This is a genomic window from Pseudomonas paralactis (genome assembly GCF_001439735.1).
GTDB lineage: Bacteria > Pseudomonadota > Gammaproteobacteria > Pseudomonadales > Pseudomonadaceae > Aquipseudomonas > Aquipseudomonas paralactis.
Genome location: NZ_JYLN01000005.1, coordinates 230,687 through 287,740, shown reverse-complemented (window position 1 = coordinate 287,740; position 57,054 = coordinate 230,687). Strand labels below are relative to the sequence as shown.

Annotated in this window: 52 protein-coding genes and 1 pseudogene (2 of these 53 only partly in view); 37 read left to right on the top strand and 16 right to left on the bottom strand. The window is 59.8% G+C overall.

The window, feature by feature from the left end; translation table 11 throughout:
• Together TX23_RS15400 and TX23_RS15395 are read right to left on the bottom strand one after the other, a co-directional pair.
• Positions 1 to 961 carry the 5' portion of an S-type pyocin domain-containing protein gene (locus TX23_RS15400; protein ID WP_057702919.1) on the bottom strand. 503 nt of this gene lie to the left of the window's left edge, so only the first 961 of its 1,464 coding nucleotides appear in the window; its start codon is at positions 959 to 961; its stop codon lies beyond the left edge, outside the window.
• Positions 958 to 1,338, bottom strand: a complete 381-nt coding sequence (locus tag TX23_RS15395) for a PAAR domain-containing protein (RefSeq protein ID WP_209445918.1) — start codon at positions 1,336 to 1,338, stop codon at positions 958 to 960. The genes TX23_RS15400 and TX23_RS15395 overlap by 4 nt, the downstream gene beginning before the upstream one ends.
• 451 nt (positions 1,339 to 1,789) lie before the next feature.
• Between TX23_RS15395 and TX23_RS15390 the strand changes: the two genes are divergently transcribed.
• From TX23_RS15390 to TX23_RS15355, 8 genes are all read left to right on the top strand, one after another.
• Positions 1,790 to 2,038 (top strand): DUF6124 family protein, encoded by a 249-nt coding sequence (locus TX23_RS15390; protein WP_057702918.1) that lies wholly within the window; start codon positions 1,790 to 1,792, stop codon positions 2,036 to 2,038.
• A 199-nt stretch (positions 2,039 to 2,237) separates the two neighbouring features.
• Positions 2,238 to 3,560, top strand: coding sequence for an ABC transporter substrate-binding protein (locus TX23_RS15385; protein ID WP_057702917.1), 1,323 nt, complete (start codon positions 2,238 to 2,240; stop codon positions 3,558 to 3,560).
• Between the two features lie 176 nt (positions 3,561 to 3,736).
• Positions 3,737 to 4,627 carry a carbohydrate ABC transporter permease gene (locus tag TX23_RS15380; RefSeq protein ID WP_057702916.1) on the top strand — a complete coding sequence of 297 codons (891 nt, stop codon included), beginning with the start codon at positions 3,737 to 3,739 and terminating at the stop codon, positions 4,625 to 4,627.
• Between the two features lie 10 nt (positions 4,628 to 4,637).
• Entirely contained in the window at positions 4,638 to 5,468 is an 831-nt protein-coding gene (locus tag TX23_RS15375) for a carbohydrate ABC transporter permease (RefSeq protein WP_005788583.1), read from the top strand.
• Positions 5,469 to 5,490: 22 nt separating this feature from the next.
• Entirely contained in the window at positions 5,491 to 6,594 is a 1,104-nt protein-coding gene (locus TX23_RS15370; RefSeq protein WP_057702915.1) for an ABC transporter ATP-binding protein, read from the top strand.
• An 18-nt stretch (positions 6,595 to 6,612) separates the two neighbouring features.
• Positions 6,613 to 8,094, top strand: a complete 1,482-nt coding sequence (locus tag TX23_RS15365) for a mannitol dehydrogenase family protein (protein WP_057702914.1) — start codon at positions 6,613 to 6,615, stop codon at positions 8,092 to 8,094.
• Positions 8,095 to 8,232: 138 nt separating this feature from the next.
• Complete coding sequence (xylB, locus tag TX23_RS15360) at positions 8,233 to 9,714, top strand: xylulokinase (protein WP_057702913.1); 1,482 nt, start codon at positions 8,233 to 8,235, stop codon at positions 9,712 to 9,714.
• A gap of 12 nt (positions 9,715 to 9,726) precedes the next feature.
• Positions 9,727 to 10,704 carry a carbohydrate kinase family protein gene (locus TX23_RS15355; RefSeq protein ID WP_057702912.1) on the top strand — a complete coding sequence of 326 codons (978 nt, stop codon included), beginning with the start codon at positions 9,727 to 9,729 and terminating at the stop codon, positions 10,702 to 10,704.
• 99 nt (positions 10,705 to 10,803) lie between these two features.
• Here TX23_RS15355 and TX23_RS15350 read toward each other — a convergent pair whose 3' ends face one another.
• Positions 10,804 to 11,073 (bottom strand): DUF1652 domain-containing protein, encoded by a 270-nt coding sequence (locus TX23_RS15350; protein ID WP_057702911.1) that lies wholly within the window; start codon positions 11,071 to 11,073, stop codon positions 10,804 to 10,806.
• Positions 11,074 to 11,370: 297 nt separating this feature from the next.
• Here TX23_RS15350 and TX23_RS15345 point away from each other — a divergent pair, with 297 nt between their 5' ends.
• Together TX23_RS15345 and map are read left to right on the top strand one after the other, a co-directional pair.
• Complete coding sequence (locus tag TX23_RS15345) at positions 11,371 to 11,571, top strand: ParD-like family protein (RefSeq protein WP_057702910.1); 201 nt, start codon at positions 11,371 to 11,373, stop codon at positions 11,569 to 11,571.
• On the top strand, positions 11,571 to 12,326 hold the full coding sequence (gene map / locus TX23_RS15340) for a type I methionyl aminopeptidase (protein WP_057702909.1): 756 nt from the start codon (positions 11,571 to 11,573) through the stop codon (positions 12,324 to 12,326). Before TX23_RS15345 ends, map begins: the two co-directional genes overlap by 1 nt.
• Before the next feature lie 56 nt (positions 12,327 to 12,382).
• Here the strand turns inward: map and sfnG are convergent, their stop codons facing one another.
• Complete coding sequence (gene sfnG / locus TX23_RS15335) at positions 12,383 to 13,507, bottom strand: dimethylsulfone monooxygenase SfnG (RefSeq protein ID WP_057702908.1); 1,125 nt, start codon at positions 13,505 to 13,507, stop codon at positions 12,383 to 12,385.
• A gap of 199 nt (positions 13,508 to 13,706) precedes the next feature.
• On the opposite strand from sfnG, the pseudogene TX23_RS28035 reads away from it, so the two are divergent.
• A pseudogene (locus TX23_RS28035) lies at positions 13,707 to 13,872 on the top strand (monooxygenase); the annotation flags it as partial.
• Positions 13,873 to 13,995: 123 nt separating this feature from the next.
• Here TX23_RS28035 and TX23_RS15330 read toward each other — a convergent pair.
• Positions 13,996 to 14,781, bottom strand: coding sequence for a sulfite exporter TauE/SafE family protein (locus tag TX23_RS15330; protein WP_057702907.1), 786 nt, complete (start codon positions 14,779 to 14,781; stop codon positions 13,996 to 13,998).
• Positions 14,782 to 14,979: 198 nt separating this feature from the next.
• Here TX23_RS15330 and TX23_RS15325 point away from each other — a divergent pair, with 198 nt between their 5' ends.
• The 3 genes from TX23_RS15325 (at position 14,980) to TX23_RS15315 (ending at position 16,770) form a co-directional block, all read left to right on the top strand.
• Complete coding sequence (locus TX23_RS15325) at positions 14,980 to 15,501, top strand: DUF3455 domain-containing protein (RefSeq protein WP_057702906.1); 522 nt, start codon at positions 14,980 to 14,982, stop codon at positions 15,499 to 15,501.
• Positions 15,502 to 15,586: 85 nt separating this feature from the next.
• The gene (locus TX23_RS15320; RefSeq protein WP_057702905.1) at positions 15,587 to 16,105 is read left to right on the top strand and encodes a sigma-70 family RNA polymerase sigma factor; all 519 of its coding nucleotides are present in this window, start codon (positions 15,587 to 15,589) and stop codon (positions 16,103 to 16,105) included.
• Positions 16,102 to 16,770, top strand: coding sequence for an anti-sigma factor (locus TX23_RS15315; protein WP_057702904.1), 669 nt, complete (start codon positions 16,102 to 16,104; stop codon positions 16,768 to 16,770). The genes TX23_RS15320 and TX23_RS15315 overlap by 4 nt, the downstream gene beginning before the upstream one ends.
• A 1-nt stretch (position 16,771) precedes the next feature.
• On the opposite strand, the gene TX23_RS15310 is transcribed toward TX23_RS15315, so the two are convergent.
• On the bottom strand, positions 16,772 to 18,073 hold the full coding sequence (locus TX23_RS15310) for an ATP-binding protein (protein WP_057702903.1): 1,302 nt from the start codon (positions 18,071 to 18,073) through the stop codon (positions 16,772 to 16,774).
• Between the two features lie 3 nt (positions 18,074 to 18,076).
• The gene (locus TX23_RS15305; protein WP_005788610.1) at positions 18,077 to 18,778 is read right to left on the bottom strand and encodes a response regulator transcription factor; all 702 of its coding nucleotides are present in this window, start codon (positions 18,776 to 18,778) and stop codon (positions 18,077 to 18,079) included.
• Positions 18,779 to 19,005: 227 nt separating this feature from the next.
• Between TX23_RS15305 and TX23_RS15300 the strand changes: the two genes are divergently transcribed.
• The 6 genes from TX23_RS15300 to TX23_RS15275 all read left to right on the top strand — a co-directional run bounded on the left by TX23_RS15300 (position 19,006) and on the right by TX23_RS15275 (position 26,398).
• Complete coding sequence (locus tag TX23_RS15300; RefSeq protein ID WP_057702902.1) at positions 19,006 to 20,148, top strand: efflux RND transporter periplasmic adaptor subunit; 1,143 nt, start codon at positions 19,006 to 19,008, stop codon at positions 20,146 to 20,148.
• Positions 20,149 to 20,154: 6 nt separating this feature from the next.
• Positions 20,155 to 23,253: an efflux RND transporter permease subunit gene (locus TX23_RS15295; RefSeq protein ID WP_057702901.1), complete on the top strand. Its 3,099-nt coding sequence runs from the start codon at positions 20,155 to 20,157 to the stop codon at positions 23,251 to 23,253.
• Between the two features lie 182 nt (positions 23,254 to 23,435).
• On the top strand, positions 23,436 to 24,077 hold the full coding sequence (locus TX23_RS15290) for a DUF1345 domain-containing protein (RefSeq protein ID WP_057702900.1): 642 nt from the start codon (positions 23,436 to 23,438) through the stop codon (positions 24,075 to 24,077).
• Between the two features lie 72 nt (positions 24,078 to 24,149).
• On the top strand, positions 24,150 to 24,989 hold the full coding sequence (locus tag TX23_RS15285; protein ID WP_057702899.1) for an AraC family transcriptional regulator: 840 nt from the start codon (positions 24,150 to 24,152) through the stop codon (positions 24,987 to 24,989).
• Between the two features lie 54 nt (positions 24,990 to 25,043).
• Complete coding sequence (locus TX23_RS15280; protein WP_057702898.1) at positions 25,044 to 25,643, top strand: LysE family translocator; 600 nt, start codon at positions 25,044 to 25,046, stop codon at positions 25,641 to 25,643.
• Between the two features lie 281 nt (positions 25,644 to 25,924).
• A complete protein-coding gene (locus TX23_RS15275) occupies positions 25,925 to 26,398 on the top strand; it encodes a hypothetical protein (RefSeq protein WP_057702897.1) in 474 nt (157 codons plus the stop codon).
• 56 nt (positions 26,399 to 26,454) lie between these two features.
• Here the strand turns inward: TX23_RS15275 and TX23_RS15270 are convergent, their stop codons facing one another.
• From TX23_RS15270 to TX23_RS15260, 3 genes are all read right to left on the bottom strand, one after another.
• A complete protein-coding gene (locus TX23_RS15270; protein ID WP_057702896.1) occupies positions 26,455 to 28,722 on the bottom strand; it encodes an autotransporter outer membrane beta-barrel domain-containing protein in 2,268 nt (755 codons plus the stop codon).
• Positions 28,723 to 29,037: 315 nt separating this feature from the next.
• Positions 29,038 to 31,116: a hypothetical protein gene (locus TX23_RS15265; protein ID WP_244885959.1), complete on the bottom strand. Its 2,079-nt coding sequence runs from the start codon at positions 31,114 to 31,116 to the stop codon at positions 29,038 to 29,040.
• 137 nt (positions 31,117 to 31,253) lie between these two features.
• The gene (locus TX23_RS15260; RefSeq protein ID WP_057702894.1) at positions 31,254 to 32,519 is read right to left on the bottom strand and encodes a hypothetical protein; all 1,266 of its coding nucleotides are present in this window, start codon (positions 32,517 to 32,519) and stop codon (positions 31,254 to 31,256) included.
• A 246-nt stretch (positions 32,520 to 32,765) separates the two neighbouring features.
• Between TX23_RS15260 and TX23_RS15255 the strand changes: the two genes are divergently transcribed.
• From TX23_RS15255 to TX23_RS15225, 7 genes are all read left to right on the top strand, one after another.
• Entirely contained in the window at positions 32,766 to 33,812 is a 1,047-nt protein-coding gene (locus tag TX23_RS15255) for a LacI family DNA-binding transcriptional regulator (RefSeq protein ID WP_087149502.1), read from the top strand.
• Positions 33,813 to 33,933: 121 nt separating this feature from the next.
• Complete coding sequence (locus TX23_RS15250; protein ID WP_057702893.1) at positions 33,934 to 34,716, top strand: sugar phosphate isomerase/epimerase family protein; 783 nt, start codon at positions 33,934 to 33,936, stop codon at positions 34,714 to 34,716.
• Positions 34,709 to 35,650 (top strand): sugar kinase, encoded by a 942-nt coding sequence (locus tag TX23_RS15245; protein ID WP_057702892.1) that lies wholly within the window; start codon positions 34,709 to 34,711, stop codon positions 35,648 to 35,650. The genes TX23_RS15250 and TX23_RS15245 overlap by 8 nt, the downstream gene beginning before the upstream one ends.
• Before the next feature lie 45 nt (positions 35,651 to 35,695).
• Positions 35,696 to 36,988: an MFS transporter gene (locus tag TX23_RS15240; RefSeq protein WP_057022484.1), complete on the top strand. Its 1,293-nt coding sequence runs from the start codon at positions 35,696 to 35,698 to the stop codon at positions 36,986 to 36,988.
• Entirely contained in the window at positions 36,985 to 37,962 is a 978-nt protein-coding gene (locus TX23_RS15235) for an NAD(P)-dependent oxidoreductase (RefSeq protein ID WP_057702891.1), read from the top strand. Before TX23_RS15240 ends, TX23_RS15235 begins: the two co-directional genes overlap by 4 nt.
• 217 nt (positions 37,963 to 38,179) lie before the next feature.
• Positions 38,180 to 39,610, top strand: a complete 1,431-nt coding sequence (locus TX23_RS15230) for a nucleobase:cation symporter-2 family protein (protein ID WP_057702890.1) — start codon at positions 38,180 to 38,182, stop codon at positions 39,608 to 39,610.
• Positions 39,611 to 39,622: 12 nt separating this feature from the next.
• Positions 39,623 to 40,084, top strand: a complete 462-nt coding sequence (locus TX23_RS15225; RefSeq protein ID WP_057702889.1) for an LEA type 2 family protein — start codon at positions 39,623 to 39,625, stop codon at positions 40,082 to 40,084.
• 151 nt (positions 40,085 to 40,235) lie between these two features.
• Here the strand turns inward: TX23_RS15225 and TX23_RS15220 are convergent, their stop codons facing one another.
• Entirely contained in the window at positions 40,236 to 41,162 is a 927-nt protein-coding gene (locus tag TX23_RS15220) for a carbon-nitrogen hydrolase family protein (RefSeq protein ID WP_057702888.1), read from the bottom strand.
• Between the two features lie 90 nt (positions 41,163 to 41,252).
• Here TX23_RS15220 and TX23_RS15215 point away from each other — a divergent pair, with 90 nt between their 5' ends.
• Complete coding sequence (locus TX23_RS15215) at positions 41,253 to 42,173, top strand: LysR family transcriptional regulator (RefSeq protein ID WP_057702887.1); 921 nt, start codon at positions 41,253 to 41,255, stop codon at positions 42,171 to 42,173.
• On the opposite strand, the gene TX23_RS15210 is transcribed toward TX23_RS15215, so the two are convergent.
• Positions 42,145 to 42,399 (bottom strand): hypothetical protein, encoded by a 255-nt coding sequence (locus tag TX23_RS15210; RefSeq protein WP_003190904.1) that lies wholly within the window; start codon positions 42,397 to 42,399, stop codon positions 42,145 to 42,147. The genes TX23_RS15215 and TX23_RS15210 overlap by 29 nt on opposite strands.
• A 162-nt stretch (positions 42,400 to 42,561) precedes the next feature.
• Here TX23_RS15210 and TX23_RS15205 point away from each other — a divergent pair, with 162 nt between their 5' ends.
• A complete protein-coding gene (locus TX23_RS15205) occupies positions 42,562 to 42,882 on the top strand; it encodes a DUF883 family protein (RefSeq protein WP_005788644.1) in 321 nt (106 codons plus the stop codon).
• A 33-nt stretch (positions 42,883 to 42,915) separates the two neighbouring features.
• On the opposite strand, the gene TX23_RS15200 is transcribed toward TX23_RS15205, so the two are convergent.
• Complete coding sequence (locus tag TX23_RS15200; RefSeq protein WP_057702886.1) at positions 42,916 to 43,953, bottom strand: Ldh family oxidoreductase; 1,038 nt, start codon at positions 43,951 to 43,953, stop codon at positions 42,916 to 42,918.
• A gap of 168 nt (positions 43,954 to 44,121) precedes the next feature.
• Here TX23_RS15200 and TX23_RS15195 point away from each other — a divergent pair, with 168 nt between their 5' ends.
• Entirely contained in the window at positions 44,122 to 49,260 is a 5,139-nt protein-coding gene (locus TX23_RS15195; protein ID WP_057702885.1) for a dermonecrotic toxin domain-containing protein, read from the top strand.
• A 20-nt stretch (positions 49,261 to 49,280) separates the two neighbouring features.
• On the opposite strand, the gene TX23_RS15190 is transcribed toward TX23_RS15195, so the two are convergent.
• Positions 49,281 to 49,550: a PepSY domain-containing protein gene (locus TX23_RS15190; protein ID WP_057702884.1), complete on the bottom strand. Its 270-nt coding sequence runs from the start codon at positions 49,548 to 49,550 to the stop codon at positions 49,281 to 49,283.
• Between the two features lie 147 nt (positions 49,551 to 49,697).
• Here TX23_RS15190 and TX23_RS15185 point away from each other — a divergent pair, with 147 nt between their 5' ends.
• Positions 49,698 to 50,693 carry a FecR family protein gene (locus TX23_RS15185; protein ID WP_057702883.1) on the top strand — a complete coding sequence of 332 codons (996 nt, stop codon included), beginning with the start codon at positions 49,698 to 49,700 and terminating at the stop codon, positions 50,691 to 50,693.
• Between the two features lie 239 nt (positions 50,694 to 50,932).
• On the opposite strand, the gene TX23_RS28030 is transcribed toward TX23_RS15185, so the two are convergent.
• Positions 50,933 to 51,097, bottom strand: a complete 165-nt coding sequence (locus tag TX23_RS28030) for a hypothetical protein (protein WP_157243919.1) — start codon at positions 51,095 to 51,097, stop codon at positions 50,933 to 50,935.
• A 62-nt stretch (positions 51,098 to 51,159) separates the two neighbouring features.
• On the opposite strand from TX23_RS28030, the gene TX23_RS15180 reads away from it, so the two are divergent.
• The 6 genes from TX23_RS15180 to TX23_RS15155 all read left to right on the top strand — a co-directional run bounded on the left by TX23_RS15180 (position 51,160) and on the right by TX23_RS15155 (position 55,831).
• Positions 51,160 to 51,600, top strand: a complete 441-nt coding sequence (locus TX23_RS15180; RefSeq protein WP_057702882.1) for a hypothetical protein — start codon at positions 51,160 to 51,162, stop codon at positions 51,598 to 51,600.
• Positions 51,600 to 52,148, top strand: coding sequence for a hypothetical protein (locus TX23_RS15175; RefSeq protein WP_057702881.1), 549 nt, complete (start codon positions 51,600 to 51,602; stop codon positions 52,146 to 52,148). Before TX23_RS15180 ends, TX23_RS15175 begins: the two co-directional genes overlap by 1 nt.
• Before the next feature lie 69 nt (positions 52,149 to 52,217).
• Positions 52,218 to 52,952 (top strand): hypothetical protein, encoded by a 735-nt coding sequence (locus TX23_RS15170; RefSeq protein ID WP_057702880.1) that lies wholly within the window; start codon positions 52,218 to 52,220, stop codon positions 52,950 to 52,952.
• Between the two features lie 60 nt (positions 52,953 to 53,012).
• Positions 53,013 to 53,693, top strand: a complete 681-nt coding sequence (locus tag TX23_RS15165) for a C39 family peptidase (RefSeq protein ID WP_057702879.1) — start codon at positions 53,013 to 53,015, stop codon at positions 53,691 to 53,693.
• A 37-nt stretch (positions 53,694 to 53,730) separates the two neighbouring features.
• Entirely contained in the window at positions 53,731 to 54,474 is a 744-nt protein-coding gene (locus TX23_RS15160) for a hypothetical protein (RefSeq protein WP_057702878.1), read from the top strand.
• 49 nt (positions 54,475 to 54,523) lie between these two features.
• On the top strand, positions 54,524 to 55,831 hold the full coding sequence (locus TX23_RS15155; protein ID WP_057702877.1) for a hypothetical protein: 1,308 nt from the start codon (positions 54,524 to 54,526) through the stop codon (positions 55,829 to 55,831).
• Between the two features lie 146 nt (positions 55,832 to 55,977).
• Here TX23_RS15155 and TX23_RS15150 read toward each other — a convergent pair whose 3' ends face one another.
• Positions 55,978 to 57,054, bottom strand: partial view of a sigma-54 dependent transcriptional regulator gene (locus TX23_RS15150; RefSeq protein WP_057702876.1) — the 3' portion only. 246 nt of this gene lie beyond the right edge of the window; the window shows 1,077 of its 1,323 coding nt (coding positions 247–1,323); its start codon lies beyond the right edge, outside the window — the gene reads right to left on this strand; the stop codon is at positions 55,978 to 55,980.

Sequence of the window (57,054 nt, the reverse complement as noted above, 5' to 3'; positions counted from 1 at the left end):
TTGCCGAATCTTGCCCCACCGCAATCGGATGAACAAACACGTTATCCAAGCGTTCCGGTGTTCCGGGATACGGGCTCGGCACGCTGACAACCGGCCCATGGTTCGGCGTCCATGTGATGCTGATGCCATCCAGCACCGCGACCATCGCGCTGTGGTCCTCATTCCACCGGGCTTGCGCGACGGGTACGCGGTCGGCGCCACTGCCAGGTTGGGTATGTAGGCCGTAAACACGCAGTTCACCGGACTCATCCTGGCGAAACTGGAAACGTACTCGCGTGCTGGCCAAACGCATCCCCTCCAACTGCTCCGGGGTGTACAGCGTTGAGTCACCGATATCCCGTGGCCAGAATGCCAGCAGCACGAGGTTGAGGGCCGAACTGGCGCCGGCCAAGCCTCGTACAGCCCAGGCACCGAGGTCGCTGCCGAGTGTACCGGCTACCCTGCCGACGGCGCCCGTGGTACCGGTTGAGGCCATAAGGGCCGTGGCGCCGAAGTTTTTGGCGTTTTCCGGGGCGGTGCCCGCGGCCGTAGAACCGGCTGGCACCGAAACGCAGGATTTGGCAAAAACGCAGGCATCAGCGGCACGATTCGACGCAGCGGGCGCGGCATAATTCGCAGGGGGCGAGGCGGATGCAGTCGGCCTCATTACAATCGGGGTGACACGTTGAGGTTGGGGACCGAACTCCTGAGATTTGGAACTCTGATTGGCAATCAACTCCGGCGGCGGATCGCATTTGCAGATGCACAGATCACCCTCCAGCGCCGCTTGTTTGCCGTTCCACTCTTCGTGCAAATGAGGGCCGGTAAGCGCGATGAAGCCTTCAGTGCCGCAAGCCGGACAAGCGACCCGGTCACCCTCCCTCGAGATCATTTCGCCGTTGAAACTGGTGCCCTCACAACCGCTGATTACTTTGCCACCCGCCGTGGTGGTTGAACCCGTGATGATGTTGTAGCGCCTCACATCTGACTCTCCACGCGATAACCAGCCTTTAGAAGACCAGGAATACCCTCGCCGTCCGCGAACTCCACTACCTGAGCCAGGTTTTGCAGGCTGCTCGTCACGGTGTCGCCGTTGTCGGTAGCGCTGCCGACAATGGCGATGGGCAGACCTTTGTAGGTGGCCGCGAAACCTGCTCCCGAGACAATTTCGCTCTCTTTGCCATCGGGATAGCGCACCCGGTCGCCGACGCACGCGATGCGCAAGTCATGGATCTCTAGGCTGGTGCTTGCAGTGATAATTTCTCCGCCCATACGTGTTCTCGAGCCGAGTGTCGCGTAGTCGTAGATGGCTTTGATTGGGCGAGTTGATGGTTGGATTTCAGTATCGATGTCTTTCATGTTTCGTCCTTTTTAGCGCGCAGGGGTACTCAAACGCGGTCATAGCGTTGATGTGTGCAAAGGGAATAGCGCCGAACTGGCGCAAGAAAGATGGTGCTGGCAGGCGCAAAGCCGAACAACTGTCCGTTCGGCTAGGTATTGGGAAAAACAGAAACGTCTTACAAGGCTTTGAGGTTGCCCCTAGGACACTCCATCTCTAGTCTCCGTACACCGCTGCACACTCAGCGGTCGGGCGTCGCGGCTCGTATTTCTTCAGACGCAAAAGCGTCATGTGTCCTTTCAGTTGGCGCTTTTTTATCGTCTACTGTGCGGCGCTATGGCGGCTGTGCGTGGGATACCTTCGGGTATGCCGATGTTCTGGAGAGTCGGTCCGCGAACCCGCGTACAGCTGCCACCCCCATCGCGTCGCGGCGATCAATGGCAGCTCCTTTAATATCTCCGGAGTTTCACCATGATCAAACCCACCCCAAATCCCCCAATCGATCCAGCACCCAGCGTGCTATTCACCGTTAAAGACGGCATCTGCATCCAAGACCTACTGGTCAACCTCAGCGAATCACTCGCCTCTGCCCACGCCCTCACCTGCGATTTCGCCTTTGATCTCGACGGCTCGCGGCGCGAGGGCGCCCTGGGTATCGCCCAATTGATCGAGGTGTCTCGATTGTTGGCTGAGCGGGTACTGGCTGATATCGAGCGTTAAATACGGCATCGATCGTCCCCACGCGTCACGGGGACGATCATCGAGTGCAAAAAAGTATCAGTGAGCGTGCGCCCAAGGATTTGTCACAACCCCATTTCAAGGCTGTAATCGACGCACACTCTTCCTGACTCGTTGCAGGAAGACACAACAACAATAACCGTCCTTCTGTAGCCCCCTGGGCGCGGAAATGGAGTGCGCGATGAAGTTCACAGCAAAAGCTCTGCTTGCCTGTTCTTGCATGACTGCATGCATGACACTCAGCGCCGTCAGCCTTGGCGCGCAAACCTTGACCATTGCCACCGTCAACAATAGCGACATGATCCGTATGCAAAAGCTCTCGAAAACCTTCGAGGCCGAGCACCCGGAGATCAAGTTGAACTGGGTGGTGCTCGAAGAAAACGTGCTGCGCCAACGCCTCACCACCGACATCGCCACCCAGGGCGGGCAGTTCGACGTGTTGACCATCGGCATGTACGAAGCCGCACTCTGGGGCGCCAAGGGGTGGCTGGAGCCGATGAAGGACTTGCCGGCGTCCTACGACCTTGATGACGTGTTCCCTTCGGTGCGTGATGGTTTGTCGGTCAAGGGCTCGTTGTACGCCCTGCCGTTCTACGCCGAAAGCTCGATCACCTATTACCGCACCGACCTGTTCAAGGACGCCGGGCTGACGATGCCAGAGCACCCGACCTGGAGCCAGATCAGCGAATACGCGGCCAAACTCACCGACAAATCCAAAGAGCAATACGGCCTGTGCCTGCGCGGCAAAGCCGGTTGGGGTGAGAACATGGCGCTGATCACCACACTGGCCAACGGCTACGGCGCACGCTGGTTCGATGAGAAGTGGCAGTCAGAATTCAACGGCCCGGAATGGAAAAACGCGCTGAACTTCTACGTCGACAACATGAAGAAATCCGGCCCACCGGGCGCCTCCAGCAACGGTTTCAATGAAAACCTCGCGCTGTTCAACAGTGGCAAATGCGCGATCTGGGTAGACGCCAGCGTGGCCGGTTCGTTTGTTACCGACAAGAGCCAGAGCAAGGTCGCCGAGCAGGTCGGCTTCGCGTTTGCGCCCCACGAGAAGACCGACAAGGGCACGTCGTGGTTGTATTCCTGGAGCCTGGCGATCCCGACCAGCTCCAAGGCCAAGGACGCCGCCAAGGTGTTCACCAGTTGGGCCACCTCCAAGGAATACGGCCAGCTCGTGGCCAAGACCGATGGCATCGCCAACGTGCCGCCGGGTACCCGCCAATCCACCTACAGCGACGAGTACATGCAGGCTGCGCCGTTCGCCAAGGTGACATTGGAATCGCTGAAAGTGGCCGACCCGACCAAGCCGACCGAGAAGCCTGTGCCGTATGTCGGTATCCAGTTGGTGACCATTCCTGAATTCCAGGCGATCGGTACTCAGGTGGGCAAGTTCTTCTCGGGCGCGTTGACCGGTCAGCAGACCGTCGATGCTGCATTGACCGCCGCGCAGACTACAACCGAGCGGGAAATGAAGCGGGCCGGTTACCCCAAATAACCCTGCCACACCACCGCAAATGTAGGCGCTGGGCTTTTGTGGGAGCTGGCTTGCCTGCGAGGCAAACAACTCGGTCTATCAGTAGCACCGAGGCGATGCCATCGCAGGCAAGCCAGCTCCCACAGTGACCGCACTCCGACGCAGATTCTGTAGGCATCTGACTGGTTCTGATCACCATGAATACACCCACCAAAAACCGCCTGGCCAACCCCGGCTGGTTTCTCGTCAGCCCCTCGGTGGCCTTGTTGCTGCTGTGGATGATCGTGCCGCTGGGCATGACCCTGTACTTTTCGCTGATCCGCTACAACCTGCTTTACCCCGGCGAAAACCAATTCGTGGGGCTGGAAAACTTCAGCTACTTCATCACCGATTCGGGTTTCCTGCCCGGCGCCACCAATACCTTGTTGCTGGTGGGCAGCGTGTTGCTGATCAGCGTGGTGTTCGGCGTGTTGATCAGCGCGCTGCTGGAGGCCAGTGAGTTCCTGGGCCGTGGCATCGTGCGGGTGCTGTTGATTTCGCCGTTCTTCATCATGCCCACCGTCGGTGCGTTGATCTGGAAGAACCTGATTTTCCACCCGGTGTCGGGGATCCTCGCTGCCGTGTGGAAGTTCTTCGGCGCCGAGCCGGTGGACTGGCTGGCGCATTACCCGCTGCTGTCGATCATCATCATTGTGTCGTGGCAATGGCTGCCCTTCGCGATCCTGCTGCTGATGACCGCCATGCAGTCCCTGGACCAGGAGCAAAAGGAAGCCGCACGTCTGGACGGTGCCGGCGCCATTGCGATTTTCTGGCACCTGACCCTGCCCCACCTGGCCCGCCCGATTGCCGTGGTGGTGATGATCGAAACCATCTTCCTGCTCTCGGTATTTGCCGAAATCTTCACCACTACCAACGGCGGCCCGGGCTACGCCTCGACCAACCTCGCCTACCTGATCTACAACCAGGCGCTGGTGCAGTTCGATGTGGGCATGGCCTCGGCCGGCGGCTTGATTGCCGTGGTCATCGCCAATATCGCGGCGATCATCCTGGTGCGGATGATCGGCAAAAACCTGACTGACAAGCCTTGAGGGCCGCGCCATGACGCTTCAACAATCCCGTCGCCTGCAAAGCCTGTTGCTCGGCACATTGGCCTGGGCCATCGCGATCCTGATTTTCTTCCCGATCTTCTGGATGGTGCTGACCAGCTTCAAGACCGAAATCGACGCGTTCGCCACGCCGCCGCAGTTCATCTTCACGCCGACGCTGGAGAACTACCTGCACATCAACGAGCGCAGCAACTACTTCGCCTACGCCTGGAACTCGGTGGTGATTTCGTTCAGCGCCACCGCCCTGTGCCTGCTGATCTCGGTGCCGGCCGCCTACTCCATGGCGTTCTACGAAACCCAGCGCACCAAGGGCACGCTGCTGTGGATGCTGTCGACCAAGATGCTGCCGCCGGTGGGCGTACTGATGCCGATCTACCTGCTGGCCAAGAGCTTCGGCCTGCTGGATACGCGCATTGCGCTGATCATCATCTATACCCTGATCAACCTGCCGATCGTGGTGTGGATGGTGTACACCTACTTCAAGGACATCCCCAAGGACATCCTCGAAGCCGCCCGCCTGGACGGCGCCACCCTGTGGCAGGAAATGGTCCGCGTGCTGCTGCCGATCGCCAAGGGCGGCCTGGCCTCCACGGTGTTGCTGTCGCTGATCCTGTGCTGGAACGAGGCCTTCTGGTCGCTGAACCTGACGTCCTCCAGCGCCGCGCCGCTGACCGCGCTGATCGCCTCCTACTCCAGCCCCGAAGGGTTGTTCTGGGCCAAGTTATCCGCCGTTTCGACCCTGGCCTGCGCGCCGATCCTGATTTTCGGCTGGATCAGCCAGAAGCAGTTGGTACGCGGTTTGTCCTTTGGCGCCGTCAAATAATAATTCGACAAGGAGGCCCATCATGGCCAACCTGAAAATCAAGAATCTGCAAAAAGGCTTCGAAGGTTTCTCGATCATCAAGGGCATCGACCTTGAGGTGAACGACAAGGAATTCGTGGTGTTCGTGGGCCCGTCGGGCTGCGGCAAATCCACCCTGCTGCGCCTGATCGCCGGCCTGGAAGAAGTCACTGAAGGCACCATCGAACTGGATGGCCGCGACATCACCGAAGTGACCCCGGCCAAACGCGACCTGGCCATGGTGTTCCAGACCTACGCGCTGTACCCGCACATGAGCGTGCGCAAGAACATGTCGTTTGCCCTGGACCTGGCCGGTGTCGACAAGAAGCTGGTCGACAGCAAGGTCAGCGAAGCGGCACGCATCCTTGAGCTGGGCCCGCTGCTGGAGCGCAAGCCCAAACAACTGTCCGGCGGCCAGCGTCAGCGTGTGGCGATTGGCCGGGCGATTGTGCGCAACCCGAAAATCTTCCTGTTCGACGAACCGCTGTCCAACCTCGACGCAGCGCTGCGCGTGCAAATGCGCCTGGAGCTGGCGCGCCTGCATAAAGAACTGCAAGCCACCATGATTTACGTGACCCACGACCAAGTGGAGGCCATGACCCTGGCCGACAAAGTTGTGGTGCTCAACAGTGGTCGTATCGAACAGGTCGGCTCGCCGCTGGAGCTGTACCACCAGCCGGCCAATCTGTTTGTGGCGGGCTTTCTCGGCACGCCGAAGATGGGCTTCCTCAAGGGCAAGGTCACGCGTGTCGAAGGCCAGGGCTGCGAGGTGCAACTGGACGCCGGCACCCTGATCAGCCTGCCGTTGAGCGGCGCGACCTTGAGCGTCGGCAGCGCGGTGACCCTGGGCATTCGCCCGGAGCATCTGGAAATCGCCGCACCAGGGCAAACCACCCTGACCGTGACCGCCGACGTCGGCGAGCGCTTGGGCAGCGACACCTTCTGCCACGTCATCACCGCCAATGGCGAGCCGCTGACCCTGCGGATTCGCGGCGACATGGCCAGCCAGTACGGCGAGACGCTGCACTTGCACCTGGACCCGGCGCATTGCCATCTGTTCGACACTGACGGCGTAGCGGTGGCTCGCCCACTGCGCGCAGCCGCCTGATCCCGCGAGTATTGCCCGATGAAACTCAATAAGCACAACCTCACCCAACTGGCGCCCCAGGTGAAAATCCCGGCCTATGCGCTTGCCGATACCCGCCAGGGCATCGCCCATATCGGCGTCGGTGGCTTCCACCGCGCACACCAGGCGTATTACACCGACGCGTTGATGAATACCGGCGAGGGCCTGGATTGGAGCATCTGCGGCGTGGGCCTGCGTGCCGAGGACCGCAAGGCCCGCGACGACCTGGCCGGCCAGGATTACCTGTTCACCCTCTACGAATTAGGTGACACCGACGACACCGAGGTGCGCGTCATCGGCGCACTCAGCGATATGCTGCTGGCCGAGGACGGCGCCCAGGCGTTGATCGATAAACTCGCCAGCCCACAGATCCGCATCGTCTCGCTGACCATCACCGAGGGCGGCTACTGCATCGACGACAGCAACGGCGAATTCATGGCCCACCTGCCGCAGATTCAGCACGACCTGGCGCACCCCAAGACGCCTAAAACCGTGTTCGGTTTTATCTGCGCTGCGCTCACCCAGCGCCGCGCCGCCGGCACTGCGGCATTTACCGTGATGTCCTGCGATAACCTGCCGCACAACGGCGCCGTCACCCGCAAGGCACTGCTGGCCTTCGCCGCGCTGCACAACGCCGAGCTGCATGATTGGATCAAAGCCAACGTGAGCTTCCCGAACGCCATGGTCGATCGCATCACGCCGATGACCAGCACTGCCCACCGCCTGCAACTGCATGACGCGCACGGTATCGACGATGCCTGGCCGGTGGTGTGCGAGCCGTTCGTGCAGTGGGTGCTGGAAGACAAATTCATCAACGGGCGCCCGGCCTGGGAAAAGGTCGGCGTGCAGTTCACCGATGACGTGACGCCTTATGAAGAGATGAAGATCGGCCTGCTTAACGGTAGCCATCTGGCCCTTACCTACCTGGGGTTCCTCAAGGGCTATCGGTTTGTTCACGAGACCATGAACGACCCGCTGTTCGTGGCGTATATGCGTGCGTACATGGACCTGGACGTCACACCGCATCTGGCGCCGGTGCCGGGCATCGACCTGACGGCGTACAAGCAGACGCTGGTGGAGCGCTTTTCCAACCAGGCGATTGCTGACCAGTTGGAACGCGTGTGTTCCGATGGGTCGTCGAAGTTTCCCAAGTTCACCGTGCCGACCATCAATCGCTTGATTGCCGATGGCCGTGAAACCGAGCGCGCCGCACTCGTCGTGGCGGCCTGGGCCCTGTATCTCAAGGGCGTGGACGAAAATGGCGTGCGCTACAACATCCCCGACCCACGGGCCGAGTTCTGCCAGGGGCTGGTGAGTGATGACGCGCTGATCAGCCAGCGTTTGTTGGGCGTGGAGGAGATTTTTGGTACGGCTATTCCCAAGTCGGCGGCATTTGTGGCAGCGTTTGAGCGATGCTATGCAAGCCTGCGCGACAAAGGCGTCACCCAAACCCTGCAAAAACTCCTGAACAAACCGGATTAAAACTGTGGGAGGGGGCTTGCTCCCGATAGCGGTAGGTCAGAGAAAGGTATTTGACTGACACTCCCTCATCGGGAGCAAGCCCCCTCCCACACTTGACCGGGTTACCAATCCAAAAATAATACTGCTGAGCACTCCATCATGACCCAGCAAAACCTTTACCTCGGTATCGACTGCGGCACCCAGGGCACCAAGGCCATTGTCCTCGACGCTAACAGCGGCAAAGTACTGGGCCTGGGCGCCGCTGCGCACACACTGATCAGCGGCGCCAACGGCCGGCGCGAGCAACACACTCAGGAATGGCTGGACGCTTTCACCGAAGCCACCCACCGCGCCCTGCAACAGGCCGGAGTCGATGGCCAGGACATCCTCGGTATCGGTGTGTCGGGCCAGCAGCACGGCCTGGTGCTGCTGGACGAACAAGGTGAAGTGCTGCGCCCGGCCAAGTTATGGTGCGACACCGAAACCACCCCGGAGAACGAGCGCCTGCTGCACCACCTGGGCGGTGAAAGCGGCTCTTTGGAACGCCTGGGCGTAGCAATCGCACCGGGGTACACAGTGTCGAAACTGCTCTGGACCCGCGAACAGCACCCAGAGGTGTTTGCGCGCATCGCCCATATCCTGCTGCCCCACGACTACCTCAACTACTGGCTCACCGGCCGCGCCTGCGCTGACTATGGCGATGCCTCCGGCAGCGGTTACTTCGACGTGCGCAGCCGCAGCTGGGACGTGGCGTTGCTCAGGCACATCGACCCCAGCGGTCGCCTGGAAGCAGCGCTGGCGCAGTTGATCGAAGCCGACCAGGCAGTGGGCACGATCCTGCCGGCCATCGCCGAGCGCCTGGGCATCAACCCCAACGCCGTGGTGTCCAGCGGCGGCGGCGACAATATGATGGGCGCCATCGGCACCGGCAATATCGCCCCCGGCGTGATCACCATGAGCCTGGGCTCATCGGGCACCGTGTACGCATTTGCCGAGCAGCCCAACGTCAGCCCGCAGGCGTCGGTAGCGACCTTTTGTTCGTCGAGTGGCGGCTGGCTGCCGCTGATCTGCACCATGAACCTGACCAACGCCACCGGGGCGATTCGCGAGCTGTTCGAACTGGATTTGAATGCCTTCAACGCCCTGGTCGAACAAGCCCCCATCGGCGCCGACGGCGTTTGCATGCTGCCGTTTCTCAATGGCGAGCGCGTGCCCGCCCTGCCCCACGCCACCGGCAGCCTGCACGGCCTGACCATGACCAACCTGACCCGTGCCAACCTGTGCCGCGCGGTAGTCGAAGGTACCACCTTCGGCCTGCGCTATGGCCTTGACCTGCTGCGTCAGACCGGCCTGCAAAGCCAGAGCATCCGCCTGATTGGCGGCGGTTCAAAAAGCCCGGTGTGGCGGCAGATGGTCGCCGATATCATGCACACCGAAGTGGTGTGTACCGAACAGAGTGAAGCCGCGGCCCTCGGTGCGGCGATCCAGGCGGCCTGGTGCCAGAGCGGCGAACCCCTGGCCAGCCTGTGCGACAGATGTGTGAGCATCGACCCGGCCAGCCGCACCTTGCCGGCACCCGAGCGTGTCAGCGCCTATCAACAGGCGTATGAGCGTTATCAACAGCACGTGGCATCCCTTTAAGAGCGAACGACTATGTATCTGGTGTGTGGTGAGGCGCTGTTTGATTTTTTCAGCGAGGAGGATGCCAGCGGGCAGCCCTCCAGGGTCAACTACAAGGCGATTGCCGGGGGCTCGCCGTTCAACGTGGCCGTGGGCCTGCGCCGTCTGGGCGTTGAGTCGGGGCTGTTTGCCGGGTTGTCCACCGATTACCTCGGGCGCCGCTTGCACCAGGTGCTCAAGGCCGAAGGCGTCAGTGAACGTTTTCTGGTGGAGTTCGACGCGCCGACCACCCTGGCGATGGTTGCCGTGGGTGCCAATGGCTCGCCGCAGTACAGCTTCCGTGGCGAAGGCTGCGCCGACCGCCAGTTAGAGTTGACGCACCTGCCGCCCCTGGGTGATGAGGTGCGTGGGCTGCATATCGGTTCGTTCTCGCTGGTGGTGCAACCCATTGGCGACACCTTGCTGAACCTGGTCAAGCGCGAAAGCGGCAAGCGCCTGATCAGCCTGGACCCCAATGTACGTCTCAACCCGCAGCCGGATATTCAACTGTGGCGCACGCGCGTGGCGCAGCTGGTGCAACATGCCGACCTGATCAAGGTCAGCGACGAGGACTTGCACCTGCTCTACCCCGATCAGTCACCCGAAAGTGTGCTGCAAGGCTGGCTGCAGCACCGCTGCCAACTGGTATTCCTCACCCGCGGCGGCGATGGTGCATCGGTGTTCAGCCGCCAGCATGGCAGTTGGTCTGCCGCTGCGGTCGAAGTGCAAATGGCCGATACCGTCGGCGCCGGCGATACGTTTCAGGCGGCGTTGATTGCCTGGCTGACCGAGCATCAGCTTGATTCAGTGACTGGCCTGCAACAGCTCACGCGCGCGCAAATGGATGACATGCTCGGCTTTGCGATTCGGGCTGCCGCGCTGACCTGTACCAAGACCGGCCCCGACCTGCCCTATCGCCACCAACTGGCGGATGCGCACATTTCGCGCAATGGAGCGAACCCGTTGTTGTAGGAGCGAGCTTGCTCGCGAAAAGCGCAAAGACGCCGTGTTTGTCCAGTATGCCCGCGTTATCGTTAACACTTTTCGCGAGCAAGCTCGCTCCTACAGTGGTTAGTGATAACCGCGCCCGCCTGCGCGTTGCAGGACCGGGGCGTGGCTGTACTTGAGATCCTCACGCAACCCGGTGATCAGGTTGCAAATCGCTCGACTGCTGTCGAGCTTGTCCGCGTTGATGCCTTTGACCTCCAAATCCACCCGGTCACGGTTGCGGTCATCAAAGATTTTTATGGTCAACGAGGCATCTTCGGCTTTGGTGCATTCGCACCGTTTAGGCAGGAAACTTCCTTCAATAATGCTGCGAAGCTCTAGTTCCGAAAGCATGGCTAACTTCTCCTTTTTTTGAGACTGCCAAGCGGTTGCTCATGTGTCTGGCAGTCGCTGGCAGTTCACGTCTTGCCAACCCTGTAAGACGCTTGTCATCCCCAAGCCTACGCGGCAAATTCGGCTGGCGTTGTAACCATTCTTCATAAGGCGCGTGCTGCGTTATATAACGTATTTGGACGAGGCGTGATCGTCTTCGAATGGCTTCGATTAAACGTTTAACCCTCCCGCCATGATGTTTACAGCGGACATACAAAACATATACGCTTTGTATATCAACCAGACACAGTGAACCCCATGGGCATCGTCAAGATCACCGACCCACTGCACGAACAGCTACGCCTGGCCAGCGCCGCCATGGACCGCTCCATCAATGCCCAGGCCGAGTTCTGGATCAAGATAGGCCTGCTGGCCGAACTCAACCCACACCTGCCCTACAACGAACTGATAAACAAGCTGTTGCTGGACAAACCCGACCTGATCCGGGGGCGCAGTTGATGATCAAGACCACCGCGCAACTGGCTGTGATGCGTGAATCCGGGCGCTTGCTGGCTCAGGTATTCGACATGCTCGACGGTTTTGTCGCTGCCGGCCGTTCCACTCTGGAGCTGGACAGCGCCGTCGAAGCCTTCATTCGCAACGACCTCAAGGCTCGCCCGGCCAGCCTGGGGCAGTACGACTACCCTTTCTGCATCAACACGTCGATCAACGAAGTGGTGTGCCATGGCATGCCCAGCGCCAGGCAAATCCTCAAGGACGGCGACATCATCAACATCGACATCACCCTGGAAAAAGGCGGCTTTATTGCCGACTCCAGCAAGATGTACATGATCGGCAACGTGGCGCCCAAGGCCAAGCGCCTGGTGGAAATGACCTTTGAAGCGATGTGGGCCGGCATCCGCCAGGTCAGGCCCGGCGCACGCCTGGGTGATATCGGCCATGCGATCCAGAGCCATGCGCAAGCCAACGGCTACAGCGTGGTGCGCGAGTACTGCGGCCATGGCATCGGGCGGGAGATGCATGAAGAGCCGCAGGTGCTGCACTTCGGCCGCCCCGGCACCGGCCTGGAACTGCGCGAAGGCATGGTGTTTACCGTCGAACCCATGCTTAACCAGGGCAGCGCCAAAGTGCGCAGCCTCAAAGACGGCTGGACCGTGGTAACCAGGGACAACAGCCTGTCGGCGCAGTGGGAGCATACCGTGGCGGTGACGGCAGATGGCTTCGAGGTGTTGACCTTGCAAAATCACCCCTAACCACCGCTATAGCCTGTAGGAGCGAGCTCGCTCGCGAAAAACGCCCAGACCCCGCGCTAAACCAGGCTAGCTACTTTTTCGTTAACGTTTTTCGCGAGCAAGCTCGCTCCTACACCCGCCTCGGCCTCCAGCTCGCGCACCAGCGGCAAGACCCGTTTGCCGAAATACTCGACTTCTTCCTGAAAGTGCAGGAAGCCAGCCAGCACCAGGTCCACGCCCACCGCCTTGAGCGCGACGATGCGCTCGGCGATCTGCTGCGGGGTGCCGATCAGGTTGGTCTTGAACCCATCGTTGTATTGCACCAGGTCCTCGAAACTGGACTTGGCCCAGTTGCCCTCACCTTCCGGCGAGGCCTTGCCCGCTTGCCTGGCAGCATCACCGAAGGCGTTGACCGCTTCCGGGTCGGCCTTGTCGATGATCTCCGCCAGCACGGCCCTGGCCTCTTCTTCGGTGTCGCGGGCGATGATAAAAGCATTCACGCCTACTTTCACGGAATGGTGATTGGCAGCGGCCTTGGCACGAATATCATCGACCTGGGCCTTGATACCTTCGGGAGTATTGCCGTTGGTGAAATACCAGTCCGAGACCCGCGCGGCCATGTCCCGCGCCGCCCGTGAGCTGCCGCCCTGGAAGATCTCGGGCTGCCCCAGGGGCTTGGGTTTGAGGGTGTAATGGTTGAAGCGGTAGAAGTCGCCCTTGAAGGTGAAGTCATCCTGGGTCCAGATACCTTTGAGGCTGCGGATAAATTCTTCGGAACGACGATAGCGCTCATCATGCTCCAGCCAGGGTTCACCAATGGCCTGGAATTCGCCCTTGAACCAGCCGCTGACGATGTTCACCGCGATCCGACCGTTGGTGAGCTGGTCGATGGTCGCCAACTGCTTGGCGGCCAGCGCCGGTTGCCAGGGGCCGGGCAGGATCGCCGCAATCACCTTCAGCGTGGTGGTGGCGGCCAGCAGCGCATGGCTGAATGCCACGGATTCATGCTGGTTTTCGGCGCCGTAACCGGCGGTGAAGCGGATCTGGGTCAGGCCGTATTCAAAGCCGGCAGCTTCGGCCAGTTGCGCCAGTTTGCGGTTGTAATCGATGCCCCAGTGGGTGCGCTGTTCGATCTTGCTGACCACCAGCCCACCGCTGACGTTGGGCACCCAATAGGCAAATTTCACGGCTTGCTGACTCATCGGACGGTACCTCGCACAAAGGGATGTCCTGTGGCTTACGCAGCAAGCGTGCCAGGCCGCGCAAACGCCCTCACCACAAGCGCTGCGCTAAAAAAAGCACCTCGAATCAGTACGACGCTGGTGTCAGGTATCGCAGCGGTTTGTCGATCCACTGTTGCTGGAGCAACACCGAATCGCCCCTGCTCACCGTAAACAGGGGAGCAAAGTCCCGGCGGGCAAGGCGCTGGACCGACATTGGCGCAACGCACGGACGGTCTTTGCACAATCCGCTGATCTACAAGGCGCGCATCGTGGGTGACTGGGTGATCAATGGGACAGAACCACCGTTTGTATGGCAAATCGGCGACGGCCCGGCGAAGGCCTGAAGCCGATCGCGCTCAAACTGTGGGAGGGGGCTTGCTCCCGATAGCGGTGTGTCAGACTTGGAGGTATTGACTGACACTCCCTCATCGGGGGCAAGCCCCTCCCACATTTGGAGCACATGCGGCTCAGAACGCCAGCTTGTACCCCACCGCCATCAACATGACCGCCAGGCACGGGCGTAACACGCTGTCGGAAATCTTGCCGGTCATATGGCTGCCAAAGTAGATCCCCGGCAACGAGCCCATCAGCAAAAAGCCCAGCAGGTGCCAGTCCATATTGCCCATGCTGGCATGACCCAGGCCCGCCACCAGGGTCAGGGGCACGGCGTGGGCGATTTCGGTGCCCACCAGGCGGCGCGTGGCCAGGAACGGGTACAGAATAAACAGCGCCACCGTGCCGAGGGCCCCGGCGCCAATGGACGTCAAGGCCACCATGGTGCCGAGCACCGCGCCGGTCACCACGGTCAGCGCGTTGAGGTTGCGCGGGTGCATGTGGTAGTCGTCACCGGCATGGCGCTGGGCAAAGGCCAACAGGCTTTTCTTGAACAGAATCGCCAGGGCCGTCAGCAGCAGCACCACACCCAGGGCCTGCTTGATCACTGCGTTCATCGCACTGGGATCGGTGTGCAGGCTGGCAAGGAACCATAAGGTCAGCAACACCGCCGGCACACTGCCCAGGGTGAGCCAGCCGGTGATGCCCCAGTCAATGTTGCGGTTTTTGCTGTGCACCAGCACGCCACCCGACTTGGTGATGGCGGCATACAGCAGGTCCGTGCCCACGGCGGTCGCTGGGTTAATACCAAACCACAACAAAATCGGCGTCATCAGCGAGCCACCACCGACACCGGTCATGCCCACGATAAAACCAACGATCAGGCCGGCAACCACGAAACCAATATTACCCACATCCATTACAGCTACCTGCAGCCTTATAAATTTCTGGGCGCAGGATAGCGATTTTTCTTATAACCACTTATACCAATATGATCTGACTTTATGCCTTTTCATCGTATGCACTCCAAACTTTATTTTCTAAACGCTGCATCCAATTGATCCGCTCATGGGTAATACCTTCAGTAACCGTGCTGTTCTACCCAATGGAGAATCACCATGAACGCTAAAGCCCTGCTCTGCTTCACCGGTTTGCTTATCGCCAGCCCCGCCACCTTTGCCCAGGCCGGCCTGCCTGACAGTATCAAGGTGCCCCAGGGTCACAAGATTGCGATGGAGACCACAGGCATCGGCGAAATCACCTATGAGTGTCGCGACAAGGCCAATGCCGCAGGCCAGACCGAATGGACCTTTGTCGGCCCCAAGGCCGTGCTGAATGATCGCAGCGGCAAGCAAGTAGGCACCTACTTCGGCCCACCGGCGACCTGGCAGGCCAAGGACGGCTCCAGGATCACCGCCACGCAATTGGCCGTGGCGCCATCGAGCCCGGGCAACCTGCCCTATCAACTGGTCAAGGCCAATCCGGCTGAAGGCCAGGGCGCGATGACTGGCGTGAGCTATATACAGCGGGTTGCACTCAAGGGTGGCGTGGCGCCGAGCAGTGAATGCACCGCCGCCGACAAGGGCAAGCAGGAAAAGGTGAAATACCAGGCCGACTACATTTTCTGGGTATCCAACTGAGCAAACTCGACTACGCTGCCCAAAGGAAATTGCATCCCTCAGTGCAGGCGACGTGCTTGCATGGGGGTTGCCTTGAGGAAGTCATGTGTTTGATTACGAAGCCTGCCTGTCGGCCTGCGCCCGTGGCGATCAACAGGCCCTGCGCCGCTTGTACGAGCAAGACAGCAGCCATTTGCTGGGCGTAGCGCTGCGCATCGTGCGTGACAAGGGGCTGGCCGAGGATGTGGTGCATGACGCATTTATCAAGATCTGGAACGGAGCCGCCGGTTTCGACCTTAGCCGAGGCTCGGCGCGTGGATGGATGTTCAGCATCACTCGGCACCTGGCACTGAATATCGTGCGCAATGCCGGCCGCGAGATTGCCTTGAGCCAAGCGCACGAACCACACGCCGAACCTGCCGAAACCTTTGAGTTCACGGCACGCTCGGGGCAGATCCACACCTGCCTGGCGCACCTTGATCCGGCCCGCCGCCGGTGCATCCTGCATGCCTACGTCGACGGCTATTCTCATAGCGAAATCGCGGAGAAACTAGGCACCCCACTGGGGACGATCAAAGCCTGGATCAAACGCAGCCTCGCCGCGCTCCGGGAGTGCATGGCATGAACAACGACGAACTGCCCAGCGAATACGTATTGGGCACGCTGCCCCCTGAGCAACGGGCCGACGTTGAGCAGCGCATCGGACACGACAGCGCGCTGCGCAAGGCGGTGGATGCCTGGGAGCAGCGCCTGTTGCCGCTGACGGCGCTGGCCGAACCGGTGCCTCCCTCCCCGCAATTATGGCGGCGCATACAAGGCACACTCGCGCCACCGCCGGCCTTTGTCTCCTGGTGGAACCTGCTGGCCCTATGGCGTGGCCTGGCCGCCGCTGGGCTGGCGGCAAGCATCGTATTGGCGACGCTGTTGCTGACCCGCCCGCCTGCCGCCAACCCGACCTTTGTGGTGGTACTGGCGGCGCCGCAAGGCCAGTCACCCGGTTGGGTCATCCAGGCCAGCAATGACCAGAAGATCCAGTTGATTCCCTTGGGAGTGGTGCAAGTGCCAGCGGACAAGGCCCTGCAATTCTGGACCAAGGGTGACGGCTGGCAAGCGCCGGTGTCCCTGGGTTTGGTCAAACCGGGGCAGACGCTGTCGATGCACTTGGACAACCTGCCCCCGCTTACGCAAAACCAACTGTTCGAGCTGACACTTGAAGGCCCAGCCGGCTCACCCACTGGCAAGCCGACCGGGCCGATCCAAGCTATCGGCCGCGCGGTCAAGGTGCTGTGATCTACCTCTGAGTCGGCAACCACAGCCGAAACCGCGCTCCGCCCAGCGGCGACGCCAGCGCCGTCAAGGTGCCGTCCTGGGCCTCCAGGGCGCGCCGGCTGATCGCCAGGCCCAGGCCAAAGCCGCCGGTGGCGCGGTCGCGGCTGCGGTCCAGGCGGTAGAACGGTTCGAAGATGCGCTCGCGCTGGTCCACCGGTATGCCGATGCCGTCGTCATCCACCCAGATTTCGCAGCCGTTGGGACACACCTTGACCCCCACCTGGATGCGTTTATCGCAGTAGCGCGTCGCATTGCGCAGCAGGTTCTGCAAGGCGCGGGCGGTAAGGCGCGGGTCGAGGCTGAAGCGCTCGACGCTGCAGTCCAGCGCCACGTCGATGACGATCTCGGGGTTTTCCAGCTCGTCGTCGACGCTGCCCAGCACGCTGTCGATAAACTCATCGAGCGCCACCTCGACGCGTTCGGGCAATTGCGCAGGATTTTGCAGGCGGCTGTAGGAGAGCAATTCCAGCACCAGCTCATCCAGCTCGCGAATATGCGCCACCAGGCTTTGCAGGCGCTCGCGGCTGGCGGGGGGCATGTCTTCGGAAAGCGCCAGGGCCAGGCCGAAATCCAGACGCGTGAGCGGTGTGCGCAGTTCATGGGAGACCGCATTAAGCAAGTCGCGCTGTTGATTGAGCAGGTGCTCGATATCGTCGGCCATGGTGTCGAACACTGCGGCCAGGCTGCCGATGCTGGAGCTGGGCGGAAGCCGTGTACGCTCCCCAAGATGGCCCTTGCCCAACAGCGCGGCGGTGCTTTTGAGGCGCTCCAGGTCACGCCAGTGCGGACGCAGCCACACCAACAGGCACGCCAGCAGTGCTGCGCCAATCAACACGTTCATCGACCAGTACAGCAGGTTCATGTCCAAGGGGTCCGGCGGGATCGTCAGCTTGACCGCGAACTGCTGATTGATCGGCGAGCTGATTTCTTCCATCCAGCCCCACTCGCCCAGGCGGATCACCGGCTTGCCTTGCTCCAGCAGTTGTTCTTCCTGGGGTGTATAGCGGGCGTCCTGGCGCAGCAACAATTGAACCTTCAAGGGCGCAAAATCGCGGCTCAACTGGTCGGTCACCTGGGACCAATGCTCCACCGGTGCGCGCTGGTACTGCTTGACCATAAGCTTTTGCAGGCCACGGGACTGTTCGATGTTGTAGTTCATGTAGCGGTGTTCGAACAGCTGAATCACCAGCTTGGGAATCAGAAAGATGGCGGCGCTATAGGTAATGATGGTGATCAGGTAGAGGCGAAGCAGCACACGGAACATGATTCAGCATTCCCACTCGGAACGGCTGAACAGATAACCCTTGCCCCACACGGTCTTGATCTTGCGCGCTTCGCCGGCGTGGTCGTCAAATTTGCGCCGCAGCTTGGAAATGGCCACGTCTACCGAGCGGTCGGTGCCGTTGAACTCGATGCCGCGCAGGCGTTGCAGGATCTGGTCGCGGCTGAGCACTTCACCGGCGTGGCGCGCCAATACGACCAGCAGGTTATATTCGCCGCTGGACAGTTCCACCGCCTGCTCGCGCCAGGTGACGGTGCGCTCCGACAGGTCGATGCACAGGTTGCCCATGATGATCCGGTCGTTGGCCACCTGGGGTTCAGACAGGCTGCTGCGGCGCAGCAGCGTGCGCACCCGGGCCAGCAGCACGCGCGGCTCGCAGGGTTTGGTTACATAATCGTCGGCGCCCATTTCCAGGCCCAACACCTGGTCGTGGCTGTCGTCGCGGGCGGTCAGCATCAGGATCGGCAGGCCCGCCGAGTCGGCGCGCAACAGGCGGCAGACTTGCAAGCCATCCAGGCCCGGCAACATCAGATCGAGGATCACCAGGTCCGGCGGGTTCAGACGTGCACGTTCGCGTACGTGGTCGCCACGGCTGAGCACGCTGACGTGATAGCCATTGCGTTCCAGGTAGCTGGCGATCAGCTCGGAGAGTGCGGCGTCGTCTTCGACCAGAAGGATGTTGGGCATGGTGTTTCCAATGAATGCTGTTTACGGGGTGTGCAGGGATCCAAATGTGGGTGGGGGCTTCCCCCCTTGCACATTGAATCCTCAATAATTGCAGGATTGTGCAAGGATATACGCCCCCGACGCCAAGCGCGCCGCACCTTACACTTCTTCACACACGACCTACATAGCTTCACAGCACCACGGCGCAGGTGTCCTTAGGATGCGCCAGTCAATATTGGGATAAGAGCATGTCGAAGAATCTATTTGCGCCGTTTTGCCTGTTGGCCCTCACACTGGCGCTGAGCGCGTGTGGCCAGTCTGCAGACGAGGCGCCACAAATGCCCCTGGCCAAAGTGCGCATCGAAACCCTGCAAGCCAAGCCCCTGTCCATTACCAGCGAACTGAGCGGGCGTATCGCCGCGCCGCGCATTGCCGAAGTGCGCGCGCGGGTCGCCGGTGTGGTCATGCAACGCGTGTTCAAGGAAGGTCACGATGTGAAACAGGGCGATGTGCTGTTCCGTATTGACCCGGCGCCGTTCAAGGCTGACCTGGACAGTGCCCAGGCCAACCTCAGCAAAGCCGAGGCCAATGCATTTCAGGCACGCCTGCAAGAGCAGCGCTACAGCCAGTTGGTCGAGGGCAACGCCATCAGCGGGCAGGAATACGACAACGCCCGCGCCACACTGCGCCAGACCAACGCAGAGGTTGCCGCACAAAAGGCTGCGGTCGAGCGCGCCAGGCTGAACCTGGGCTATGCCACCGTGACCGCGCCGATTTCCGGGCGCATCGGTCGCGCCCTGGTAACCGAAGGCGCGCTGGTCGGCCAGAACGAAGCCACGCCGCTGGCAATTATCCAGCAGTTGGACCCGATCCATGCTGACCTCACCCAATCCACCCGTGAGCTGAACGACCTGCGCCGCGCCTTCCGCGCCGGCAGCTTGAAGCAGGTCGGCCAGGACCAGGCCAAGGCCACGCTGATCCAGGATGACGGCAGCCTGTACCCGTTGCCGGGCAAGCTGTTGTTCGCCGAGATCAGCGTAGATCCCGGCACCGGGCAGATCATTTTGCGCAGCGAGTTCCCCAACCCGGATCTGGACCTGTTGCCCGGCAGCTTCGTGCGGGTACGCCTGGAACAAGCGGTAGACAAGCAAGGCATCAGCGTGCCGCAACGCGCCATCACCCGTGACAGCGCCGGTATCCCGATGGTGTTGCTGCTGGACGCCGAGCAGACCGTCAGCCAGCAGCCGGTGGAACTGGGTGCGGTGATCGAGGACCGCTGGATCGTCAGCAGTGGCCTCAAGCCCGGCGATCGCATTATCGTCGAGGGCCTGCAACATGCACGGCCCGGCGAAAAAGTTGAAGTGGACGACAGCCCGCTCGTAAAGGAATAACCCGTCATGCCGCAGTTCTTTATTGACCGCCCGATTTTTGCCTGGGTGGTGGCCCTGTTTATCCTGCTGGCCGGCTTCCTGGCCATCCCGCAGTTGCCGGTGGCTCAGTACCCCAACGTCGCGCCACCGAAGGTGGAAATCTACGCGGTGTACCCGGGCGCGTCGGCCCAGACCCTGGACGAAAGCGTGGTCAGCCTGATCGAGCAGGAGCTCAACGGCGCTGATCACCTGCTGTATTTCGAATCCCAAAGCAGCCTGGGTTCGGCGACGATCACCGCGACCTTCCAGCCGGGCACCGACCCGGAAATGGCCCAGGTGGATGTGCAGAACCGCCTCAAGGTCGTTGAGCCGCGCCTGCCCCAGGCTGTCACTCAACAAGGCTTGCAGGTGGAAAAAGTCTCCGCCGGGTTCCTGCTGCTGGTGACCCTGACTTCCAACGACGGCAAGCTCGACGACGTTGCGCTCAGCGATTACCTGGCGCGCAACGTGATGAACGAGCTCAAGCGTCTGGACGGCGTCGGCAAGGCGCAGTTGTACGGCGCCGAGCGGGCCATGCGCATCTGGATCGACCCGCAGAAGCTGATCGGTTTCAACCTGACGCCGGCTGACGTCAACGCCGCGATCAGCGCGCAGAACGCCCAGGTCTCGGCGGGCAGCATCGGGGACTTGCCGGGCACCAATACCCAGGAAATCACCGCGGCGATTCTGGTCAAGGGCCAACTGTCGACGCCGGCGGAATTCGCCGACATCGTGCTCAAGGCCAACCCCGACGGTTCCACCGTGCGCATCGGCGATGTGGCGCGCGTGGAAGTCGGCAGCCAGGAATACCAGTTCTCCACGCGCCTGAACGGCAAGCCCTCCACCGCCGTCAGCGTGCAGCTGTCGCCCGGCGCCAACGCACTGAGCACCGCAACCCTGGTGCGGGCGAAGATGGATGAACTGTCGCGCTACTTCCCGGCCAATGTGGAATACAAGATTCCCTACGACACCTCACCGTTCGTCAAGGTCTCGATCACCAAGGTGGTTTACACCCTGCTGGAAGCCATGGCGCTGGTGTTTGCGGTGATGTTCCTGTTCCTGCAGAACGTGCGCTACACCCTGATCCCCACGCTGGTGGTGCCGATTGCATTGATGGGCACCTTTGCCACCATGCTGTTGCTGGGCTTCTCGATCAACGTGCTGACCATGTTCGGCATGGTATTGGCCATCGGCATCCTGGTGGACGATGCCATTGTGGTGGTGGAAAACGTCGAGCGCATCATGGCCACCGAGGGCCTGTCGCCCAAGGACGCGACCAAGAAAGCCATGGGCCAGATCACCGGCGCCATCATCGGTATTACCCTGGTGCTGGTGGCGGTGTTCCTGCCGATGGCTTTCATGCCGGGCTCGGTGGGTGTGATCTACCAGCAGTTTTCGTTGTCGATGGCCACCTCGATCCTGTTCTCGGCGTTCCTGGCCCTGACCTTGACCCCGGCCCTGTGCGCCACCTTGCTCAAGCCGATTGCCAAGGGCGAACACCACGCCAAGGGCGGGTTCTTCGGCTGGTTCAACCGACGCTTCGAGCAGCTTACCGACCGTTATGAAGGCTGGGTGGCCTATGCCCTCAAGCGCAGCGGCCGCTACCTGCTGATCTACCTGGTATTGCTGGTGGGCATGGGGCTGTTGTTCAGCCGCCTGCCCTCCTCGTTCCTGCCGGTGGAGGACCAGGGTTACACCATCACCGATATCCAGCTGCCACCCGGCGCCAGCAAGAACCGCACGGTGCAGGTGGCCGAACAGATCGAGGCGCACAACGCAGGCGAACCTGGAGTGGGTGATACCACCATGATCATGGGCTTCAGTTTCTCCGGTTCCGGGCAGAACGCGGCGCTGGCGTTTACCACGCTCAAGGACTGGTCTGAACGCGGCAGCGATGACTCGGCGGCGTCGATTGCCGACCGCGCCAACATGGCCTTCAGCGAGCTCAAGGATGCGATTGCCTATGCGATCCTGCCACCGCCGGTGGATGGCCTCGGCACCTCCAGTGGTTTCGAGTTCCGCCTGCAGGACCGTGGCGGCGTTGGTCATGCCGGCTTGATGGCAGCACGTACCGAACTGCTGGACGCCGCGGCAAAAAGCCCGATCCTGGCCAACGTGCGCGAAAGCGCCCTGGCCGAAGCCCCGCAAGTGCAGCTGGAAGTCGACCGCAAGCAGGCCAATGCCCTAGGCGTGTCGTTTGCCGATGTGGGCAATGTGCTGTCTTCCGCGATCGGCTCGGCTTATGTCAACGACTTCCCCAACCAGGGTCGTATGCAGCGGGTGGTGGTGCAGGCCGAAGGCGACCAGCGCAGCCAGGTGGCCGACCTGATGAAGATCAACGTGCGCAACAACGCGGGCAAGATGGTGCCGCTGTCGGCCTTTGTCGAAGCCAAGTGGACCCAGGGCCCGACGCAGTTGACCCGCTACAACGGCTACCCGGCCATCGCCATCAGCGGTGAGGCGGCGCCGGGGCACAGCACGGGCGAAGCCATGGACGAAATCCAGCGCCTGGTCAGCCAGTTGCCTGCCGGGCTGGGCCAGGAATGGACCGGCTTGTCCTTGCAGGAACGCTTGTCCGGCTCCCAGGCGCCGCTGCTGTTGGGCCTGTCATTGCTGATTGTGTTCCTGTGCCTGGCGGCGCTGTATGAGAGCTGGTCGATCCCGACCTCGGTATTGCTGGTGGTGCCACTGGGCGTACTGGGTGCGGTGCTGGCGGTCTCCTTGCGCGGGATGCCCAACGATGTGTTCTTCAAGGTCGGCCTGATCACCATCATCGGCCTGTCGGCGAAAAACGCGATCCTGATCATCGAGTTCGCCAAGGACCTGTATGACCAGGGCGAGGACTTGATCGACGCCACCTTAAAGGCTGCGCGGTTGCGCCTGCGACCGATCATCATGACCTCGCTGGCGTTTATCCTCGGCGTGGTGCCATTGGCAATTGCCACCGGGGCCAGTTCGGCCAGTCAGCAGGCGATTGGTACCGGTGTGATTGGCGGGATGATCACGGCGACATTGGCGGTGGTGTTTGTGCCGGTGTTCTTTGTGGTGGTGATGAAGCTGGTGCGCAAGCGCCATAAGCTAAACTGACATCGCCGCAGCCAAATGTGGGAGCTGGCTTGCCTGCGATGACGGCGGCACAGGCGACATAAGTGTTACCTGAACCAACGCTATCGCAGGCAAGCCAGCTCCCACAGGGTTATTGATTGCATTCATGATCAGGTACACCCGAATAAGCTATGGTGCTCACACATAGTTCTTTGTGAGCCACCATGCCCTTCCTCGCCCGCACCCACCCTCGCCTCTCATCCGCAGCCGTACTGGGCCTTGCCGTAGGCATTCTGGTACCGGCTGACACCCTCGCCAGCAAAGTCCTGATCGGCTGGAACGCCGGCGTCTGGACCTACCTCGTTTTGATGCTATGGCTGACCATTCGCGCCAAGGCCGAGGACGTCAAGCGCATCGCCGAAATCGAAGACGAGAACGCCGGGCTGGTGTTGTTCATGGTGTGCATCGCCGCCATCGCCAGCCTGGCGACCATCACCTTCGAACTGGTCGGCAGCAAGGACCTGGCCGCTTCCGAGCGCCTGCTGCACTACGGTTTCACCGGGCTGACGGTGATCGGCTCCTGGCTGTTGATCGGGGTGATTTTCAGCGTGCACTACGCCAGGCTCTATTACACCTGGCAAGGCAAGGAGCCGGCGCTGCGCTTTGCCGAAGGCTTGCTCACACCCAACTACTGGGACTTCCTGTATTTTTCCTTCACCATCGGCGTGGCGGTGCAAACCTCGGATGTGGGCGTCGCCACCCGTGGCCTGCGCAAGGTGGTGCTGGGGCAGTCGTTGATCGGTTTTCTGTTCAATACGGCGATCCTAGGTTTCTCGATCAACATCGCCGCCGGCTTGTTTGGCTAGACTGCACAAATCTTCTAGACGCCCTCCCCGTTGTCGGCGCCAATTGCACATTACATTCAGCCTCGGTGTTGTATGCGCGCGCACAATTGGATCGACCTGAACCAGGACGCCGACACCGGCATCGAGACCCTGCGCGCGCATTTCGAGGGCCATGCCTACGACCCCCATTGGCATGACAGCTATCTGGTGGGCGTCACCGAACAAGGCATACAGCAATTCAACTGCCGGCGCACGCGGCATGACAGCGTGCCGGGCCAGGTGTTTCTGCTGGAGCCTGGTGAGATCCACGATGGCCATGCGCCTACTGTCGATGGCTTCACTTACCGCATGCTCTACCTCGACCCACATTGGCTGGAACGGGAAATCTGCAGCGTATTCGAGGAAGCGCCCGCTCACCATCAGTTGAGCTTCGCCCGCACCCTGGCCAACGACCCACGCCTGGCCCTGGCCACCAGCCAGGCATTTCACAGCTTGCACCACAGCGAACTGCGGATCGTACGGCAAAGTGCTCTGGACCAATTGCTGGAACGCCTGACCGGCCAGCTCTACTGGCGCATGCGCTACCGCGACGATCCCCGTTTACCGCGGGTGGCCCACAAGGCACGGGACTACCTGCACGCCCACCTGCATCAGGATATAGGCATGAACGAGTTGGCCCTGGCGTGCGGTGTCGATCGCTTTCGCCTCAGCCGCGCCTTCAAGAGCGCCTTCGGCCTGGCGCCCCAAGCTTACCTGGTGCAACTTCGGCTCACACGTGCCCGGCGTTTATTGGCCAAGGGCGAGCAGCCGGCAGCGGTGGCGATGGCCCTGGGCTTCGCCGATCAAAGCCATCTGGGCCGCTGGTTTGTGCGCGCCTACGGCCTGACACCCGCCGCCTACCGAAAGCGCTGCTCAAATCTTCCAGACAGTTAACCGCCAGGCTTGTGAAGATCGACTCCATCGATTGGTCCATCGGAGTCACCCACCATGCTGTCCACGTTCGTGCCGTTCATGCTGTTCGCCTTCGTCGCCTGCATTACCCCTGGCCCGACCAATATCCTGGTGCTGAGCAACAGTGCCCGTTACGGTTTCAAGGCCACACTGCCAATTATTCTGGGTGCCTGCGCGGGAGCGGCGGGGATTGTGCTGCTGGTGGGCTGCGGGGTGGGCCAGTCTCTGGTGCAAGTGCCCAGGGTGCAAACCGTGATGCAGTGGGTCGGTGTGGCTTGGCTGAGTTACCTGGCGTGGCGGATTTTCAGCGCACCGCCGCATGTCATGGAGGAGCAAACAACCCATAAGCGACTTGGCCTGCTTGGAGCCGCGAGCTTGCAACTGATCAATCCCAAGTCCTGGATGATGGCACTTGCAGTAGTTAGCGTGTTTGTCGGCGACGGTACTGAGCAACAAAAACAAGTGCTGTACGTGTCTCTGATATTTTTCCTGATTTCACTGCCGTGTTTGAGTACTTGGGCATTGTTGGGTGTGGCATCAGGCCGGGCGCTGGCTTCTGCCGGAGTGATAGTAGGTTTCAATAGATGCATGGGAATAGTACTGCTGGGATCGACCTGGCTTGGCGCCCTCACCTGAACCCGTTCTTTTCTCCGAGAATACTTAGTAAAAAAAGAACTAAAAATAGTGTTTTATACAACCCAAAAATCAATTGCATGGTAGTCAGGCCCTTTGATTCGCGCCACGTTGGCGCACCTACTAGAGCGCGAAACAAACGGTGCTCATTCATGAATTGCGCGATTCGTATACTGTCAGTTATGACAGTTTACAGCGCAGGTCTTCTGCGATCTCATAACTAAGCCATCGCTTGCGGAGCACCCGCTGCTTTCGCCTAACTGGTCACTCATGGAGACACAATCATGTCAGCACACAGTGCAACGTTAACACCTCACCAACAACGGGCCTTGTTTCCAAAATCGAACAGCGCTCAAGGAAGCTTTACAGTTTCCGTCGACTCGAACGCCATCACCATCCAGACGAAGGATATCGTGCACGACACCACAAAGCATATGTATGGCATTACTGGCCGGAACGCTGAAGCAATTAGCGATACCGTGAGAGAAATTTATATACAGTTCGAGGACACCACTGCGGCCGGGACGGTTTTTCATCTGGAGGATAGTGAGTTCACTAACACCAGGGTCTGGTTCAGCGTCGATACAGGCATTAACAAATACGCCGTACGCGTCGTTACAGGCACCCTGGTCATTCAAGAGCTTTCGTCTCAAGGAATTCATATTTCACTTGCTTGCACTGGCAGCACCGAAAGAAACCCTTCGGGAAAATCACACGCTATGGTCATCAATGCAGATCTTCACACCGGAACATGGTGAACAAAACATCAAAAAAAGCCCGTATCCTGCGATACGGGCTTTTGACAATGCATTAGTTACCAAGTGTAGCGAACCCCCACATTCGCCCCCCAAGGTTGCTCAACTCGACCACCGCTGCTGTGCTCGAGGTCGGCATGCAGTTGAAGGTTCTGCGAGAGTTTTACCGCCATACCGGCGCCAAACTCAGCGCGAGAGCCGGACAAGTCGTTGTTGAATACATTGTTATTCACCGAGACTTTATTGTTATTGGCAAACTCATGCACCATCGCCGCTCGCAGATAAGGTTGTACAACACTCCCTGTATCGAGCTGGATGTCACGCCCAACGGTTGCGCCAGCCTTGGCCATGATTGAGCGCGTACGTTCGCCCTTGGCTTCCAGGCCGTTATCCAGGTTGTAATTGGCGCCCTGGATCACCACGGTGGACATTTGCGCGTAAGGCTCGATAAAGAACCCGTCATCCAACTTGATGTTGCGGCCGAATTCGGCCGACAAGCCGCCCCCGGTATTGGTGTACTTGCCCTTGGACGACGTACCGTCACTCAGACCCACCTTGGACTCATTCTGGAACCGGTTGACCTTGGCCACCGCATCGAAATACAGGCCGCTTTCCTCATCCAGCCAAGTCGCATAAGCACCCAGGTAGTAACTCTTCACATTACCGGAGGTGCCGCGCTTGAGGTTCAGGTCAGAGGTGCTGTGGCCGGCCATCACACCCACCAGCCACTGACTGTCGGCCAACGGCGTGTCGGTACCCAAAGTGAAGCCCTGCTGGTTCTGGCTGTAGCCAATCCCGGTGCTATCAGACACTTCGTACTTGTTGCCATAACCACGGATCCACACACCCGCCTGGGCAGGATCGAAACGCAGCTCCCCCATACGCGAACGCAGGGAAGTCGCCTCGCCGTACCACACGGTCGGTGCGGTGTTGAACAGCGCCAATACCGAGCGGGTGCCTGGGCTGATCACGCGGTTGTTCGGGTCGAGAAACCAGTCGGTCCCTTCCTTTTTCAGGCCATAGGAGTAAGCGCCGACGTCAACCACATCGCCCACCAGGGAGAACTGCGCGTCACCGCCACCGGTGTGTACAACGCGGATATCCTCCGGGTTGGTCGGTTCCGCACCGCTGGCCGCGAGCAACAGTTTGTGATCGCCCTTGGCCTCGCCCTCGACGTTCAAGAAGTCCGTAACGCCACGAGCGAAATCGGTGCCCATGACGAAAGTGCCGTTGCCGTCAAGGCTGTCAACGTCCAACTGGTAGAACGCATGAGTCTCACCGAATTTCACCGTACCGCCGGCCAGGCTCAAGGCGCCGACCTGGCTGTCGCCGGTCAACTCCCAATAAGACTGATCGCCTATGGCAAGGCTGGTGACATTCTGCATCTGGCCCGTCAGCCCGGCACGATTTTGCAAGCTTAGATGCGCGGTGCTGCCTTGCTCGACGATAACGTCGCCACGCAAATCGCTGTTATCGACATTCATAGATGCCACGGCACCGCCGTTCACTTCCAGCAATATGCCGTTACCGCCTGTCAGAGTCGAACCGTTGCGCACGTCGATCTCAACGGTCGGAACCCTGCCTGGTCGCCCCTCGACGAGAATAGCGGAGCCTGTGCGGCCTTCTACATGGGAGTTGTCCAGTACCAGCTTGCCAACCTCAGCGTTTTTCAACTGGTTGGTCACCACGACACCATTCTTGCCGCCGATCAGTGTGCTTTGACTCGCGGCAACCAATGCACCGCCATCCAATCGAACACCAAAACTGTCCGCGCCGGTACCTTCCACCCAGGTGTTTTGGTTGAAATGCAGTTCGCTGTTGCCTTGGGCCGTGGCCCCCCCGACAACGCCGAAGATGTTGCTACTCAATACCTTGGCAACCCCTCCTTGAAGGGAGCCTGCACTTTGAAATACTTGCAGTCCGAAGTTGGTATGACTGATCAGGTTGCTGTCGATAATTGTCGCAGTGCTGTCATCCAGGCGCAGGGCTGCCCACGTTGGGTTCCTGGATTCCACATGGGCGCCTGTGAGGCTGACGGTTGAACCCTGGGTAGCGCGAATATCCTCTACGCGGCTGCCTGGATTTATAATCAAAGCCGAATCATTGACGATGATACGTTGCGCTCTGGCGCCATTAAGTGTCAGTTCGGCTTTCCAATCCAACTGCCAATCATTGGCTGACTCACTCGAATCAATTGTTTTGCTCTCACCGATTAAATGGCCGGCTTGGGCTGCTCCTGAAACAGCCGCCAACATACATAAAGTTATCGTTGGTACTTTCATCATAGCGCTCAAAGGCTTGAGCTTAAAGTTGGGCAATACGTGCATGGCTGATCACTCTCTGGGGTAGAGTCTTGGATAACGGCTTGGCTCGTTCCCTCGGAATGGAGCCTTACCTGTGCGACGCAAAGAGTAAGGATCAGACACCCCAAACACTGTAGGATTTATCTTAGATAACACGCTGAATCGACATCGCTGAGACGCGGAAAACTAAAAGGCGCAATTAGGCGCTGCTGGCTTTCTTTACCGCAAGCAAAAAAAATCCGATGCCAATACAGGCATCGGATTGTTTCTTGCGACCCAAGGTCAAGCACGAGGGCTAACGCTTTGATTGAGTCACTTCACTTCCACTACGGCTCAGTGTCAGGGGGTTGGCGGTACCGTGCCATCGCAGTAGGTGTGGGCATTCGACATGCCAACGCGCGTATCCGACGGTATCCCACGCCCGGTTACGCCATTACTCAAAACCGTAGAGTAAGTCGCGACGCAGTTGCCCGTTGGCGCCTGATCCAGATAGCCCTTGTAGTCGATTTCGAATGTGATTCCGTTGTCTTTGTCGTTCTGGGTTATGGTCGGGTGTGTAAGCGTTAATGGAAACGGTCCTGGTGGCCGACCTGCGAGTGTATTGGTAAGGCTCAATTCCAACGTCAGCGGCACACCTAACGCCATCCTGGTATCTCCCGGTACGTAGACTTCACCATACAGAACAGGGGGTGGTCCTGGCGATCGGGTTTTCAGCGAGGCGCAGTTCCAACGATTCCCAGAGTTGCGGCCTACATACTCTGCTGACGCTAACATTGTCGTCACTGCATCCTGTACATCAACCTCAGTGGGCGGGGAAGGATTCTCATTGGTGGTGTCCGGGTCGATAACCAGATAGCTGATGGTCTTGAGGTCATTACCATGACGGGCAACCACGTCCCAGTCGATCTCGAAAGAAAAAGTATCACCACCTTGCTCCGTAGTGATAGGGAATGGCCCAACTCGCTCACCCTCCCACAGGAAGATGATCGACAGCCCCGAATGAGGAGCCACTGCGACTGTCCATAACACAATATCCACGCGCACACTTTGGTCGGCATGCTCTGGCAATAAAACATCCGGCGTTGTCGAGCCGGCCCCAAATACGTGGGCTTCATTAAGGTTGATATTAGGTGTGCCAGGTTCTCCTGGGTTGGTTGGACCACCGACTGACAAATCGAGCCGGATGGTGGTGTCCAAGGAAGGAAACAACGTGCCGTTTCGCGAAATCCGGTACCGGACAGGCACCAATTGCGGCCCGACCGTAAGCTGTGTGTAGGCAGCCTTGAACTGTGCCTGCATACCATCGAATACTTGCGGAAACGTATTGAAAACCGGGCCCAGGCCGCTCCAGGGCTGCGTACCTATTTGCACTTCGAGTCGATCGAGCAATGGAGCATGATTGTTATAGACTCTGACCCATATTTCAGGATCCAGCAGATAATCAGCGATGTCGATCAAGTCATCTGTGCTGCCGCCTTCCGGTGCGGGAGCCAGTGGCAAAAATGGCGCACGTTGTTCGGGGTCATCGATCAGCCTTACTTCACGTTCTTCGATGAATGAGGGGCGACTGACGTTACCCGCCCTGTCGGTAATAGTGTAAAAGGCCCGATACCTCCCACTCAGATCAATCAGAGCACGAGGCAGGAAAAAAGTATTACCGGTCTGCAGCATCGGGATCCCGCCGGGCGGGCTCACGATGTCCTGGTCGCGGGGAAACATCACCGTGCTCCAGTAGACGGTAATGAAGTCACCCGCCTGCCACTGACCCGGCGGCTGAACGAAGGTGTTGTCGGGAATACCGAACTGTATCCCGCCGTTCATCGTCAGATAGGCATCGTCAATAACCGCACCGTCAGGAAGGTTGATGGGGAATACGAGGGCAGTAGGTTGATCACGAAACCCGACATCAGCGTAGGGGGGAATGGTATCGACCGTAAATCGGCCAGGATCGGAAGTATCCCCAGTCCCGCCTGGAAAGCCGCCAAAGTCTCGGTACTGAATGCTTCTGAGTTGAAAAAAACCGTGGCGAAACCCGCCAATCGGTGCAGAAATCGGAATATTAAATTTGACAGGTATTGGAATAGGGGTCGCGCTCAATTGAATCGGCCCCGCTATACGAGTCCAAACAGGTGGAAGTGCCTGAAGGTCTTGTAGCTCAATTTCGAACCAGTCATCGAAATCAGACAAGTCACCTGTCGTACATTCAGCCGTGATGCCGACGGTCGCAAGATTGGCCGGGATCGTACCGGTTGCATCGTCGAGTGCCTCCGCAATCGTGACGGCTGCCGGGTTAGCCGTAGGTGCCGAGGGGATTTTCGGGTTGCTGCTCATTTGAAGATCTCCACTATCGCTTGATATAGGTTCCTTACACACATATTTGTCCGCCAGGTTCACTTCGGCTACCGGGCGAATGACCACGACCCGATTTCCGGCAACAGCTTTTCCCGCCGCCTGAGTTGCGGCACAACCAAAACACTCAGCACTTGCATTCAAACCCGTTCGCAGCGGCCAACCTTGTTAATGGCAGCGCTCACGCCCCCTGACGAAACCGCCCGTCAGGGTTCCGGGACATTGCCGTCAATCCAGCAATAACGGGGTGGCGGCGCGGATGGAACGACGCGATCAAATCGCGCGAACCTGGAAAAAGACCGCCCAATGATGGCGCCGCCTCTGGACACCATGTAGCTAGCTTCCCCCCCCGCAGTGACTCTGAGTGGCCGAATCAAACGCTCGACATCTCTGATCCAGAACGAGTGGCCGCTGGCATCAGCGACGCCGTCCCAGACATGGGTCTGGGTTTCAACAATATTGGGCATCGGGTCTACATCAGGAGCCTGGCGATACCCCTGAAACCGCATCGTGATGAGATCTCCATCTTGAATAGCTGGGAACGGTGGCGAGCCCTGATTGATGCGGATTTCAACGCCCACCCAGATCGGCGGTATACAGGCACACGTCATCCATTTGTTCGGATTGTTTATTGGGTCCGATTCCGTCTGTGGAAACAGCGGCCTGAGGTAAGTCGGGGTGGGGATGGCAACACTCAGACCGGCTCGCGCCACCTCTGAAAATTGCGGATTGAGGTTACCGGCCCGATCTCTCAGACGGTAAAAGCAAAAGATAAACAAGGCGCCTGGGAAACTTCGAAAAATCGTATCGGGGACGTCGACGAATATTTGACCCGTAGCACTGACCTGCGGTGGTGAAATGAAGCTGGGCGCCCCCGTAGGCAGAGCGTCCATTGCCGAGAAGTACAACAGTATTTCGTCACCCTCATCTCGCCCCCGATAACCACCCGGTATTTCCATCGGAACCAACGGGTTGAGGTCCAGATAATCAAGGGTAATCGGATCGACAGGGAAAATTGCGGGCGCGAGTGTTTCACCGACACCTGGGGCGTCGCGGTCGATTCGAAGCGCCGTGAGCTGCGAAGTATCAAAGCTTGGGTTAGACGGCGAATCGACATGTATGCGAAATGACAGATCTACTCTCGCGCTGTTCAGCAGAAATGCTTGAGGAATCGACGCAGGATAGGGAAAGTCATCTGCAGTAAGTGGACCATCCAATCTCAACGGCGGAAACACATCAACGGGGGTAGCGCTATGGTCATCCCATACAAATACGACGAAGTGGGTATCGCCGGCACCCGGCAGAAACGACCATGGCATGGGAAGCTCCACCTCCAGATCGTTGAAATAGTACTGCGCAGGCACCAGTCCATCGGCGAGGGCACGCACAACGGTAGGCCCATCCAGAGCAAGAGTGTCGCCTGAACCAGAAACTGCGGTACTCACTGGACTGTGCTTTTTTTGCCCACTCATGCTGCCACCCCTGGAATGACCGTTTAACTGTTTATGGCTTGTGCAGCGCCGTTCACTTGGGGCCAATTGAACACGCCATATATGGGTTTGGATACTGTCAGAATTAACAGGTAGGCTGACCACTCATCAGTTTTGCGGATGTGGCGCATGGACATACCCCTCAATAAAACTTGACGTAAGTAGCTCGCTGGTGTTTTCTGAAACCGGTTTCAACCCGTTACCCATTCCAATAAGAAAGGCTTTACCGTGACTCCATTTTCCGCCGCCCAGCGTAGCCGCGTGACCATGCTCGACGTTGCCGAGCGCGCTGGCGTGTCCAAGGCCAGCGTCTCGCGCTTCATCGGCGATGACCGCGCCCTGCTCTCAGATGCCATTGCCCTGCGCATCGAACAGGCTATCGACGAACTCGGTTATCGCCCCAACCAGATGGCCCGCGGCCTCAAACGTGGGCGCACGCGCCTGATCGGTATGCTGGTGGCCGATATCCGTAACCCCTATTCCATTGCCGTGATGCACGGTGTCGAAACCGCCTGCCGTCAGCACGGCTACAGCCTGGTGGTGTGCAACACCGACCGCGATGACGAACAGGAGCGCCAGCATCTGGCAGCGCTGCGCTCGTACAACATCGAAGGGCTGATCGTGAATACCCTGGGCCATCACCTCGACCAACTGCTGGAACTGCAACGGGAAATGCCCCTGGTGCTGGTGGACCGCAAGGTCGAGCCGTTGCACAGCGACATGGTGGGTCTGGACAACCCAGCGGCGGTGCGTATGGCGGTAGAGCATCTTGAGCAACAGGGTTATCGCGACGTGCTGCTGGTGAGCGAAGCCACCGATGGCACCAGCTCACGCCTTGAGCGCCTGGAGAGTTTCAAGGCCGAGATTGCCCGGCGCCCAGGCTTGACCGGCGCGGTGGTTGAACTGGATGGCGAACTGCAAGGCCGTCTGCAAACCTTTTTAGCCAGGCCCGGCCCCAAAGCGCTGTTCTGCGCCAACGGTGTTGCTGCGCTGGCCTGCACACATACGCTCAAGGCGTTGGGCTGCACGCTGTTCGACGATGTCGGCCTGATCGCTCTGGATGACCTGGACTGGTACCCGCTGGTGGGCAACGGCATCACCGCCCTCGCCCAGCCGACGCAAGCAATTGGCGCCAGTGCATTTGACTGTTTGCTCAAACGTCTGCGCGGTGATACCGCTCCCACGCGCACCCTGGATTTTTTACCCGAGCTGATTATCCGTGGCTCCACCGCCCTGTCCCTTTGTAGGAGCGAGCTTGCTCGCGAAAGTCGTTAACGATAACGCGCAGCGTCAGGATTAGCGCGGCGCCCTCGAGCTTTTCGCGAGCAAGCTCGCTCCTACAAGGGTTGTGTGTTTTTTTCAGAAAAAATGAAACCGGTTTCAGAGGTAAACAACAATGCATAAATACCCCGTTTCCATCAGCCTTTCCAGCTACGGCGCCGACCTTGTCCGCCAGCAGGGCCAATTGAGCTTTGTCGCGTTACTCAGCGCCGCCGGTGCCCAGCGCATCGAATGGCGTGAAGAGTTGCTGACCCGCGAACAGCCCGCCGAACTGGCCCAGGCCGCCGCAGAACAGGGCCTGGAATCAGTCTTTTCCTCGCCTTTGGAACTCTGGGTCGCCGGTCGCGCCCAACCCAATCCGGAACTCGCGGCCACCCTGGACCGCGCTCACGCCTTCGGTTCACGTTGGCTGAAAGTCTCCCTCGGATACTTCACCGACACCAACGACCTGGAAAGCCTGCATGCCCTGCTCAACCGCCATTCGGTCAAGCTGTTGGTGGAAAACGACCAGACCCTGCACGGCGGCCGAATCGAGCCGATGCAACGGTTTTTCACCGAAGTCGAACGCCTGGGCTTGCCGGTGAAGATGACCTTCGATATCGGCAACTGGCAGTGGCAAGACCAGTCTGCGCTGACCGCCGCACGCCTGCTGGGCCGGCATGTGGATTACCTGCATTGCAAGGCCGTGGCCCGTCGCGACGACGGCAAGCTGGTGGCCTTGCCGCCTGGCGCTACCGACCTGCATCTGTGGGAACAACTGCTCAAGCATATGACTCAAGGTATTACGCGGGCGGTGGAGTTTCCGTTGCAGGGCGAGGACCTGGTGGAGGTCACTGCACAACAGGTCGCCACCCTCGCCTGCCTTGGCCAACCCCGCGTGGAGAATGCCCATGTCTGAGATCGATATTCTGTCGTTTGGTGAAACCATGGCGATGTTTGTCGCCGAGCAGACCGGCGATCTGGCCCAGGTCGGGCAGTTTCACAAACGCATTGCCGGCGCCGACAGCAATGTCGCCATTGGTTTGTCGCGCCTGGGGTTCAACGTGGCATGGCTGAGCCGAGTGGGTGACGATTCCCTCGGGCGCTTTGTGGTCGACACCCTGGGCAAGGAAGGCATTGATTGCCGCCATGTGGCCGTCGACCCACTGCACCCCACGGGGTTTCAGCTCAAGTCGCGCGAAGAGGCCGGCGCTGATCCCCAGGTCGAGTACTTCCGCAAAGGTTCGGCGGCCAGCCATTTGTCCATTGCCGACATCAGCCCGGCGCTGTTGCAAGCGCGCCATGTGCACGCCACCGGGATTCCACCGGCGTTGTCCGATGCCACCCGTGAACTATCCTTTGAACTGATGAAGCAAATGCGCAACGCCGGGCGCAGCGTGTCATTCGACCCGAACCTGCGCCCTTCGCTCTGGGCCAGCCAGGCGCTGATGATCCGCGAAATCAATGCCCTGGCCGCTCTGGCTGACTGGGTGTTGCCGGGCCTGAGTGAAGGCCGCTTGCTCACCGGTTTCGAAGATCCTGCGGATATCGCTGCGTTTTACCTCGACCAGGGTGCCGAAGCCGTGGCGATCAAACTCGGCCCCGAAGGCGCCTATTACCGCACCCACATGGACCAGGGCTTCGTCGCCGCCGTCAAGGTGGAAAACGTCGTGGACACCGTCGGCGCCGGCGATGGTTTTGCCGTGGGCATGATCAGCGCCCTGCTGGAAAACTCAAGCTTCCCCGAGGCGGTCCAGCGCGCTAACTGGATCGGCAGCCGCGCTGTGCAGAGCCGTGGCGATATGGAGGGTTTGCCGACCCGCGCCGAATTACCCACTCGATCCGTTGCGTAACCCATTACCTGTTGCCACAACTACAACAAGCTCAGGAGCAACCCCATGGAAACCGTGAAACTCGCCACCCGCCGTTGGTGGTACATCATGCCTATCGTGTTTATCACCTACAGCCTGGCCTACCTGGACCGCGCCAACTACGGCTTCGCCGCCGCCTCCGGGATGGCCGAAGACCTGATGATCACGCCGGGCATGTCCTCGCTGCTTGGCGCGCTGTTTTTCCTCGGCTACTTTTTCTTTCAGGTGCCGGGGGCGATCTACGCGCAAAAGCGCAGCGTTAAAAAACTGATTTTCGTCAGCCTGATCCTCTGGGGTGGCCTGGCGACCCTGACCGGCGTGGTGTCCAACGCCTATATGTTGATCGTCATCCGCTTCATGCTCGGGGTGGTCGAAGCCGCGGTGATGCCAGCCATGCTGGTGTACCTGTGTCATTGGTTCACCCGTGCCGAACGCTCGCGGGCCAACACCTTCCTGATCCTCGGCAACCCGGTGACCATGCTGTGGATGTCGGTGGTCTCGGGCTACCTGGTGCAGCATTTCAGCTGGCGCTGGATGTTTATCATCGAGGGCCTGCCGGCGGTGCTGTGGGCGTTTATCTGGTGGAAGCTGGCGGATGAAAAACCCGCCGATGCCAAGTGGCTGAGCGAACAGCACAAAAAAGACCTGGAAACCGCCCTCGCCGCCGAGCAAGTCGGCATCAAGGCGGTGAAGAACTACGCCGAGGCGTTCCGCTCGCCCAAGGTGATCATCCTTGCCCTGCAATTCTTCTGCTGGAGCATTGGCGTGTACGGCTTTGTGCTGTGGCTGCCGTCGATCCTCAAGGCCGGCTTGCAGATGGACATGGTCGAAGCCGGCTGGCTGTCGGCGCTGCCGTACCTGGCGGCGGTGATCGGTATGCTGGTGGTGTCGTGGGGCTCGGACAAACTGCAAAAACGTAAGCGCTTTGTTTGGCCGCCGTTGCTGATTGCGTCCATCGCCTTCTACGCGTCCTACGTGTTGGGCGCCGAACATTTCTGGTGGTCCTACACCCTGCTGGTGATCGCCGGGGCGTGCATGTACGCACCCTATGGCCCGTTCTTCGCCATCGTCCCGGAAATCCTCCCCGCCAACGTCGCCGGTGGCGCCATGGCACTGATCAACAGCATGGGCGCGCTGGGCTCGTTCGGCGGCTCATACCTGGTGGGTTACCTCAACAGCAGCACCGGCTCGCCAGGCGCTTCGTACCTGCTGATGAGCGGTGCGTTGCTGCTGTCGGTAGTGCTGACGATTTTCCTCAAGCCCGGCGCCAGTGACCGCTCGCCGGCGCCAACCCTGGAGTTGAAGGTAAAAACCTCATGAAAAAGTCCGTTGTGTTGTACAAAAAACTGCCCGCGCCGTTGATGGCCCGCCTGCATGAGCAAGCCGAGGTGACGCTGATCGATGCACTGGATGAAACCGGCCTGGCCAAACTGCGCGACGCACTGCCCACCGCCCACGGCCTGCTGGGTGCAAGCCTGCGCCTGGACGCCCGGTTGCTCGACCTGGCACCCAAGCTGGAAGCCGTGGCCAGCGTCTCGGTGGGCGTGGACAACTACGACATCGACTACCTGACCCAGCGCGGCATTCTGCTCAGCAACACACCGGATGTGCTCACCGAAACCACTGCCGACACCGGCTTTGCGCTGATCCTGGCCACCGCCCGGCGCGTGGTCGAACTGGCCGACATGGTGCGTGCCGGCCAGTGGAGCAAGAACATCGGCCCGGCGCATTTCGGCAGCGATGTGCATGGCAAGACCCTGGGCATTATCGGTATGGGCCGCATTGGTGAAGCTCTGGCCCAGCGGGGGCACTTTGGTTTTGGTATGCCGGTGATCTACCACAGCCATTCGCCCAAGCCTGCGGTGGAAGCGCGTTTTGGCGCGCAATACCGAAGCCTTGAGGACTTGCTCAAAGAGGCGGATTTTGTCTGCCTGACGTTGCCGCTCACCGCAGAAACCGAAAAGCTTATTGGCGCCGAGGAATTCGCGCTGATGGGGCCGGAGACGATCTTCATCAATATCTCACGGGGCAAAGTGGTGGATGAGGCGGCGCTGGTTGAAGCATTGCAGCAGCGCACCATCCGTGCGGCGGGGTTGGATGTGTTCGAGAAAGAACCCCTGGATCACGCCTCGCCGTTGCTGCGCTTGAACAACGTGGTGGCGACGCCGCATATCGGCTCGGCGACTCATGAAACGCGCGAGGCGATGGCCAAGTGTGCAGTGGATAATCTGTTGCAGGCGTTGTCGGGCGAGCGACCGCAAAACCTGGTGAACCCAGGGGCCTGGAAGCAATAAGCCCTAATGCCAGCTTTTGTAGGAGCGAGCTTGCTCGCGAAAAACTCACAGGCACCGCGTTTAATCAGAAAACATGTGCCATCGTTGACGTTTTTCGCGAGCAAGCTCGCTCCTACAGGGTTGGATGTGCAGGTTTTTCATAAATATCCTTTTACCCTTCTGACAGCCGACGCTTTCTGGCATCCTGCGCCTCCATTTTCCGACCCGAGCCCTCATTTTGTCTGACGCTCAAGCCCCCCGCCCGCGCTATAAATCCGACCTGATCTATGGCCTGGAAGACCGCCCGCACTTTACCGCGGCGATTTTTGCCGCCTTGCAGCATGTGCTGGCGAGCTTCGTCGGCATCATCACCCCGACCCTGATCGTCGGCGGCGTGTTGGGCCTCGAAAGCGAGGTGCCGTACCTGGTGAGCATGGCGCTATTCGTCTCGGGGCTCGGCACCTTCGTGCAGGCCCGCACGTTCGGGCCGGTGGGCTCGGGGCTGTTGTGCCTGCAAGGCACCAGCTTTTCGTTTATCAGCGTGATATTGAGCGCCGGGTTCATGGTCAAGGCCCGGGGCGGCGGCACGGATGAAATTCTCTCGACGATTTTTGGCATCTGCTTTTTCGCCGCCTTTATCGAGGTGGTGCTGAGCCAGTTCATCGGCAAACTGCGCAAGCTGATCACCCCGGTGGTGACTGGCACCATCATTACCCTGATGGGCCTGTCACTGATCAAGGTGGCAGTCACCGACATGGCCGGCGGCTATGGCGCGGGTGAACTGGGCGCCGCCAGCAATATGGGTCTGGGGGCGCTGGTGCTGCTGACCATCGTGGTGCTCAACCGCTTCAACAACCCGTTCCTGCGCCTGGGTTCGATCGTGATCGGCCTGACGCTGGGCTTTGTGGTGGCGTGGTTGCTGGGCCGGGTGGATATGGCCGCCCTGCCCCAGGTGCCATTGATCAGCGTGCCGGTGCCGTTCAAGTACGGCTTCTCGTTCGACTGGGTGGCGTTTATCCCGGTGGCCGTGATTTTCCTGATTTCGCCTTTGGAAGCGGCCGGCGACCTGACGGCCAACTCGATGATCTCCCAGCAACCGGTCAAGGGCCCGCTGTATATCAAGCGCATCAAGTCCGGCCTGCTGGCCGATGGCCTCAACTCGGCGATGGCCGCCACCTTCAACAGCCTGCCGATGGTGACGTTCGCCCAGAACAACGGCGTGATCCAACTGACCGGCGTGGCCAGCCGTTACGTGGCGTACTTTATCGCCGGGCTGCTGGTGCTGCTGGGGCTGTTCCCGATGATTGGCGCGGTGCTTCAGCTGATGCCCAAGCCGGTACTCGGCGGCGCGACCCTGATCATGTTCGGTACCGTGGCGGTGGCCGGGATCAAGATCCTCGCCGAAGCCGGCCTGCACCGGCGCAATGTGCTGATCGTGGCGATCTCCCTGGGGATGGGCCTGGGCGTCGCCGCGGTGCCGGAAGTGCTGCGCGACTTGCCCAAGGCGCTGCACAACATCTTCGAATCGCCGATCACTGTGGGCGCGTTCTGTGCAATCCTGCTGAACATTTTCCTGCCCGAAGAGTTCATAGAGCTGGAAGAAGATGAATTCGATCCGGAGTCCTCTACCCTCAAGGTCATGCAAGACCCGGACGTCACGAAACAGTAGGAGCACTTTTAAATGCGCAAGCTCATGGTTCTATCGTTGCTGTTGCTGACCTTGAGCGCTTGCGCGCTGTTCCCCAATCGCGACCCGGTAAATATCAACGTGGTGGGCATCGAGCCGCTGCAAAGCCAGGACCTGGAAGTGCGCTTTGCCGTGAAGCTGCGGGTGCAGAACCCCAATGAAACGGCAATCGACTACAACGGCGTGGCGCTGGACCTGGACGTCAATGGGCGACCGCTGGCGTCCGGGGTAAGTGACCAGGCCGGCAGCATCCCGCGTTTTTCCGAAAAGGTGCTGATGGTGCCTGTCAGCGTTTCGGCGTTCTCGGTGTTGCGCCAGACTCTCGGTCTGAGCCAGACCCAAAGCCTGAACAATCTGCCCTACGTGCTGCGCGGCAAACTGGCGGGCGGGTTATTCGACACCATGCGCTTTGTCGAGCATGGCACGCTGGATTTGCCCAACACCGCCACCTGGTGATGCGCGAGTGATCTGATCCTGGCAAGCCGTCTGTAGGAGCGAGCTTGCTCGCGAAAAACGTCAACGGTAACGCGTGTTTCCTGAATCAACGCGGCGCCTATGGGTTTTTCGCGAGCAAGCTCGCTCCTACAAAAGCCTGGGTTGGCCCGGTTCAATCAGTGATGTAGCGCACGCCGGGCTTGGCGCGTTCATCCACCGCCAACTCAAAAATATCCGGTCTGGCGTAATGCCCCACCACGTCATAGTCATAGCGTGCCCGCACCAAATCATCGGTATCGATGCGCGCCGTCAACAACCCCGTCTCCCCCAGCAACGGCCCTGCCAGAATGTCGCCCATGGGCCCCACAATTACGCTACCGCCGGCAATCAACGGGCGCTCTGCTGGCCAATTGGCAATCTCCACGCCCAACGCCTCGGGCGATGCCTGAACCTGGCAAGCGCTCACGACGAAACAGCGGCCTTCATGGGCAATATGCCGCATGCTTACCTGCCACATCTCACGCTCGTCCACGGTGGGCGCACACCACACTTGCACGCCCTTGGCATACATGGCCGTGCGCAACAGCGGCATCATGTTTTCCCAGCACACCGCACCGCCAATACGCCCGACAGCCGCGTCGATCACCGGCAAGGTTGAGCCGTCGCCCTTGCCCCAGATCAGCCGTTCAGTGCCGGTCGGCATGAGTTTGCGGTGCCTGGCGACCAAACCGCTCGACGGTTCGAAATACAGCACCGTGCAATACAGCGTGCTGCCACTGCGCTCGATCACGCCGAGCACCAGGCTGGCACCGGTGCGCGCCGACAAACCGGCCAGCGCCTCAGTCTCGACGCCCGGCACGTCGATGGCATTGGCAAAATACCGCGCAAAGGCTTCACGCCCCTCCGGCAGGCGATAGCCCAATTGCGTGCCGAAGCTTTCGCCCTTGGGATAGCCGCCCAGCAACGCCTCAGGCATCACCACCAACTGCGCGCCACTGCGCTGGATTTCATCTTCATAGGCCAGGATCTGCGCCAGGGTTTCAGCTTTGCCGCCAGGCAAGGAGCCGATTTGCAGGGCTGCAACGATCGATACGGGCATTACGCTCACTCCGCTAATAAGGGTTGCCCATTCTCCGGCCAGCCTCGATCATGAATAAAGATCACTTCAGTACTAAATGATATGACCCAGATGAATATCGCCCAGGTTGACCTGAACCTGCTGAAAACCTTCGAAGCCCTGCACGACGAGTCCAGCGCCAGCCGTGCGGCATTGCGCCTGGGCGTTACGCAATCGGCGATCAGCGCCGGCTTGCGGCGTTTGCGCGAACTGTATGGCGACCCGCTGTTCGTACGCACCGGCCGCGGGCTGGCGCCCACCCTGCGGGCCAATCAGTTGAAACCGGTGATCAGCGAGGCGTTGGACCGCTGCCGTCAAAGCCTGGCGATGACCAACCCGGATAACCCGCACTATCAGGGGCGTTCGGTGGTTTTAGGTCTGTCAGACGATTTCGAAATCGCCTACGGCAGGCCACTGATGGACGCCATCGCAGAGCGCCTGCCGAAACTGCGGGTGATCTTTCGCCAAACCCACAGCCAGATCGTTGCAGGCGCCCTGCTCGACCGCAACCTGGACCTGGCCATCACCGCAGGCGGGTTTGCCGAGCGCAGGTTGAGTCGGCAAGTGCTGGGCGAAGGTGACTACTGTTGCCTGGTGGACCCAGGCAGTCTGGTGCCCGGCCAACAAGGGCTGGAACTCGCAGAGTTCATCGCACGCGACCATGTGCTGGTGTCATCAGGCGGGTTTATCGGTATTACCGATGAAGGCTTGGCGGCGCAGGGCTTGAGCCGCCAGGTGTGCGCGTCTACCAGCCACTTCGCGGCGCTGCCGTACCTGCTCAAAGGCAGCACGGCGGTGGCGACGATCCCCGGCCACGCGGCCGAGGCGATTGCGCAGATGACCGGCTTGCGTGTGCTGCCCTGCCCGCTGGCACTGCCGCATTACCCGGTGGAGTTGGGCTGGCGAACCCAGGCCCAGCTGGACCCGCTGTTGCTCAAGGTTCGCGAGGCGATTGTGGCGTGCTTTACTTCGCCGCAGCCATCAGCTTGTTGACTTCGCTGCGCACCATGTTGGAAAACTCCGGCGGCGACATGCCGTCAAGTTCGGCACGCACCCACTCGGCCCATTTGCCCTTGCGCTTGGCGCGCTCGCCGAACAAACGGGCGGCTTCGCCCTTGGCTTTGCCCAGGTTGGTTTGCCACAGGTCGTAGAGGCGCGACTTTTCGTCTTCCAGCTCGGCGCGTTCGGCGAGGGTCTTGTTGGCGAGATTGAAGCTCATGTTGAATTACCTGCTGCACAAATGGGTGACATCTTACACTGTAGGCCCAAAGGTCCTGATTCCCATTGTGCCCCAAATGCACGGCTCGCAAAATAACTGCAACTTTTGCCGCTGCCCGATACTCCATTGTTCACTGTCACATTCACTTGCAAGGAGTCACACATGGCCCGCAAAACCGCCGCCCAAGCCGTCGAAGAACAAATCAAGGATCAAGCCTTCAGCGAACTGACCGCGCTGATCGAAGAATCGGACAAACTGCTCAAAAGCAGCGCATCCCTGGTGGGCGAGGAAGGTGAAACCCTGCGCGAGCAGGTCGCCATCAAACTCAAGCAAGCCCTGGATTCGGTGTCCAGCGTCCGTGAGCGCAGCAAGCCTGTGGTGGATGCCACCGAGACCTATATCGGCGGTCACCCATGGCAGACCGTGGCCATTTCCGCAGGCTTTGGCCTGGTGGTGGGTCTGCTGTTGGGTCGTCGTCACTGATCAGCACGGGCTGCGCCCATGGCGCAGCCTGTTTCATCCCGCCGCCAATTCTCGCAGCTGTCGAAGATCCTGCGCCTCAAGCTCTATGCCTGCTTCCTGCGACTTCGCCCGTGTGCGATGGCGCCGATCCCCCGGCAAACGCCGCAACCCTGCCGCATGCATCTGCCGCACCAGTTCCTGGCTGCGCTCGGCGAAGCTTTGCCCGGCGGTCTTGCTCGGATCAATCACTATCAGCAGCTGGCCGGTCCAGGGCGTACGCGCTCCCGGATGCTCGGCCCAATTGAATTCGAACGAAAAATTGCCGCCAGTCAGCGCCGCCGCCAGCAACTCGACCATCATCGACAAGGCCGAACCCTTATGCCCACCGAACGGCAACAGCGCGCCACCTTCCAGAATGGCTTTCGGGTCCTGGGTCGGCTGGCCCAGGCTATCGACGCCCATGCCCGGCGGTAGCCGTTCGCCTTTGCGCGCGGCAATCTGCACGTCGCCGTGGGCGATGGCGCTGGTAGCCAGGTCGAACACAATCGGGGCGCCATCAGCCCTCGGCGCGGCAAACGCGATGGGGTTGGTGCCGAACAACGGGCGATCAGCACCATGGGGCACCACGCACGTCATGCTGTTGACCACACTGAGCGCCACCAGCCCTTGTTCGGCAAAGGGTTCGACATCCGGCCACAAGGCGGCAAAGTGATGGGAGTTGTGGATGGCCAGTAACGCAATACCAGCGCTGCGGGCCTTGCTCACCAGCAACGCACGCGCCGCCTCCAGAGCCGGTTGGGCAAACCCATTGGCGGCGTCGACCCGTACGAAGCCTGACGCAACGTCGGTGACGATTGGCACGGCGGTGCCGTTGACCCAGCCGCTGGCCAGAGTCGACAGGTAACCGGGGATACGAAAAATACCGTGGCTATGAGCGCCATCACGTTCAGCACTGGCGCAGTTATGCGCGAGGATGGCCGCCACTTCTGGCGAGGTCCCGTGCCTGACGAAAATCTGTTGGAGCAACTCCACAAGCTCAGTGAAGCCGATCAAGGTTGAAGACGTGGCGACTGTCGGAGACTGCGCAGACATTTGAAGCTCCGTTTTTATGATTGGAAGGGGCAACGAATGGACATCCAGGCCGTCGATTAAACACCACCCACAGCGCCCGCTGTCAACTTGACGTGACTCAATAGTTACCGCTGCCGGCCCAAGGTCCCTGGCTACCGTGTGTTTCCCTATTCCCGCTGGAGACAGGCGATGACCCGCGTCACCCCGCCGTATTTTTTTGCCGAATTCCTGCTGCCCGTTAATCGCTCCACACTGAGCGAGCGCGAACGCGCCCTGGGGCTCACCGTCAAGGACCTGGAATGGCTGCACGGCGTGTATTACGCCAGCGACGCAGGGCGCCAGGACAGTCGCCTGCAAAGTCCCCCCATGCGTGTCGAAAGGCTCTTGATCAATATGGCAGGGCAAACGGCGATTCCACTCGCGGGGGCGTTTGTGATGAGCCCCAGCCCGGACGGTGCCAAGGCCCTGCTATACACCCCCTATGGCGGTATTGAGGTATTTGACAGCCATGCGTCAATGCTCACCGAGGTCAGCCAGGCGTTGGCCGATGGAGTACAGCGCGAGGAGCTGCTCAGTTTCCTGTCGATTGCACAGCGCAACAGCCTGCCGGCGGGCAGCGTCTTGACGCTGACGACCTCGCCGGTGTTGGGTGCGGTCATGGAAGACCAGGAACAAGCCCTGCAAGCCTGCCAACGAGCCAACGTGCAGTCAGTGCTTGAGCAATTGCAGAAAACCCCTACCCTGTCCGACATGCTCGATACAGTGCTTGGGATCATGGCGCACCCTTATTTCCCGGGCCTGGATCAACGTCAAACGCGGGTAAACTGCTTTATCCAAAGCCCGACAGATACCGACCGACGCTGGGTCGAGTCCCTGCCGCTACGTGAAGCGCTCCTGCAGTTCTATCTCAAACATGCGTGGCCCGTGGGGCAAACCCGCGACTTTATCAACCCCAAACACGTCACCAGCCAGTTCAGCCAGCCCCAGTTGGAGCAAGATCGCGAGCATTGGGAAACCCTCATCGAGCAGACCTCCGGCACGCTGTCCAAACTGCTCGACAGCCTGCTGCAGACCTACTGGAACGAAGACATCGACAACGGCACCTCGCGTCTTGAGCTGTTCGCACAGGTGCTGGCTGACAAATTGCGCCTCGACGTGCTGCTCAAGCGTCAGATCGACATCCTCAGTGCCGATGAAAGCCATATGCTGCAGGCCCTGTTCCTCAGCGACCAAGGCGCTCGTAGCGCCTACGCCGCCGATCTGAGCGTGGAGAAAGTGCGCATCTATGCGCCCTACCAGCACTATGTTGAGCTGGCCAGTACCCTGATGCTGAACCAGAACCATGCCTACCTTTACACCCAATCACGTGGCTTGCAGGTACTCCAGGACCTGGATGACCTCAAAGACACGTTATTGAGTATGCTCACCGCCGCCGGGCACGAAGATGAACTGCTCAATTTCCTGTCTCTGGATGAGCGTAATATCTTTCTCGGCCTGGACCAGATAAACGTTGCTGCGCGCTCCATCACCGGGCATGTGTTCACCGGCATGATCGAAGACATCGCCGCCAAGCAGATCAGTAATATGAACCATGCCCTGGGCCTCTATCGCAGCAGCGCCGGTCAGGTGGACCTGGAGGCATTGCTCGATTACGCCCTGGACATCCGCACGATGCTCGACAATCGCCTGGCCGACCTGGACACCGATGGGCGCTGGACGACACATCCCGTGAGCAGCGGCAATGGTCGCCCCTCCACCGTTCAGGCCGAGCGCGCCAAGCTGCAGTTGCAAAGCCTGCAAGCTGCCGAGCAAGGGTTGCGTATTGAGCGCATCAAGCATCCGACATTGCGCAGCATGGCCGCCCTGGCCCTGAATACGCAATTGCACACGCGACAACTGGACCTCAAGGCTGATGAGGTCTTTGTCAACACTTACCCCTCCCGCGCCGAGCAGCGCGAGGAGCGCCCAACCGTTTCGTCTCTGAGCATGGTAGAACATTTCATCGAGCGCCTGGGCCAGGAGGGCAATCCACTGCCCGTGACTTCCAGGCTTGGCTTTTACAAACAAATCGCCCCGCGTATCGCCCTGAAGCTCAACAACTTGCCCATCAAAACCTTCAACGACATCATCGAACAGGTGTTGAAGGTATTTGCCGGCCACGAGATGCGTGAGCTGCCGCGCCTGTTCCTGAACAACACTCGCGATAAACACGCACACTCGATGCTGCTGGGCTTGCGCAGCGAGGCTGAACTGCGGCGGCTGATTAAAACGCTGTCGCCCGGCAGCCATGCCATCCTTGATGCGGTCCTGCGCACCGACAGCCTGGTGCGACTGACCCGTCATGGGCTCAACGGGTTTCTGCCGGATGCTTATTCGCTATCGTTGCAGCGGGGCACGTCCGATGCGCTGCTGCCGTTGGCCAACCTGTTTGTTCTGACCGAGCGTGGCGGCCTTGACCCCAGGCATTCGGGCCAGGCGATCCTGTGGACGCCCCGGCGTAGTCATGAGGTGTTCCCATCGATTTCAGCCCTGCGCGAATCACTCGTCCAGCGCCTGGCGCATCCGATCAAACGACTGACACTGCTGGAGAATCTGCGATTGTCCCAACGCGTGCCCCATCAGGAGTATCGCCTCGGTCCGCTGCAACGCATTGACGATAACCTGCTGGACAATCGCCTGACGAGCTACGGCGAAAACGTCATGGACGCCGTGGATCATTTGCTGGAGATGGACCTGCCGGCGCGCGCCGTACAGGACCGCCTGGATGCGATCCTGGAGACCCCTGCGCCCACCAATCTGGCACGGGCCAGCGCGCTGGCCGAGGCGATGATCACTCAACAGGCCCTGCCGGTGTGGCTGGCAATGGCGCCTTCCGAGGAGCAGATCTACCATGCCGAACTGCTTGAGCAATACCACAACAGCGCGCCGGATGAAGAAGACTACCTGCATGGCATCCCGACCATTCGCGAACATACGTTTTCCGAGTTGCTGAGACTGCTTCAAGCGCGCTTTCCCAAGCAGGCCATCAGCCCCGATGACGTGTTGATTCCGACGCATCAGGCGCTCGATATCCATGAATACAACTTGACCGATTTTGCCTTGCGCCACTGGCCGGACTTGAACAGCCAGATTATCCGTCCGCGCTCGCGCACCGCCACACCGTTACCCGACAGCCTGGATGCCAGCGCGGTGATTCAGATGGTCCGCCAGTTGGACTTGCAATCGGCCTACCAGAAGCGGCTCCACGCCGAACTGGGCACCGACACAGAGGCCGCAGCCAAGCGCCGACGTCTGTTCTGCCAGCAATTGCCTTGGCAGGTGTTGCATTACGCCCATGAGCAACACCTGCAAGAACGCCTGTCGACCCAGGGCCTGAGTTTGGTCCAGCAGGCGTTCGATATGCCTGACGCCCTGGCACGTGCGGCGCTGACAGGCGCGTCGACACTGATTCGGCCCGTGGAACTGGTGGCGACCGCCGGCGCCACTGCCGCCAAGGTACTGGGTATGTACCTGATCAACGCGCAAGATAAAGCGCAAGGACCTGTGGTGCTATATGCGCCCTACAGTGAACAGCATGTACTCAAGCAATACGACAGCGAGCAAGCGCTGCTGGATGAGCTGGAAAGACCCGGAGCCCTGCAGGACTGGGTCATTGCGCACCTGGAAGATCCGCATCAGGCCGTTTACCGCAACCTGCTGCAAAACAACCGACATCGCCCCTCGGAGATTCGCCTTGCCTCATCAGCGATAACCGGCAACCTGCTGCACTACCTGTTCAGTGAAAACACGCTGATCCTGCTCAGAATGCTCGCCTGCCAATTCGAAGAGGGCGCCAAGTTGCTCTGGGACAAAGCGGTCGGCCTGTTCGGCACGGGCATTCCGACAGCGGTGCACTTCATGGCGGGCAAACTAGCCTATCCGCTGGTGGTTTGGCGCTGCTACACGCTGATCAAGCGCTCGATGGAAGCGCTGCAGCTGCACCAGTGGAAGGCCGCGATGAAGGATTTCATTCTGGCCGTGGCGCAAATGGCCGCCTTGTACAGCGAACTTGATGGCAGCGAACCCCCGCCGCCCGATGACGCTGACATCGTCGACTGGCCGGAAGGTAAACTGCCCATGGTCAAAATCCCGGCGCTACGCGACGTCACCGCGCCGTCGCGTACGCGGTTGCAGCCTTTCGAGGGCAATGACATTGCGCTGAAGGATCTTGAGTGGGACACCGTCACCCATGTCTACAAGGATAAAAAACGCGGCAAAGATTATGTACCGCTTGCCGGCAAGGTGTACTCGATAAAGAAAACCAGCGAACACTGGCGACTGGAAAACGACGACACGCCGGGGCCCTACATCGGCCGTAACTCAGAGGGCAATTGGGTGTTGGACCTGAGCGTGCACCAACCGCGCTTCGGCCAGACCTGGACGCGCCAGAAAACGCAGCGCGCCGAACGACACGAAATCAACATTGAAGCGCGAGGCATAAGGGCGATTGCAGCACTGGCCAGCTGGAAAGCCCAAGCCATCGACGAAGCGTTGAATGTAGCGATTTACTACGCCGTCACCTGCAAGCGCAACATCGAGTACTTTGCCAAGCTGCTCACCCCTGATAGCCGCGTGGGCCTGTTTTTATGCGACTTGTTCGGCACCAGCAATATGAACCCGGGCCAGGTGCAGAAAATCGAGAACATCCTCGATGGGATACTCGATGAACTCAGCGACCCCAGCTTGATCGGCCCTGACTCGATGCGCTTTATCAGCGGGCGCAGCCTCACCGATGCCAACAACGAATACGCCATGATTTTGGTCGGTGACAGCGAACGAAAAGTGTATTTATTCGAACGTTTCTTCGATCCCGACCTGACTGACTACATCGACAGGCTGAGCACTCCCTTCGACATGTACGCGCACGCCAGGGCCTCTACGCTGATTCATGAGCTCACGCACTTGCGCTTCAAGACCGAAGACATCGCCTACCTGCGGAGCATGGAGCCGTTTCGCGACTTGATTGACACGGCCAAGCCTGGTGCTCAGGCGGTGAGGACCCGTCAGGATGATTTGCAAACGACTGCATTGTCCACTCTGACGCCGGACAGGATGCTGTTCAAGACGTGGGATGATGTGGCGAAGACCTGGCAGGATTACGGCTTTTTCAAGACCACCCATTACCTGAAGCGTAAAGTCCTGGATGTTACCGGCGCCCGTGATCTGGCTGAGGCCAGACAAATTTTCATGAGCAATACCGACAAACGCATTGATGTGATTTTATCCAATGCCGATTCAGTCACTTACTTGATTACGCATCTGGGGCGCCTGCTGGATGAGGGGGCCTGAGCAGGCCCCCCGCACACGAATCAATCTTTCTGGTCACGCAGGACATTGCCCGAGGCGCCATCGATCCTGGCTTCATACACTACGCCATCGGATTTACGGCCTTTGACTTCCCAGTAGCCGTCGTTATCGGCTTCGGCGGCGTAGACCTCAACATAACCAGCCTTGGTCTTCGCTACTTCAATGGCTTTTTCGATGGTAATCCAGCCTGCACCCGGCTTGTCTGCCAACGCAGCGCCGGCGCTCAACAACGCGGTGCTTGCACACAGGGCGGCTAAGGTTTTCTTCAACATTTTCGTACTCCTTGGTGGATGACAGTGTGTTTCCTGATTTTTTAGGTGCGTTTAAACAAGAATAAGTTCCAATTGATATGCAATCGCCATGATGCTGTTCTCGTCGTAGGGCTCCAGGGGTAGAATGCGGGAAATCAGGATGAGTAAATGAGCGAAAAGCCCCTTTCAGAAGCCGAATACGACGCCATCACCGACGCGGCTGCGCATTGGTGTATGCGTGTGCACGCCAGCGACTGCACGACGGCCGAACGTCAGGCTTTCGAACAGTGGCACGATGCCCATCCGTTGCACGCTTTCGAATACGCCGCGATGCTCGAAATCTGGGACGTGGCCGATCATTTGCCCCGCAGCGCGCCTGCCTCGGTTGTAGTGCCGCTCAAGCCTCGCAAACGCTGGCGCTCTTATGCGGTTGCAGCATCCATCTGCCTTGGCGCTCTACCGCTGGCCGCCTTCACCGGTTGGGAAGCCGGTTGGTTGCCAAGCTCATATGAGCGGTTTGACGCCACCAACGGGCTGCGCAAAGTCACGCTCGGCGACGGCAGCGAAGTGGAGCTGAACCTGGGCACCGAGCTGGTCTACAGCCGCTACAAGGATCGGCGCCAGGTGAAGTTGAACAAGGGCGAAGCGTTTTTCAACGTCACCCACGACAGCGAGCACCCGTTTATCGTGCAGGCTGGCGAAGGCAAGGTTCGGGTCACGGGCACCCAGTTCAATGTCTGGAAGTACGAGGACCAGGTGCGGGTGATGTTGCTGGAAGGCTCGGTGCAGATCACCAGCGACGCGGTGCATGGCGGCGTGCCGCTGACCCCGGGGATGCAGGCCAGTTACCACCGCGGCGACGCCACCCCGCAAGTCGCCGCGATCAAACCCAATGACCCTGCGCTTGCCTGGCGTACAGGCAAGCTGGTGCTCGACAACCTGGCGTTGGCCGATGCGTTGCCGCTGATCAACCGATACCTGAACAAACCGGTGATGCTGGCGGACGCCGGCACCGGGAGCATTCGCATTGGTGGCATCTACAACCTCAGCGAGGTCAACAACCTCATCCCTTCCCTGCCCAAGGTCCTGCCGGTCTACCTGACCCGCAACCAGGATGGCAATCCCGTACTCAACGCCATCCCCGGCAAAAAGCCCCGGGGCTGAGGCGTAATGCCGTTCAGTTAAGCGTGTATCGCCCTCCTGTAGGAGCGAGCTTGCTCGCGAAAAACGTCAACGATAACGCGAGTTTCCTGAATCAGCGCGGCGCCTATGGGTTTTTCGCGAGCAAGCTCGCTCCTACCAAAGCCTTAACTGAACGGCATTACGGGGCTCAGGCGCGCTTCTTACTTTCGTGTCCACTTTTGAAACACCTCGGTGCGCTGAATCGCCCAGCGGCTGCGGATTCATGCGTCTGTCATGAACACTGTTTCATCGCTGATACAGTTGACGAGTGTGGCCCGGCATATCGCGCCGACCGGCGACTGTTTCACGCCTGAAACACCGCCATCGGGGATGCGCGCGGAAAAATCCCAACCTCCTGAATTTTCAACATAAACAAAAAGCGGCACGGGTTCTGCTCTTTCCCTGATAACGCTGTTTAGGGTCAGCGTTCAGAACAAGGAATGCCGCCGTGATCACACTCACACACGCCTCGATAAACGTATTGCTGATCAGCTGCGTGCTCAGCGCCGGTATCAGCCATGCAGGCGATGGCGTTATCGTGACAGGGCGAACCGTGCAGGGTCACATGTACGGACGCACTTCCCTCCCCGATCCATACCCCGCCACTGCCAACGCCAACCCCAGCAAAGAGATCATGAGTGCCACCTCCGGCGAACTCAGTGATCTGGACATCGGCGGCATTCGCAGCGGTTCGGGCCTTGCTCGCTCCATCCAACCCAGCAGCAACCTCTCTGGCCTGAACGCTACGCAAAACAGCCTGTCGACCCAGGGCGCCGGTGCAGCCGCCGGCCATGGCGCGGGCAGCAGCATGGCTGGGCAGATCAATGGTTCGATCCAGCGCGGTATGGCGCCCTTGAACAACCTGGGCAACATGCTGGGGGGCAAGTAATGAAGCGCCTTCTGTTGATGATCGCCCTGCTGGGCAGCGCCTCGGCCATGGCCGACAACGCCGCCGTGATCAACAACAGCGGCCAACAGTATGAAGGCGTGCTGTCGATCAACCAGGCGGCAGGCAACCAGCAACAGATGTCCAACAGTCGCGCCATCGCCCTCGATGGTCAGGCCACCAACGTGAATATCCAGCGGCTCGACGGCAAGGTCGACCCGTCCTTGAATGCCAAGGTGGCGATTCAGGGGGCTTCATTTATCAATGGCAACGGCGTGCTGGGCGTTAACCAGTCGGCCGGTGCCAATAACCAATCGATCAACGCGGTGCGGATCAGCCTCAACCCTGGCCCGCAAAGCATCGATGACAGCGTCCTGTTGCAACAGAACACGACGCAGTTGACCGACTCAGGGCTCACCCCCACCACTGGCAGCCGCCAGGTCGCGATCAGCGACCAGGCCTTCACCGGCAGCCGAGGAGTGATTCAGGTGAACCAGAGTGCCGGGGTGGGGAACCGAGTGGCTAACACCCTGGGCATCACTATCAAGTAACCGCTTGGTAGACGTTAGTTAGACCGTACCAACACTTAACCCAACTAATTAGAAGCAAGGAGAAACACCATGAAACCTCAAATGGCGCTCAAACCAATGGTTTTCGCTCTCGCCGCGCTCATGGCTGCTGCCGCTCAAGCGGGTGGCTGGCATCCAACCCCACAACCTACCGGTACTGTGGCCGCTGTGGTCACTGACGTACAAAAAAGCGAACACAACAAATTCGACGACACCAACACCGATAACAATGCATCAGCCAAAAATTCGATAAATAGCAACAACGGTAATGTCGGGGTCAACGCACAATCAGGTTCCGGCAACCAGGCTGACAACGCCGGCGCCATCTCCAGCGCCAAAGGCGACTTCGCCACCGTGTTTGCCGTAATCGATGTAGACCAAGGCAGCTCGCATAACAACTTCGTCAATAAAGGCACGCAAAACAACGCCTCTCTAGAGGGCTCCATCACCGGCAACTCCGGCAACGTGGGTTACAACGGCCAGGCCGGCCAGGGCAACCAGGGTAAAAACAACCTGGCCATCACCACCGCTGACGGCAAGAACATCGCAGCGGCTTCCAATACCGAGCAGAACTCGCTCAACAACAGCTACCTGAACACGGCCGCCAGCAGCCATGGTTATGGCAAGCCTCAGTACGTGTCCAACAACGCAAGCCTCGAAAACTCGATTAACCGCAACTCCGGCAACATAGGCGCCAACCTGCAATCCGGTGCGGGCAACCAGGGCAGCAACAGCCTGTCGATCGGCCAGGGTTGCAGCGTCTGCGCCAGCGGCGTGCGCTTCTGATTCAACGGGGCCTTGGCGACAAGGCCCTTTTTATTCCAGTGTCCAACAGGTCATTCGATCATGCGTCTCGCGACCCTCACCCTCTTGATGTTGCTCACCGGCACGACGTGGGCAGGCACCATGGCAATTTCCGCCATGCCCGGCGGTGCGGTGATTTTCAAGAAGGTCGAGAGCATCCGTGAGCGCCGGTTCGCCAACCTGGTGGAACAGAAAACCGATTTCAGCTGTGGTGCCGCGGCACTCGCCACCATCCTGCGCCAGGCCTATTGGCTGGACGTCGACGAAGACCACATCATCAAAGGGATGCTGGTCACTGCCGACCAGGACCTGGTGCGTACCCAGGGCTTTTCCATGCTGGACATGAAGCGTTACCTCGAAAGCATCGGTATGCGTGCCCGCGGCTACAAGATCGCCCCCGATACCCTGGTGACGGTAAAGATTCCCGTGGTGGTGCTGCTGGAAATTCGTGGCTACAAGCACTTTGTGGTGCTGCAGCGGGCCGACAAGGACTGGGTGTATATCGGCGACCCTGTGCTGGGGCACAAGCGCTATTCCCGTGACGACTTCGTCAAAGGCTGGAATGGCATTGTGTTTGCCGTGCTGGGCGAAGGTTACGACAAGACCAACGTCTTGCTCGACCCTCCCACACCGCTGACCGCCAAGAACCAGTTGAACGAGTTCCGGCCCGTGGGCGATGCCGAGTTGATGGATTTCGGTTTTATCCAGAGCGACTTCTTCTAGAAGCGCAATAAGGGGCAGGACGCCCCAGGAGCAGCAGATGAACACTTTCCGTTGGCTGACGGTCTTGTGTCTGGCAGCCGCTATGCCCGCCTATGCTTCATCGGCTTTCAAACCGATCGAACTCAAGGATGCAGAGATGGCCGAGTTGCGCGGCCGCTACGTCATGCCGGGGCGGATCATCAGCTTCGGCATTGTCATGAGCAGCACCTGGACCAACGCTGTCGGTGACCGCATTACCGGCGCGGCCAACATGCAAATCGACAAAACCACTGTTACCCCGCAGTTCTATGTGCAAACCACCGGTTCGACGGGTAACGGCAGCCTGCCAAACACCGGCACCGGTAACGTGGTCGGTGGCGCCGGGCTCAGCAGCGGCCAGGGTGTGACCCAAAGTGTGCGCACCGCAGGCGATAGCAACACCGCCTACAACGATGTGGGCATCAACATCGAGAATGGCGTCGCCCCCGCCAGTAACCTGCAAACGGGGCAAGTGCTGGTCGCCGGCGGCACCGTGACCGGTGACAGTGCGGCGGGCCGCGTCAGCGTTTCGGCCAACAATGGCGGCGTGCAGATGGCGATCCAGGCCAACCATAACCAGGGCAATAGCCTGCAACAGATCGGCGGCGGCAACGTGCTGCAGGGTACGGTGCTGACCGGCAACAGCAACCTTGTCAGAAACATTACACAACTCAACGTCGTGATGAACAATACCGGCTTGAACAACGGCGCGTTGAACTGCAATTTGGATCAACTCAAAGGCCTACGCACGCTCGGTTATTGAACTACGCTGACCCTCGACACTTTCGCATTAGAAAAGGACGGCTTATTTCATGCATCGATCGTTATCGCTACGTGCGGTGGTTTGTTTGAGTACGCTCTTGCCCGCATCCGTGCTGTATGCCGCGCCAGACGCCGATATCGAAACCCTGAAAAAGGAACTTCTGGAACTCAAGCAACGCTACGACGTGCAACAAAAAGCCTTGGCCGTGCTGGAGCAACGCGTGCGCCAGGTAGAAGATCAACCGGTAGCGCCCGCCCCCAGACGCCTGGCCAAATCACCTGCCGACTTCAAACAAGGTGCTAACGCTGTCGCCGCCACGGGCACGGGTGCCGCCGCAGCGTCGGGTGGTGCAGGCGGTGGCGGCAGCTCTTACGGCCAATCCCTCAAGGACGACTCGGCCCCTGCGCAAAGTGTGAGCAACCTGTACAACGAGGCCAGCGGCTTTTTCGGCAACGGCAAGTTCAGCGTGGAAACCGGCATCACCTATGCCCGTTACGATGCACGTCAATTGACGCTGAATGGCTTCCTGGCGCTGGACTCGATCTTCCTGGGCAATATCAACCTGGACAGGATCAAGTCCGACAGTTGGACCCTGGACCTTACCGGGCGCTACAACGTAGACAACCGCTGGCAGTTCGATCTGAACGTACCCGTGGTATACCGCGACTCGACCTACCAGTCCGGCGGCGCCGGCAACGATGCCACCGCCACCTCCGAAGGCTCAGTGACTCGCGACCCGACCATCGGCGATGTCAACTTTGGCGTGGCCTACAAGTTCCTCGACGAAACCTCGACTTTGCCGGATGCGGTGGTATCGGTGCGCGTCAAGGCGCCGACGGGCAAGGAGCCTTTTGGCATCAAACTGGTCCAGCAACCGAACAACGACAACCTCTACGTACCCGAAAGCCTGCCCACGGGCAACGGGGTCTGGTCGGTTACACCGGGCATTTCCCTGGTCAAAACCTTCGACCCGGCCGTGCTGTTCGGTTCGTTGTCATACACCCACAACTTTGAAGACTCCTTCGATGACATCAGCAGTCAAGTCAATCAGAAGGTAGGAGGCAAGGTACGCCTGGGCGACAGTTTCCAGTTTGGTGTCGGTGTGGCGTTCGCCTTGAACGAGAAGATGAGCATGTCGTTCTCGGTTTCCGATCTGGTGCAGCGCAAAAGCAAGCTCAAGCCGGACGGCGGCGACTGGCAATCGGTGGTGTCCAGCGATGCCAACGCCGGTTATTTCAACGTGGGTATGACGATTGCAGCCTCGGATAACCTGACCATCGTGCCGAACCTGGCGATTGGGATGACGGATGATGCGCCGGACTTTACGTTCAGCCTGAAATTCCCGTACTACTTCTGATCGAGAGGCGAACGCTTAAAAATGTAGGAGCGAGCTTGCTCGCGAAAAACTCATAGGCGCCGCGTTCATTCAGGAAACACGCGTTATCGTTGGCGTTTTTCGCGAGCAAGCTCGCTCCTACGGAGAGCCTTGGTCCACTATCCGCCCTAGCGAATCTGGTGCTTGTGCAGCAGCCGGTAGAACGTCGGCCGGGAGATCCCCAGCACACGGGCGGCAACACTGAAATTGTCACTGTGCCGGTTGAGCACATCGCACAGCGCCTGGCGTTCGGCTCGGTGCTTGTAATCTTCCAGTGTCGCCATTGGCGGCGAAAGTGCCTGCTGGCCTTGCAGGCCAAGGTCCACGGCTTCGATCTGGCGCCCTTCGGCCAATACCAGGCCACGACGCACACGGTTGGCCAGTTCGCGCACGTTGCCCGGCCACGGGTGTTGCCCCATCGCCACCAGCGCCTCTTCGCTGAAGCTGCGCGGACGTCGGCCGGTTTCCTGACTGTAGAAACGCGAAAAGTGATTGGCCAGCATCGCCACGTCACCATGACGCTCGCGCAATGGGGCCGTGACTACTTGCAGGACATTGAGGCGGTAATACAGGTCCTCGCGAAAGGCGCCCTTCTCTACCGCCGCTTCAAGATCCACATGGGTGGCCGCCAGCACGCGCACATCCACCGAGATGGGTTGGCTGCCGCCGACGCGCTCGATATGTTTTTCCTGAAGAAAGCGCAACAGATTGGCTTGCAGCTCCATCGGCAAATCGCCGATTTCATCCAGAAACAACGTGCCACCGTGGGCTGCTTCGATGCGTCCGACCTTGCGCTGATGCGCACCGGTAAAGGCGCCCTTTTCATGGCCGAACAATTCCGATTGGATCAGATGTTCAGGGATCGCCCCACAGTTTATCGCCACAAACGGCTTGGCGTGGCGCTGGGATTGTCGATGAAGGGTCTTGGCGACCAGCTCTTTGCCCGTGCCGCTGTCGCCACGGATCAGTACCGGCGACTCGGTGGGCGCCAACTTCGACAACAATTTGCGCAGTTCGCGAATCGGGCGGCTATCACCCAACAACTCATGGGGCTCACCTACCGGCACGACACCTTTGCCCCGCAGACGCGCCATGCCAAACGCGCGCCCCATGGTCACCTGGACCCGAGCCACATCGAACGGCAAGGTGTGAAAATCGAAGAACCATTCGCAGACAAAATCTGCGACGTTCTGCAAACGCAGTAC

What these genes read in the sequence shown, in the direction of transcription:
- TX23_RS15240 (WP_057022484.1), top strand. Translation starts at nt 35,696, where the DNA reads ATGGAAACCGTGAAACTCGCCACCCGCCGTTGGTGGTACATCATGCCT.
- TX23_RS15280 (WP_057702898.1), top strand. Translation starts at nt 25,044, where the DNA reads ATGCTGTCCACGTTCGTGCCGTTCATGCTGTTCGCCTTCGTCGCCTGC.
- sfnG (WP_057702908.1), bottom strand. Translation starts at nt 13,507, where the DNA reads ATGAGTCAGCAAGCCGTGAAATTTGCCTATTGGGTGCCCAACGTCAGC.
- TX23_RS15290 (WP_057702900.1), top strand. Translation starts at nt 23,436, where the DNA reads ATGCCCTTCCTCGCCCGCACCCACCCTCGCCTCTCATCCGCAGCCGTA.
- TX23_RS15160 (WP_057702878.1), top strand. Translation starts at nt 53,731, where the DNA reads ATGAACACTTTCCGTTGGCTGACGGTCTTGTGTCTGGCAGCCGCTATG.
- xylB (WP_057702913.1), top strand. Translation starts at nt 8,233, where the DNA reads ATGACCCAGCAAAACCTTTACCTCGGTATCGACTGCGGCACCCAGGGC.
- TX23_RS15225 (WP_057702889.1), top strand. Translation starts at nt 39,623, where the DNA reads ATGCGCAAGCTCATGGTTCTATCGTTGCTGTTGCTGACCTTGAGCGCT.
- TX23_RS15285 (WP_057702899.1), top strand. Translation starts at nt 24,150, where the DNA reads ATGCGCGCGCACAATTGGATCGACCTGAACCAGGACGCCGACACCGGC.
- TX23_RS15305 (WP_005788610.1), bottom strand. Translation starts at nt 18,778, where the DNA reads ATGCCCAACATCCTTCTGGTCGAAGACGACGCCGCACTCTCCGAGCTG.
- TX23_RS15380 (WP_057702916.1), top strand. Translation starts at nt 3,737, where the DNA reads ATGAATACACCCACCAAAAACCGCCTGGCCAACCCCGGCTGGTTTCTC.
- TX23_RS15185 (WP_057702883.1), top strand. Translation starts at nt 49,698, where the DNA reads ATGAGCGAAAAGCCCCTTTCAGAAGCCGAATACGACGCCATCACCGAC.
- TX23_RS15275 (WP_057702897.1), top strand. Translation starts at nt 25,925, where the DNA reads ATGTCAGCACACAGTGCAACGTTAACACCTCACCAACAACGGGCCTTG.
- TX23_RS15300 (WP_057702902.1), top strand. Translation starts at nt 19,006, where the DNA reads ATGTCGAAGAATCTATTTGCGCCGTTTTGCCTGTTGGCCCTCACACTG.
- TX23_RS15325 (WP_057702906.1), top strand. Translation starts at nt 14,980, where the DNA reads ATGAACGCTAAAGCCCTGCTCTGCTTCACCGGTTTGCTTATCGCCAGC.
- TX23_RS15310 (WP_057702903.1), bottom strand. Translation starts at nt 18,073, where the DNA reads ATGTTCCGTGTGCTGCTTCGCCTCTACCTGATCACCATCATTACCTAT.
- TX23_RS15245 (WP_057702892.1), top strand. Translation starts at nt 34,709, where the DNA reads ATGTCTGAGATCGATATTCTGTCGTTTGGTGAAACCATGGCGATGTTT.
- TX23_RS15370 (WP_057702915.1), top strand. Translation starts at nt 5,491, where the DNA reads ATGGCCAACCTGAAAATCAAGAATCTGCAAAAAGGCTTCGAAGGTTTC.
- TX23_RS15175 (WP_057702881.1), top strand. Translation starts at nt 51,600, where the DNA reads ATGAAGCGCCTTCTGTTGATGATCGCCCTGCTGGGCAGCGCCTCGGCC.
- TX23_RS15235 (WP_057702891.1), top strand. Translation starts at nt 36,985, where the DNA reads ATGAAAAAGTCCGTTGTGTTGTACAAAAAACTGCCCGCGCCGTTGATG.
- TX23_RS15385 (WP_057702917.1), top strand. Translation starts at nt 2,238, where the DNA reads ATGAAGTTCACAGCAAAAGCTCTGCTTGCCTGTTCTTGCATGACTGCA.
- TX23_RS15315 (WP_057702904.1), top strand. Translation starts at nt 16,102, where the DNA reads ATGAACAACGACGAACTGCCCAGCGAATACGTATTGGGCACGCTGCCC.
- TX23_RS15350 (WP_057702911.1), bottom strand. Translation starts at nt 11,073, where the DNA reads ATGCTTTCGGAACTAGAGCTTCGCAGCATTATTGAAGGAAGTTTCCTG.
- TX23_RS15195 (WP_057702885.1), top strand. Translation starts at nt 44,122, where the DNA reads ATGACCCGCGTCACCCCGCCGTATTTTTTTGCCGAATTCCTGCTGCCC.
- TX23_RS15390 (WP_057702918.1), top strand. Translation starts at nt 1,790, where the DNA reads ATGATCAAACCCACCCCAAATCCCCCAATCGATCCAGCACCCAGCGTG.
- TX23_RS15215 (WP_057702887.1), top strand. Translation starts at nt 41,253, where the DNA reads ATGAATATCGCCCAGGTTGACCTGAACCTGCTGAAAACCTTCGAAGCC.
- TX23_RS15205 (WP_005788644.1), top strand. Translation starts at nt 42,562, where the DNA reads ATGGCCCGCAAAACCGCCGCCCAAGCCGTCGAAGAACAAATCAAGGAT.
- TX23_RS15260 (WP_057702894.1), bottom strand. Translation starts at nt 32,519, where the DNA reads ATGAGTGGGCAAAAAAAGCACAGTCCAGTGAGTACCGCAGTTTCTGGT.
- TX23_RS15165 (WP_057702879.1), top strand. Translation starts at nt 53,013, where the DNA reads ATGCGTCTCGCGACCCTCACCCTCTTGATGTTGCTCACCGGCACGACG.
- TX23_RS15155 (WP_057702877.1), top strand. Translation starts at nt 54,524, where the DNA reads ATGCATCGATCGTTATCGCTACGTGCGGTGGTTTGTTTGAGTACGCTC.
- TX23_RS15345 (WP_057702910.1), top strand. Translation starts at nt 11,371, where the DNA reads ATGGGCATCGTCAAGATCACCGACCCACTGCACGAACAGCTACGCCTG.
- TX23_RS15220 (WP_057702888.1), bottom strand. Translation starts at nt 41,162, where the DNA reads ATGCCCGTATCGATCGTTGCAGCCCTGCAAATCGGCTCCTTGCCTGGC.
- TX23_RS15355 (WP_057702912.1), top strand. Translation starts at nt 9,727, where the DNA reads ATGTATCTGGTGTGTGGTGAGGCGCTGTTTGATTTTTTCAGCGAGGAG.
- TX23_RS15270 (WP_057702896.1), bottom strand. Translation starts at nt 28,722, where the DNA reads ATGCACGTATTGCCCAACTTTAAGCTCAAGCCTTTGAGCGCTATGATG.
- map (WP_057702909.1), top strand. Translation starts at nt 11,571, where the DNA reads ATGATCAAGACCACCGCGCAACTGGCTGTGATGCGTGAATCCGGGCGC.
- TX23_RS15190 (WP_057702884.1), bottom strand. Translation starts at nt 49,550, where the DNA reads ATGTTGAAGAAAACCTTAGCCGCCCTGTGTGCAAGCACCGCGTTGTTG.
- TX23_RS15330 (WP_057702907.1), bottom strand. Translation starts at nt 14,781, where the DNA reads ATGGATGTGGGTAATATTGGTTTCGTGGTTGCCGGCCTGATCGTTGGT.
- TX23_RS15295 (WP_057702901.1), top strand. Translation starts at nt 20,155, where the DNA reads ATGCCGCAGTTCTTTATTGACCGCCCGATTTTTGCCTGGGTGGTGGCC.
- TX23_RS15395 (WP_209445918.1), bottom strand. Translation starts at nt 1,338, where the DNA reads ATGAAAGACATCGATACTGAAATCCAACCATCAACTCGCCCAATCAAA.
- TX23_RS15365 (WP_057702914.1), top strand. Translation starts at nt 6,613, where the DNA reads ATGAAACTCAATAAGCACAACCTCACCCAACTGGCGCCCCAGGTGAAA.
- TX23_RS15210 (WP_003190904.1), bottom strand. Translation starts at nt 42,399, where the DNA reads ATGAGCTTCAATCTCGCCAACAAGACCCTCGCCGAACGCGCCGAGCTG.
- TX23_RS15200 (WP_057702886.1), bottom strand. Translation starts at nt 43,953, where the DNA reads ATGTCTGCGCAGTCTCCGACAGTCGCCACGTCTTCAACCTTGATCGGC.
- TX23_RS15170 (WP_057702880.1), top strand. Translation starts at nt 52,218, where the DNA reads ATGAAACCTCAAATGGCGCTCAAACCAATGGTTTTCGCTCTCGCCGCG.
- TX23_RS15375 (WP_005788583.1), top strand. Translation starts at nt 4,638, where the DNA reads ATGACGCTTCAACAATCCCGTCGCCTGCAAAGCCTGTTGCTCGGCACA.
- TX23_RS15250 (WP_057702893.1), top strand. Translation starts at nt 33,934, where the DNA reads ATGCATAAATACCCCGTTTCCATCAGCCTTTCCAGCTACGGCGCCGAC.